At 41.7% G+C, this 56,622-nt stretch carries 63 protein-coding genes, 1 other RNA gene and 2 pseudogenes (1 of these 66 only partly in view); 49 read left to right on the forward strand and 17 right to left on the reverse strand.

Going from position 1 to position 56,622, the window contains the following annotated elements; genetic code table 11:
* Window positions 1–64 precede the first annotated feature (64 nt).
* A pseudogene (locus N482_RS03570) lies at window positions 65–1,139 on the forward strand (IS3 family transposase).
* A 121-nt stretch (window positions 1,140–1,260) separates the two neighbouring features.
* Here N482_RS03570 and N482_RS03575 read toward each other — a convergent pair.
* The 3 genes from N482_RS03575 to N482_RS03590 form a co-directional block, all read right to left on the reverse strand.
* Window positions 1,261–1,872 (reverse strand): tyrosine-type recombinase/integrase, encoded by a 612-nt coding sequence (locus tag N482_RS03575; protein ID WP_063375776.1) that lies wholly within the window; start codon window positions 1,870–1,872, stop codon window positions 1,261–1,263.
* A gap of 587 nt (window positions 1,873–2,459) precedes the next feature.
* Window positions 2,460–2,816: a transfer-messenger RNA gene (gene ssrA, locus N482_RS03585) on the reverse strand.
* Window positions 2,817–3,333: 517 nt separating this feature from the next.
* On the reverse strand, window positions 3,334–3,531 hold the full coding sequence (locus tag N482_RS03590) for a hypothetical protein (protein WP_063375778.1): 198 nt from the start codon (window positions 3,529–3,531) through the stop codon (window positions 3,334–3,336).
* A 183-nt stretch (window positions 3,532–3,714) separates the two neighbouring features.
* Here N482_RS03590 and N482_RS25865 point away from each other — a divergent pair, with 183 nt between their 5' ends.
* The 4 genes from N482_RS25865 to N482_RS03610 all read left to right on the forward strand — a co-directional run bounded on the left by N482_RS25865 (window position 3,715) and on the right by N482_RS03610 (window position 5,040).
* A complete protein-coding gene (locus N482_RS25865; RefSeq protein WP_063375779.1) occupies window positions 3,715–3,906 on the forward strand; it encodes an ADP-ribosylglycohydrolase family protein in 192 nt (63 codons plus the stop codon).
* A gap of 1 nt (window position 3,907) precedes the next feature.
* Window positions 3,908–4,213, forward strand: a complete 306-nt coding sequence (locus tag N482_RS25870) for an ADP-ribosylglycohydrolase family protein (RefSeq protein ID WP_269202099.1) — start codon at window positions 3,908–3,910, stop codon at window positions 4,211–4,213.
* The gene (locus N482_RS25875) at window positions 4,210–4,521 is read left to right on the forward strand and encodes an ADP-ribosylglycohydrolase family protein (protein ID WP_063375781.1); all 312 of its coding nucleotides are present in this window, start codon (window positions 4,210–4,212) and stop codon (window positions 4,519–4,521) included. The genes N482_RS25870 and N482_RS25875 overlap by 4 nt, the downstream gene beginning before the upstream one ends.
* 138 nt (window positions 4,522–4,659) lie before the next feature.
* Complete coding sequence (locus N482_RS03610) at window positions 4,660–5,040, forward strand: GFA family protein (protein WP_063375782.1); 381 nt, start codon at window positions 4,660–4,662, stop codon at window positions 5,038–5,040.
* Window positions 5,041–5,126: 86 nt separating this feature from the next.
* Here the strand turns inward: N482_RS03610 and N482_RS03615 are convergent, their stop codons facing one another.
* Window positions 5,127–7,934 carry a TonB-dependent receptor plug domain-containing protein gene (locus N482_RS03615; protein WP_063375783.1) on the reverse strand — a complete coding sequence of 936 codons (2,808 nt, stop codon included), beginning with the start codon at window positions 7,932–7,934 and terminating at the stop codon, window positions 5,127–5,129.
* A gap of 556 nt (window positions 7,935–8,490) precedes the next feature.
* On the opposite strand from N482_RS03615, the gene N482_RS25120 reads away from it, so the two are divergent.
* From N482_RS25120 to N482_RS03655, 7 genes are all read left to right on the forward strand, one after another.
* Window positions 8,491–8,727, forward strand: a complete 237-nt coding sequence (locus tag N482_RS25120; protein WP_063375784.1) for a hypothetical protein — start codon at window positions 8,491–8,493, stop codon at window positions 8,725–8,727.
* Window positions 8,728–9,187: 460 nt separating this feature from the next.
* The gene (locus N482_RS03630) at window positions 9,188–9,586 is read left to right on the forward strand and encodes a hypothetical protein (RefSeq protein WP_063375786.1); all 399 of its coding nucleotides are present in this window, start codon (window positions 9,188–9,190) and stop codon (window positions 9,584–9,586) included.
* A 277-nt stretch (window positions 9,587–9,863) separates the two neighbouring features.
* Window positions 9,864–10,919 (forward strand): energy transducer TonB, encoded by a 1,056-nt coding sequence (locus tag N482_RS03635; RefSeq protein WP_063375787.1) that lies wholly within the window; start codon window positions 9,864–9,866, stop codon window positions 10,917–10,919.
* A 181-nt stretch (window positions 10,920–11,100) separates the two neighbouring features.
* Window positions 11,101–11,988, forward strand: a complete 888-nt coding sequence (locus tag N482_RS03640; protein WP_063375788.1) for an ABC transporter six-transmembrane domain-containing protein — start codon at window positions 11,101–11,103, stop codon at window positions 11,986–11,988.
* Window positions 11,978–13,126 (forward strand): efflux RND transporter periplasmic adaptor subunit, encoded by a 1,149-nt coding sequence (locus N482_RS03645; RefSeq protein WP_063375789.1) that lies wholly within the window; start codon window positions 11,978–11,980, stop codon window positions 13,124–13,126. Before N482_RS03640 ends, N482_RS03645 begins: the two co-directional genes overlap by 11 nt.
* Complete coding sequence (locus N482_RS03650; protein ID WP_063375790.1) at window positions 13,123–16,215, forward strand: efflux RND transporter permease subunit; 3,093 nt, start codon at window positions 13,123–13,125, stop codon at window positions 16,213–16,215. Before N482_RS03645 ends, N482_RS03650 begins: the two co-directional genes overlap by 4 nt.
* 81 nt (window positions 16,216–16,296) lie before the next feature.
* On the forward strand, window positions 16,297–17,196 hold the full coding sequence (locus N482_RS03655; protein ID WP_063375845.1) for a helix-turn-helix transcriptional regulator: 900 nt from the start codon (window positions 16,297–16,299) through the stop codon (window positions 17,194–17,196).
* 1 nt (window position 17,197) lies between these two features.
* Here N482_RS03655 and N482_RS03660 read toward each other — a convergent pair whose 3' ends face one another.
* Complete coding sequence (locus tag N482_RS03660) at window positions 17,198–18,082, reverse strand: LysR family transcriptional regulator (RefSeq protein ID WP_063375791.1); 885 nt, start codon at window positions 18,080–18,082, stop codon at window positions 17,198–17,200.
* 154 nt (window positions 18,083–18,236) lie between these two features.
* Between N482_RS03660 and N482_RS03665 the strand changes: the two genes are divergently transcribed.
* The 7 genes from N482_RS03665 to N482_RS03695 all read left to right on the forward strand — a co-directional run bounded on the left by N482_RS03665 (window position 18,237) and on the right by N482_RS03695 (window position 23,647).
* Entirely contained in the window at window positions 18,237–18,851 is a 615-nt protein-coding gene (locus N482_RS03665; protein WP_063375792.1) for a glutathione S-transferase family protein, read from the forward strand.
* A gap of 14 nt (window positions 18,852–18,865) precedes the next feature.
* A complete protein-coding gene (locus tag N482_RS03670) occupies window positions 18,866–19,231 on the forward strand; it encodes a nuclear transport factor 2 family protein (protein WP_063375793.1) in 366 nt (121 codons plus the stop codon).
* Window positions 19,232–19,242: 11 nt separating this feature from the next.
* Window positions 19,243–19,446, forward strand: coding sequence for a tautomerase family protein (locus N482_RS03675; RefSeq protein ID WP_063375794.1), 204 nt, complete (start codon window positions 19,243–19,245; stop codon window positions 19,444–19,446).
* A 176-nt stretch (window positions 19,447–19,622) separates the two neighbouring features.
* The gene (locus tag N482_RS03680) at window positions 19,623–20,450 is read left to right on the forward strand and encodes a class I SAM-dependent methyltransferase (RefSeq protein WP_063375795.1); all 828 of its coding nucleotides are present in this window, start codon (window positions 19,623–19,625) and stop codon (window positions 20,448–20,450) included.
* A 35-nt stretch (window positions 20,451–20,485) separates the two neighbouring features.
* Window positions 20,486–20,704, forward strand: coding sequence for a DUF6500 family protein (locus tag N482_RS03685; RefSeq protein WP_063375796.1), 219 nt, complete (start codon window positions 20,486–20,488; stop codon window positions 20,702–20,704).
* A gap of 56 nt (window positions 20,705–20,760) precedes the next feature.
* On the forward strand, window positions 20,761–21,279 hold the full coding sequence (locus tag N482_RS03690; protein WP_063375797.1) for a GNAT family N-acetyltransferase: 519 nt from the start codon (window positions 20,761–20,763) through the stop codon (window positions 21,277–21,279).
* A 184-nt stretch (window positions 21,280–21,463) separates the two neighbouring features.
* A complete protein-coding gene (locus N482_RS03695; RefSeq protein WP_063375798.1) occupies window positions 21,464–23,647 on the forward strand; it encodes an OsmC domain/YcaO domain-containing protein in 2,184 nt (727 codons plus the stop codon).
* Between the two features lie 73 nt (window positions 23,648–23,720).
* Here the strand turns inward: N482_RS03695 and N482_RS25125 are convergent, their stop codons facing one another.
* Window positions 23,721–23,876, reverse strand: coding sequence for a hypothetical protein (locus tag N482_RS25125; RefSeq protein ID WP_196763527.1), 156 nt, complete (start codon window positions 23,874–23,876; stop codon window positions 23,721–23,723).
* A 154-nt stretch (window positions 23,877–24,030) separates the two neighbouring features.
* Between N482_RS25125 and N482_RS03700 the strand changes: the two genes are divergently transcribed.
* The 10 genes from N482_RS03700 to N482_RS03740 all read left to right on the forward strand — a co-directional run bounded on the left by N482_RS03700 (window position 24,031) and on the right by N482_RS03740 (window position 32,023).
* Window positions 24,031–24,261, forward strand: coding sequence for a hypothetical protein (locus tag N482_RS03700; RefSeq protein WP_231100782.1), 231 nt, complete (start codon window positions 24,031–24,033; stop codon window positions 24,259–24,261).
* Window positions 24,262–24,318: 57 nt separating this feature from the next.
* Window positions 24,319–25,209, forward strand: a complete 891-nt coding sequence (locus N482_RS03705; protein ID WP_196763526.1) for a helix-turn-helix domain-containing protein — start codon at window positions 24,319–24,321, stop codon at window positions 25,207–25,209.
* Between the two features lie 87 nt (window positions 25,210–25,296).
* Window positions 25,297–25,587, forward strand: coding sequence for a hypothetical protein (locus N482_RS03710; RefSeq protein ID WP_063375800.1), 291 nt, complete (start codon window positions 25,297–25,299; stop codon window positions 25,585–25,587).
* A gap of 108 nt (window positions 25,588–25,695) precedes the next feature.
* A complete protein-coding gene (locus tag N482_RS03715) occupies window positions 25,696–26,088 on the forward strand; it encodes an RNA 2'-phosphotransferase (RefSeq protein WP_196765297.1) in 393 nt (130 codons plus the stop codon).
* On the forward strand, window positions 26,081–26,227 hold the full coding sequence (locus N482_RS26020; protein WP_196765298.1) for a hypothetical protein: 147 nt from the start codon (window positions 26,081–26,083) through the stop codon (window positions 26,225–26,227). The genes N482_RS03715 and N482_RS26020 overlap by 8 nt, the downstream gene beginning before the upstream one ends.
* A gap of 14 nt (window positions 26,228–26,241) precedes the next feature.
* Window positions 26,242–26,877 carry a Vat family streptogramin A O-acetyltransferase gene (locus tag N482_RS03720; RefSeq protein ID WP_063375801.1) on the forward strand — a complete coding sequence of 212 codons (636 nt, stop codon included), beginning with the start codon at window positions 26,242–26,244 and terminating at the stop codon, window positions 26,875–26,877.
* Window positions 26,874–27,296, forward strand: a complete 423-nt coding sequence (locus tag N482_RS03725) for a hypothetical protein (RefSeq protein ID WP_063375802.1) — start codon at window positions 26,874–26,876, stop codon at window positions 27,294–27,296. Before N482_RS03720 ends, N482_RS03725 begins: the two co-directional genes overlap by 4 nt.
* Window positions 27,297–27,306: 10 nt before the next feature.
* Window positions 27,307–27,756 carry a GNAT family N-acetyltransferase gene (locus tag N482_RS03730; protein WP_063375803.1) on the forward strand — a complete coding sequence of 150 codons (450 nt, stop codon included), beginning with the start codon at window positions 27,307–27,309 and terminating at the stop codon, window positions 27,754–27,756.
* 285 nt (window positions 27,757–28,041) lie between these two features.
* Window positions 28,042–31,314 (forward strand): VPS10 domain-containing protein, encoded by a 3,273-nt coding sequence (locus tag N482_RS03735; protein WP_063375804.1) that lies wholly within the window; start codon window positions 28,042–28,044, stop codon window positions 31,312–31,314.
* A gap of 187 nt (window positions 31,315–31,501) precedes the next feature.
* Window positions 31,502–32,023 carry a PepSY-associated TM helix domain-containing protein gene (locus N482_RS03740; RefSeq protein ID WP_063375847.1) on the forward strand — a complete coding sequence of 174 codons (522 nt, stop codon included), beginning with the start codon at window positions 31,502–31,504 and terminating at the stop codon, window positions 32,021–32,023.
* A 245-nt stretch (window positions 32,024–32,268) separates the two neighbouring features.
* Here the strand turns inward: N482_RS03740 and N482_RS03745 are convergent, their stop codons facing one another.
* The 3 genes from N482_RS03745 to N482_RS03755 all read right to left on the reverse strand — a co-directional run bounded on the left by N482_RS03745 (window position 32,269) and on the right by N482_RS03755 (window position 33,606).
* Window positions 32,269–32,904, reverse strand: a complete 636-nt coding sequence (locus tag N482_RS03745) for a DUF6058 family natural product biosynthesis protein (protein WP_063375805.1) — start codon at window positions 32,902–32,904, stop codon at window positions 32,269–32,271.
* Window positions 32,905–32,971: 67 nt separating this feature from the next.
* Window positions 32,972–33,271 (reverse strand): antibiotic biosynthesis monooxygenase family protein, encoded by a 300-nt coding sequence (locus N482_RS03750; protein ID WP_063375806.1) that lies wholly within the window; start codon window positions 33,269–33,271, stop codon window positions 32,972–32,974.
* Window positions 33,271–33,606: an NIPSNAP family protein gene (locus tag N482_RS03755; RefSeq protein ID WP_063375807.1), complete on the reverse strand. Its 336-nt coding sequence runs from the start codon at window positions 33,604–33,606 to the stop codon at window positions 33,271–33,273. The genes N482_RS03750 and N482_RS03755 overlap by 1 nt, the downstream gene beginning before the upstream one ends.
* Before the next feature lie 85 nt (window positions 33,607–33,691).
* Between N482_RS03755 and N482_RS03760 the strand changes: the two genes are divergently transcribed.
* Complete coding sequence (locus N482_RS03760) at window positions 33,692–34,369, forward strand: ArsR/SmtB family transcription factor (RefSeq protein WP_063375808.1); 678 nt, start codon at window positions 33,692–33,694, stop codon at window positions 34,367–34,369.
* A 62-nt stretch (window positions 34,370–34,431) separates the two neighbouring features.
* Window positions 34,432–35,046 carry a hypothetical protein gene (locus N482_RS03765; RefSeq protein ID WP_063375809.1) on the forward strand — a complete coding sequence of 205 codons (615 nt, stop codon included), beginning with the start codon at window positions 34,432–34,434 and terminating at the stop codon, window positions 35,044–35,046.
* A 16-nt stretch (window positions 35,047–35,062) separates the two neighbouring features.
* Here the strand turns inward: N482_RS03765 and N482_RS03770 are convergent, their stop codons facing one another.
* Complete coding sequence (locus N482_RS03770; RefSeq protein ID WP_196765299.1) at window positions 35,063–35,872, reverse strand: AraC family transcriptional regulator; 810 nt, start codon at window positions 35,870–35,872, stop codon at window positions 35,063–35,065.
* 465 nt (window positions 35,873–36,337) lie between these two features.
* Here N482_RS03770 and N482_RS03775 point away from each other — a divergent pair, with 465 nt between their 5' ends.
* The 3 genes from N482_RS03775 (at window position 36,338) to N482_RS24700 (ending at window position 37,611) form a co-directional block, all read left to right on the forward strand.
* Window positions 36,338–36,982 carry a hypothetical protein gene (locus N482_RS03775; RefSeq protein ID WP_063375811.1) on the forward strand — a complete coding sequence of 215 codons (645 nt, stop codon included), beginning with the start codon at window positions 36,338–36,340 and terminating at the stop codon, window positions 36,980–36,982.
* Between the two features lie 127 nt (window positions 36,983–37,109).
* A complete protein-coding gene (locus N482_RS24695; protein ID WP_155730467.1) occupies window positions 37,110–37,280 on the forward strand; it encodes a hypothetical protein in 171 nt (56 codons plus the stop codon).
* Between the two features lie 157 nt (window positions 37,281–37,437).
* Window positions 37,438–37,611, forward strand: a complete 174-nt coding sequence (locus N482_RS24700) for a hypothetical protein (RefSeq protein WP_155730468.1) — start codon at window positions 37,438–37,440, stop codon at window positions 37,609–37,611.
* A 62-nt stretch (window positions 37,612–37,673) separates the two neighbouring features.
* On the opposite strand, the gene N482_RS03780 is transcribed toward N482_RS24700, so the two are convergent.
* Together N482_RS03780 and N482_RS03785 are read right to left on the reverse strand one after the other, a co-directional pair.
* On the reverse strand, window positions 37,674–38,789 hold the full coding sequence (locus N482_RS03780; RefSeq protein WP_063375812.1) for a pyridoxal-phosphate-dependent aminotransferase family protein: 1,116 nt from the start codon (window positions 38,787–38,789) through the stop codon (window positions 37,674–37,676).
* Window positions 38,790–38,973: 184 nt separating this feature from the next.
* On the reverse strand, window positions 38,974–39,825 hold the full coding sequence (locus N482_RS03785) for a LysR family transcriptional regulator (protein ID WP_063375813.1): 852 nt from the start codon (window positions 39,823–39,825) through the stop codon (window positions 38,974–38,976).
* Between the two features lie 132 nt (window positions 39,826–39,957).
* Between N482_RS03785 and N482_RS03790 the strand changes: the two genes are divergently transcribed.
* From N482_RS03790 to N482_RS03825, 8 genes and pseudogenes are all read left to right on the forward strand, one after another.
* Entirely contained in the window at window positions 39,958–40,617 is a 660-nt protein-coding gene (locus N482_RS03790; protein ID WP_063375814.1) for an FMN-dependent NADH-azoreductase, read from the forward strand.
* Window positions 40,618–40,722: 105 nt separating this feature from the next.
* Window positions 40,723–41,199 (forward strand): ASCH domain-containing protein, encoded by a 477-nt coding sequence (locus N482_RS03795; protein ID WP_063375815.1) that lies wholly within the window; start codon window positions 40,723–40,725, stop codon window positions 41,197–41,199.
* Entirely contained in the window at window positions 41,196–41,843 is a 648-nt protein-coding gene (gene hxpB, locus N482_RS03800; RefSeq protein WP_063375816.1) for a hexitol phosphatase HxpB, read from the forward strand. Before N482_RS03795 ends, hxpB begins: the two co-directional genes overlap by 4 nt.
* Window positions 41,844–42,014: 171 nt before the next feature.
* Window positions 42,015–42,374: a response regulator gene (locus N482_RS03805; RefSeq protein ID WP_063874897.1), complete on the forward strand. Its 360-nt coding sequence runs from the start codon at window positions 42,015–42,017 to the stop codon at window positions 42,372–42,374.
* A gap of 109 nt (window positions 42,375–42,483) precedes the next feature.
* Window positions 42,484–42,873 (forward strand): Rid family detoxifying hydrolase, encoded by a 390-nt coding sequence (locus N482_RS03810; protein ID WP_063375818.1) that lies wholly within the window; start codon window positions 42,484–42,486, stop codon window positions 42,871–42,873.
* A gap of 210 nt (window positions 42,874–43,083) precedes the next feature.
* A pseudogene (locus N482_RS25135) lies at window positions 43,084–43,311 on the forward strand (Rid family hydrolase); the annotation flags it as partial.
* Between the two features lie 21 nt (window positions 43,312–43,332).
* Window positions 43,333–43,773, forward strand: coding sequence for a GNAT family N-acetyltransferase (locus N482_RS03820; RefSeq protein ID WP_063375819.1), 441 nt, complete (start codon window positions 43,333–43,335; stop codon window positions 43,771–43,773).
* A gap of 207 nt (window positions 43,774–43,980) precedes the next feature.
* A complete protein-coding gene (locus N482_RS03825) occupies window positions 43,981–44,487 on the forward strand; it encodes an AAA family ATPase (protein WP_063375820.1) in 507 nt (168 codons plus the stop codon).
* A 94-nt stretch (window positions 44,488–44,581) separates the two neighbouring features.
* Here N482_RS03825 and N482_RS03830 read toward each other — a convergent pair whose 3' ends face one another.
* The gene (locus tag N482_RS03830) at window positions 44,582–45,064 is read right to left on the reverse strand and encodes an acyl-CoA thioesterase (protein WP_063375821.1); all 483 of its coding nucleotides are present in this window, start codon (window positions 45,062–45,064) and stop codon (window positions 44,582–44,584) included.
* A gap of 95 nt (window positions 45,065–45,159) precedes the next feature.
* Window positions 45,160–46,809 carry an electron transfer flavoprotein-ubiquinone oxidoreductase gene (locus N482_RS03835; RefSeq protein ID WP_063375822.1) on the reverse strand — a complete coding sequence of 550 codons (1,650 nt, stop codon included), beginning with the start codon at window positions 46,807–46,809 and terminating at the stop codon, window positions 45,160–45,162.
* A gap of 175 nt (window positions 46,810–46,984) precedes the next feature.
* Here N482_RS03835 and N482_RS03840 point away from each other — a divergent pair, with 175 nt between their 5' ends.
* From N482_RS03840 to N482_RS03850, 3 genes are all read left to right on the forward strand, one after another.
* Window positions 46,985–47,737 carry an electron transfer flavoprotein subunit beta/FixA family protein gene (locus N482_RS03840; RefSeq protein ID WP_063375823.1) on the forward strand — a complete coding sequence of 251 codons (753 nt, stop codon included), beginning with the start codon at window positions 46,985–46,987 and terminating at the stop codon, window positions 47,735–47,737.
* Complete coding sequence (locus N482_RS03845; protein ID WP_063375824.1) at window positions 47,734–48,660, forward strand: electron transfer flavoprotein subunit alpha/FixB family protein; 927 nt, start codon at window positions 47,734–47,736, stop codon at window positions 48,658–48,660. Before N482_RS03840 ends, N482_RS03845 begins: the two co-directional genes overlap by 4 nt.
* A 762-nt stretch (window positions 48,661–49,422) precedes the next feature.
* Window positions 49,423–49,983 carry a DUF4879 domain-containing protein gene (locus N482_RS03850; protein WP_063375825.1) on the forward strand — a complete coding sequence of 187 codons (561 nt, stop codon included), beginning with the start codon at window positions 49,423–49,425 and terminating at the stop codon, window positions 49,981–49,983.
* Between the two features lie 28 nt (window positions 49,984–50,011).
* On the opposite strand, the gene N482_RS03855 is transcribed toward N482_RS03850, so the two are convergent.
* Window positions 50,012–50,458, reverse strand: coding sequence for a hypothetical protein (locus N482_RS03855; protein ID WP_063375826.1), 447 nt, complete (start codon window positions 50,456–50,458; stop codon window positions 50,012–50,014).
* 242 nt (window positions 50,459–50,700) lie between these two features.
* On the opposite strand from N482_RS03855, the gene N482_RS26025 reads away from it, so the two are divergent.
* Window positions 50,701–50,832 (forward strand): GFA family protein, encoded by a 132-nt coding sequence (locus N482_RS26025; protein WP_419555004.1) that lies wholly within the window; start codon window positions 50,701–50,703, stop codon window positions 50,830–50,832.
* A 172-nt stretch (window positions 50,833–51,004) separates the two neighbouring features.
* Here the strand turns inward: N482_RS26025 and N482_RS03860 are convergent, their stop codons facing one another.
* Together N482_RS03860 and N482_RS03865 are read right to left on the reverse strand one after the other, a co-directional pair.
* A complete protein-coding gene (locus N482_RS03860) occupies window positions 51,005–51,997 on the reverse strand; it encodes a helix-turn-helix transcriptional regulator (RefSeq protein ID WP_063375827.1) in 993 nt (330 codons plus the stop codon).
* The gene (locus tag N482_RS03865; protein WP_063375828.1) at window positions 51,997–52,665 is read right to left on the reverse strand and encodes a GGDEF domain-containing protein; all 669 of its coding nucleotides are present in this window, start codon (window positions 52,663–52,665) and stop codon (window positions 51,997–51,999) included. Before N482_RS03865 ends, N482_RS03860 begins: the two co-directional genes overlap by 1 nt.
* Between N482_RS03865 and N482_RS25140 the strand changes: the two genes are divergently transcribed.
* The 3 genes from N482_RS25140 to N482_RS03880 all read left to right on the forward strand — a co-directional run.
* Entirely contained in the window at window positions 52,664–53,017 is a 354-nt protein-coding gene (locus tag N482_RS25140) for a hypothetical protein (RefSeq protein WP_063375829.1), read from the forward strand. The genes N482_RS03865 and N482_RS25140 overlap by 2 nt on opposite strands.
* 193 nt (window positions 53,018–53,210) lie before the next feature.
* On the forward strand, window positions 53,211–56,000 hold the full coding sequence (locus N482_RS03875; protein WP_063375830.1) for a TonB-dependent receptor: 2,790 nt from the start codon (window positions 53,211–53,213) through the stop codon (window positions 55,998–56,000).
* A gap of 95 nt (window positions 56,001–56,095) precedes the next feature.
* On the forward strand, window positions 56,096–56,622 hold the 5' portion of the coding sequence (locus N482_RS03880; protein WP_155730470.1) for a metallophosphoesterase. 706 nt of this gene lie beyond the right edge of the window; only the first 527 of its 1,233 coding nucleotides appear in the window; its start codon is at window positions 56,096–56,098; its stop codon lies off the right edge, out of view.

Genomic DNA, 56,622 nt, shown 5'->3' on the forward strand with positions numbered 1-56,622 from the left:
CCCCCCTAAAAATAACAGTCCTCAAAAGTAGAATTTTCTCGTAAATTAGACGAAGGGGATCTACATGAAAAAATCAAAATTTAGTGACAGCCAGATAATGGCTATTCTAAAACAATCAGAATCGGGCATTCCTGTTCCAGAGCTATGTCGTGAGCACGGCATGAGTAGTGCTACTTTTTACAAGTGGCGTGCTAAATATGGCGGGATGGACGCATCACTTATGGCTCGTATGAAAGAGCTAGAAGAAGAAAATCGTCGCCTGAAAAAAATGTATGCTGAAGAGCGGTTAAAAGCGGAAATAGTTCAGGAAGCGTTACAAAAAAAGTGGTGAAGCCATCGCAACGTAAAGTGATGGCGCAGCATATGGTTTCCAATCGCAACATCAGTATTAAACTGGCTTGCATGGCTTTTGGTATTAGTGAAAAGTGCTACCGCTACCAAGCAAAGTTAAATTCAGAAAACGCTGAAATAGCCGACTGGCTTGTAAAGTTAACCGAGGACGAAGTCGATTGGGGTTTTGGTCTCTGCTATGACTATTTACGAAATGTTGAAGGTTTCAAATGGAACCATAAGCGTGTTTATCGAATTTACTGTGAATTACCCTTAATTTGAGAATACGCCCCAGAAGGCGATTGAAGCGACATAAACCAGAACCACTGAAGGAGCCAATACAGCACAATCAAGTGTGGTCAGTCGACTTTATGCATGACCAGTTAAGCAATGGCCGTAAAATACGTTTGTTTAACGTCATAGATGACTTTAAACGTGAAGGGTTAGTGATTGATGCGGGGTATTCATTTCCAGCGATTAGAGTGATAAGAAGCCTAAATCAGCTAATTGAGTGGCGAGGAAAACCAAGCGTCATTCGTTGTGATAATGGCCCTGAATTTATAAGTCATGAATTCATTCACTGGGCTAAACAACATGGAATTCGAATTGAATATATTCAGCCAGGAAACCCACAACAAAACGCTTACATCGAACGACATAACAAAACAATTCGATATAGTTGGTTGAGCAAAAACTTATTTGATACGTTGGAAGAAGTTCAAGAACATGCTACAAGTTGGCTGTGGTTTTATAATCATAAAAGACCACACAAAGCTAATGGAGGAAAACCGCCATTGGCTGTAGCTTAACTCTCTATTTTTGATGACCATATTTTCAAGGTGTAGGAAAATAGTGGTGATTCATTTAGCATGTACTTGGCTGTCTTTGCTTCTATCAATGAGAGCTCTTACCTGATATGTGTATATTAGCTTACAGCTCTAGCGTTAGATACATATCCTTGATCTCATCGGGGATGATGCCAAGATAGTCTAGAGTTTGGGCTTCGGTGGCGTGGCGGAATGCGCGCATTAGCAGTGCAACTGACGCATGATTTTCAATGCGTTGATGATACCCCCATGTTTTTCTGAGCGTATGCGAACCAAAGTTGCCATTGAGTTTTGCATGCTTGCACCAGCTTTTAACCAGCCGATTTAACGCTGGCACTGTGAGTGGTTTCCTCAGTCTTCGAAATGATACAAACAAAGGGGCGGATGGGTCTAAGCGGTTTGGGTGGTGGTCTAGCCAATTTTGTATTGCGGTGATGGCTGAGGTGTTTAACGTGATAGGGCGGTACTGTTTATTTTTGGATTGCTTAAGCTCTAAATAATCACCCACTTGCAGATGTATGACTTGGCCTATGGTGAGTGATAGTAACTCATTGGCCCTGTAGGCCTTGTTGATGCCCAGGGTAAATAAGCAAAGGTTTCTGGGTTGATGTTTTAAGTGTGCTTTGATGGTGTTGATTGCTTGGCGTGTTCGAATGGGCTGAACTTTGATCGAAGAGCCCCGCTTAGGGTGGTTGCTGTTGTTACTTTTGGGCATTCGCAGTCTTTTAAAACATCTCAAATTTTTGAGCTTGTTAACTTTTATTTGAAAGTTGGCATAATCCATTTTCCCGTTACGTATAAATAGATTAGCAAGGATTCAACAGGCTGTAAGTGTGGTGGGACGCACCATTAAATCCTTGCTGAGTACGCAGTTATTATACCTTTATCAATTTTCAAATATAAATTAAAGAAGTTTTTGTTATATGGAGCCCTGTCCGTTGGGGTAAGCTTTCAGGCTGTTGCTGCTGGAATGACTAACGCTGAGTTTTTAGAGCTTGATAATTCTTATAAAAAATTTTGGATTCAAGGCGCGATGTATTCGCTTGGGCATGTCGCGGCTGCCAAAAGTAAAGAGGCGGAGAAATGCGCATTCTTCTAAAGTTATTGAGCCTCTGGCAAACCCGGGGCAAACCCGGGGCAAACCACTTGTATTTTTGTTTTAGCGACAGCCTGTCACGGCGAGTGACCGCCCCGCGAGGGAAGGGTTTTGAAATTATGTGGTCAGAATGTGGACACTATTTTACAGACACAAAAAAGCCAGTTAAAGAAGTTCTCTAACTGGCTGTTTTATAACACTTAATGTGGTGGAGCTGGGGGGATTTGAACCCCCGTCCAGAAAGCGTCGACCCTCGGTCCTACATGTTTAGTATCGTCTATTAGTTAACCTTTAGCTCTCGGACGAACACGATAGATAAAGGCGAGGCCGCTTCAATTTAGCCCTTCAACCCCGGCCAGGGTTTCCGTAGCGATCTTGTGTGGGGTGACACTCCAGAACCAGAACCACAAGCATTTCTTGGAGGAGTGCTAGCGGGCTATTATGCCGCTAGAGCGTAGTTATCGTCGTTTGCGATTACTTTAAATGCGGCTTTTTTACGAGGCCAACCGCCCCTCGACATGCACCTCAGGCTTCATGAATCCTGTCGAATCCTAATCAGCCCCTGAAATCTTTCATTCAGTAGATAATAACTTTACTAGACTTTGTAGCAGAGTTGTTATTTTCCAGTATTGTAGCCCTAATATATTGGCTTAGCAATAGTTTTTATACTCAATACCTCTTAGGTTAGACTGTTTGTTGATTTACTGACCGCTTTGGCGTCAAAGTGTTCGACTTTGGTCATCCTCACTATGTTAAGCAAGAATGAAAGTCTCTTTATTCTGCGATTGTCATGTCGTTTGAACGAGTGTACGGGTAAGTAGGGGGATTTGAACCCCCCAACTAATTTCTGCTTTATAACAGCTACAAAGCGTGCTATTTAAATCGGCTTACCCAGTTTACGTTGTTGAGTTGTTTAATCTGTTCTTCAGTTAAAAACTCGCTAAGTTGCTTTGACTTTAATTGGTTTAGTTCTGCTATTTTATTGGTTAAGTCATGAAACGTTGGGTAAGTCTCTTGGTCGGTGATTACGTATGCTACTTCGATAAAGTTATCTCTAAGCGTGGAAAACAGGCGCTGCTGTTATGTATTGGTTAAATCATGGCTCTGCGAAACGAAGTCGACCATCAATTGTGCTTTTTTATTAGCGTCTTCGTAAAGGGTTGATAAGTACTTTTCCTTCCACTGTGTTCGGTCTGCTAAAAATGTGTGATGTTCTCTATTTTGTTTTTCGCTATTCAAACTAAGAGGTGTTTTGGCTTTTGATGATTTAGCGTACATGGGTACTAACTTGCAGCTCTTTAAGTAGCTTTTCGATGTGTGAAACTCGGACTTGCATATCTTGTACTTCATTAAGATGCAAGTGATTGGAAGGTCTAAATTAATAGGATGTTTTAAAGCTGTCGTAATAGGTGATGCGCGAGGGGCTGCGGATGAAGGAGGGCTATTAGAGCGCGCGACTTGGTGGTTTTTAGGCGTTACACCGACGCAAAACAAAGGTATACAGACGACACACAAATGTCGATTGATGTGGCCAATTCATTTATTGCGAGTCAACGGATTGAACAAAATCACCTAGCTGAAGAGTTTGCCAAGAGTTATCACTGGTCAAGAGGGTATGGGCCAAGTGCTGCTAAGTTATTGAAAGGTATATAGGCTGGGCAAAGTTACAGCACTTAATAAAGCCAAGTTTAAATACGGGTCAAAGGGCAGTGGCGCTGCTATGAGGGCGTCGGTGGTGGCTATGTGTAACTTAGTAAGTCGGGAACAGCTGCATAAAGACATCATCAAAACGGCTGAGATCACCCATGCACACCCAGAAGCAATCGGGGGTGCTTTCTTAATTGCGCGTACAACGCAACTTGCCATATGTGGTGTTGAAAAAATAGGAATAATACAAACACTATGCAATGAAAGCGATTTGGCCGTATATAAATCGAAGCTTGTTATCATGCGATTGTGAATAATAAGGCGCTCACTAAGTCTGAGATAAAGCGTTTGTTTGGCAACGGAGTGCTCAGTACGGACTCGGTGGTGACCGCGCTTTACTTTGCTTTTAAATACCGTCATGAACCGCTTTTAGAAATGCTATCGAGTATTTGTCAATTAGGTGGTGACACAGACACCATTTGTGCTTTGGCTGGTGGAATTTGGGGCGTATATAATGGTGATGATGGCTTAGAGGGTTTTACTCAAGAAGTCGAAGGGCTTGAAGAAATCAGTGTGCTCGCCCAAAAGCGGTATGACATGTATTCTATAGGTATTATTTAGGGTAACTCACTTTCACGTCTATTACTTTTGTTTTATTTTTTGCTTTTTGAAATTGCAAACTGTATAAATGTACAGCTTTATTGTTTGGCATTACTTTGAACACGAGACAAAATAAAACAAAAATGGAAGGGGCGAAATATGAGAGGGAGCTGCCATTGTGGCAATGTAGTTATCGAGCTATCGACTAAAATTGACCAAGTGACAAGTTGTAATTGTTCAATATGTCACCGTTATGGTGCTATATGGGGTTACTTTAAACTTGATGAGGTCAAAATAGAAAGCAACACTGGGCGTATTGACAGTTATAAGCATGGAGATGAATATCTTGATTTTCATCACTGCGCGCACTGTGGGTGCGTTACACACTACACGCCGAGAGAAAAAGCACAATCAGAGCGCATGGCTGTTAATCTGCGTATGTTCGAAAAAGGCCTGCTTGATGAGGTGTCTATTCGCTATTTTGATGGTGCAGATTCTTGGGAGTTTAAAGCGCAAAGTGCAGATAGGTACTTTATTTAACGCTGGACTGTAAATATAAATAGCCCCAATCACTTGGGGCTATTGGACTAGCTAGACGTGCATGGATTCAACACGCGCTCCTGGGGTTAAAAATCGTAGTCGATGCCAATGTAGCCAGAGCGGCCAAGGATCGTCCAGCCGTTGTATCCGCCTCGGCTAGTAGTCCAATGATCGCCACCGTTGTTGTCAGTCACATTGTTGATACCAATATAAACAGATGCGTTGTCCGTTAACTGATAATCAGCACGTAGGTTATGAATTCGTGAATGAGAAGGGGTATCTGAATCTCGGTAGCCTGATGCGTCATCATCTTCATAGCGACCAGACATTTTAAACTTAAATGTCCAGCTTAGCGTCAGGTCATTCAATTGATATTTGGTAACTAAGTTAGATGCCCATTTAGGTGTACCTAGCTCACCCACTTCATTATCTGTTTCATCTAGCCCTGTTGCAAAGTTACGGGTAGTTTCAGAGTCTTCAAGCAAGCGAGATGCTTTAAAGTCGAACGAGAGTGAATTCCATGTGTAATATGCTTCTAAATCAACCCCCCTGACACGACCAGAGTCAAAGTTCAGGCTCAGTGGTTTTACGTATTCCACGTCACCATTGTCTTTTCTGAAAGCCAAATCACAGAACATGTTGTCGATTGAATTTTGAGACAAGTCAACGCAGTTCTTTAAAACATCAGTGCCTCTGAACTCAGAGATTTTGTCTTTTAGCTTAATGTCAAAGTAATCAATCGAAATAGTTAAATATTCTACCAAACTTTTTGGTGTCAGCACTAAACCCACCGTTAGCGTGTCGGCTTTTTCTTGTTTTAAGTCAGGGTTACCTGAACTTCTGGATTGGCCGCGCTGGGTTTTGATGTTTGAGGTCCAATCTGGAGAAATGCCGAGCAGCGCACAGTTGGCCTTGCGGCGCCCATCTGCTGGACCGCCATCTATCTCATCTGCATCACATGGATCTGTAATGTTTGAATACCCAATAGACTCACTTCTAAATTGCTCGTATAGCTGAGGAGCTCTTACTGCTTGAGAGTATATAGAGCGCAGGCGAACTTGATCGTTCAGCATCCAGTTCACAGCGAGCTTGCTACTTTCAAAAAGGCTATCGTTGGTTGAGTAATCCGCGATACGGTATGCCGCTTCGACGTCTAACTGATCAACAAATGGCAAATCGCTTAATACTGGGATTAATACTTCAACGTACGCCTCTTTGATGTTGCGACTGGCATCGAGTATTTGCATTGTGGAAGACAATTTACCTGACGCCCACAATTCATGTGGGTCAAAATAAATGCTTTCATAGCGCGCTTCTAAACCGGTACTCATTTGCATAGTACCCGCAGGCAATTCATAAAGATCGCCAGACAGGTTTGCCGTAAACGCATGGTTTACGGTGTCTGTGGTAGATGTGAATGAATCAATTACATAATCCATAAATGCGTCAGATGAGCGCTCAAACGGTGAAAAAGTAGGGCAGTTACCCGCTTCAACACACTCTCCAGCGACTTGCATTTTACTTGTAAAGCGGTCTTGGCGCATTTCAGTATGTCGCTCTAGCGATGCCATTGACTTACCAGTGACGAAGTTTACGTCCCAAAACCAATCATCGGCGTAAACACCTGAAAAAGTTAAAGATGAAGAAAAGTAGTCTCTGGTATTAGTATGTTTACGTCCACCACGTTCGTAAAAGGTGTGGTGGAAGCCAATCCAGTCTTCATCATCAAAGTTATCGGTGATTGAAGCAGGAGTATCAAAAAGATCCTTTACCTCTTTTACTTGCATCCAAGCACGTTTAAATGGCGGATCAATGACGTTATTGGATTTTGTGCGAGCGAATGTGACATCAAAATTGACGTCAAAGCTGTCGAGTTGATAGTTCAATGAAGTGAAGAGATTAATGCGTTCAAACGGGTCTTCAATGTGACCCCATGCCGTCCCTTCGTAACCTTTATCGGCGTCGACCAGCCAACCGTCGTACATATCTCTATAGCGTGCGCGAAGCGCGACTTCCTGTGAGGCCTCATCAAAGTCATACCAGTCGTAGCCCCCATCTTCATTGTTATAGACTGAAAAAATGGTTTGAGGTACACCCCAAGGAATAGGGGATACATTGGTTTTCCAAATTTTATCTGGTTGGCCTTCGCCTTTATTTGGGTTACTTACAGAGCGCTGATAATTATAGGACTTTTCGCGGTTGGTTTGAGTCAGTGCTGACTCCGACAAGTAATCAAGGGCGATGGTGACATTGCCATCATCCTTAAATGAAAAGCCGTGGGTAAAGTTAAAGCTTCTTGTGCTATGTCCGCCTTCTTGTGTACCAGAGAAGTGTGCATTCGCTTGCGTACCCTCAAAATCTTTTTTCAGGATAAAGTTTACAACACCTGCAACGGCATCAGAGCCATAAATGGCGGATGCGCCCCCTGTCATGACTTCAACACGCTCAATCAACGAGGCTGGAATAGTACCGACATCAGCGAACATACCTTGGTAGTCGGTTGCCACTAACGCTGGGCGCTTGCCGTTGATTAGTACGAGTGTTCTTTCTTCGCCCATGTTGCGCAAATCAAGAATATTTAGGCCCGAGTTACCGAAAGAGTAGTTACCAGATGCTGAATCGAATCCATCTGCAAATTGTGGCATACCAGTTAGTATGTCATTGACATTGTTAGCACCTGTAATTTTGATGTCTTCTGCTGAAATAACAACAGTAGGTGACGGCGCCTCAAAGCTTGCACGCATAATGCGAGAGCCTGTTACTGTGATGCGCTCAGGTGCTTCGGCTTGATTTTCGTCGTTCGCATATGCGCTAGGTACGATGCTAGTTGAAGCGATGGCTAGAGCTAATAAGCTCCGATTTAAATTGCGCTTCGTTTTTTTGTTGATGCTCATGGTATTCCCCTCTTTACCACAGAATTATTATTGTATTTCTGTATCACCAAATTTGTATGCAAAACTATTTTTTAAAGTTAAAAATAGAATTTATTTTTATATAGAACTGATAAACATGATCTAAAATCACAGAGTGATAATTGTATACAATATACACTAAATTTAATTAGGCAAGAGATAATATTGAATCCATGATGGTTTTTGTTGCTTAAAGCGCAGCTAACGATGGTGTTTTGAGCACTAGTTACGTGCAAATCTATTTGTTAAAAGAGGTTGGCGAGTATGAATGAAACTGTTATAAATTTATCATATCAATTGCGCTTGCTTTGTATCATAAATTTTACATTGAGGTGGGGTTGTAATTTTTTATTGCTTAAATCAAATTAAAAATTTTGTCTAAAAATTTGCAACAGGATTGTGTAAGGTAAGTTGATATCAGCGACCTTTGAAGTTCTAGAACAGCAAACGAAAATGAATTAATTATTTTAAAATAAAGCCAAGCGTGATAGTAAGTATAACTAAATCAATTATCTAGCAATGTTAAGGAAAGAGGGGTATGTTTAAGTTGCCAATTGCCTTGTTATCTGTGTTCAGTGTATCAGCGCATACGAACGTTATTCGACATGACGTCGACCCTACGCGTTACTTAGCTAAAAACTCCGACTTTTCGCCTTTGGCAACATTTTATTTTGATGGTGCCCACGTTACCTTGATAGACCCCAAATTGATTGTCACTGCGGCACTCGCAACTTTTTGTATACAGCCAAACAGCTTTGTAAAAATTGGAAGCTAGGGGCACTGGCAAAACAGGACAAACTATTGGTAGCTATCAGAATCAGCAAACATTCCGCAAGGCTCAAAACACAGTGTTTGAGGCAGTAGGACCGTTGCTAAAGTTTAAGTCTAACGAAGGTGCAAACGCTTTACCATTAGAAGGTGTATCTGGTGGGGGGACAGTGGTGGCCCCGCGTATCATAGAGACTCAACCACAACGTATGTGCTAGGTGTTAGCTCAAGATTAGAGGGGGATGGAATTGGTAGGTATGGGATCACTGAAATATACACACGCATCTCGTATTTTAACTTATAGATCGAAAGTGTGATGAGTAAAAAAAGTAATGTGAATCAAGTAGTGACAAAGCTACCGTTGGCTTCTTTGCCGGGTCGGCAGGGATAAATGAAAACAACTTACAGAATGTGTGTGAGCAAATAGGTTTGTTGCCGCAATAATAAGTAAAGTAAAAAGGAGTTTTATGAATATATGGATTTTGAGTGCTGGAGCTTTGGCATTGCTCACCACTGCCGTGCATATTTTTGCAGGTCAAGTGGACCCTGTTAGAGCTTTTTTGAGATGTAACTTGGAAGAGGTACCCAAGGCGACGCTGTTGGCGTGTTGGCATATAGTGTCCGTGGTGTTGTTATTTTGCGGGGTCATACTGAGCTTAGTCGGTTGGTACGCTGCCAGCCAATTTTATCTCGCAGTCTTGTTGATTGGTGCGCTTTATGTGTTGTTTGCAATGGTATTTGCTTTTGTGGGGGCATATTTTTTCAAAGCTAACGCATTGATTAAGCTGCCTCAGTGGTGTCTGCTGCTACCAGTAGGTTTGCTTGCCATTTGTGGGAGTTATACGGCTTTACCTCCTGCCTTATAAGCGAATAATACCTTTATGGTGTTATTTTGGTTGCTTTTTAGTGTTTAAAGGGTATGTAGGCGCTGTCAAAACATTACCTCAAGGAGGGGCATATTAGGTTTATATTATGTAGTGTATTATGAGAAAACAACTTAAATATGTTGTTTGTCATTTGATTACAAATATACATAGGAAGCGAACTTAAGAGTTTTGCAATTTAAGGGACTTCAAAACATTCTAGGAGCGAAAAGATACCGTTTCGAAAATTGACTTTGAATTTTTACAGTAAGGGAAGATTATGAATCTGATTTCTACGCTGATACTAATAGCGGCATCATCTCAAGCTGGTAACGCACTAGAAGTTGAGACGGAAGACTTTTTACGAGAAACCATCATCAATGCTGTACCTATTGAAAGGACTCCAGCAACCTTTCCACGGAGGGCAGCAGAACGAGGTCAAGAAGGGTGGGTGCAACTTAGCTATGTGGTGAATGAAAAAGGCGAAGTTGAGTCCGCTGTTGTTGAAAAGTCATCTGGAATTCAGTCATTTGAAAAGGCAGCGTTGACAGCGATTAAAAAATGGCAGTTTAAACCAGCCGTACAAAATGGCAAACCAATCAAACAATGTAAAAACCAAATCCAAATGGATTTTCAATTAAAAAATGGCCCAAAAGGTGTATCACGTCGGTTTTTAAGCCGTTACAAGTCGTTAATTGCTAAAATTGAAAGCAATGACCTAGAAGGTGTACCAGAAAAGATCAAAGAGTTAAGAGAACTGAATTTAGGCAACTTTACTGAAGACAGTTATTTCTGGGCTCTAGTATCGAGGTATCACTTCAAAGCAGGCAATGAATTCGACGAACTTGATGTACTCGATAACCTGATCCACAGGGGGGAAAAGTACCTTAATAAAGAAATATATGTCGGATCAGTGGCGCGTGCAACATTGCTCAATTTAAAACACAACAGGCTCAAAAACGCTATTCGATATTTTGATATTTTGGCTGAAATACAGGGCGCAGAGGACGTAACGAAACAGGTATTACCTTATATAGATAAACTACATGCATTTATCGAAGATGATAATAAGCAGATCTGGGTACAAGGTCAGATTTCAGACCAAGATTTGTGGCAGCATGAACTGGTACGAAATGCATTCACAATTGCTAATATCGAGGGTGATTTAACCTCGTTAGAGGTAAGATGCTTAAATCAATATTCTGTCTATGATGTTCAGCAGGGGCTACAGTGGAATATTCCTGAACAATGGCGTGGTTGCCGAGTTTACATTCATGGCAAAGAAGGCGCTTCTTTTAATCTGATCGAAACAGTGAAGCCAGATATAAAAGCGTAATCAATTTTACTGTGTGCTCGGCTTGAACTTACTGGTCGGGCGCACTGCATCACAAAGTCTGGTAATACTTGTATCCGTTGACCTTTCAAATTCCCCCAAGATAGTAAAACAGCAATCTAGGACACTTTTTATAAAACGAAATTGGTGATACTTCGGCTCTAGCGGTATTTAGGAGTCAGATATGTTCACGCAACACTCAATTTCACTGTGGTCTATTGTGAAATTAAGCCCTGTCAAAATCGCCATTACTTGGTCAATGGTTATTTTGGAAAATGTTCTACTTATTTTGTTGCCACTGTTTATTGGTTACGCAATTGACGGTGTACTAGCTAATGATACAACACCATTGTTTTGGTTTGCTACCAGCCTATTTTGTTTGGTTACCGTAAGTGTTTTACGCCGATTTTATGATACGCGCGTTTACGGTGGTATTCGTGTAAGGCTTGCTGAGAAAGTTGCTCACAATCTAAAGGAGGCAGATGTGTCTTCTAAAAGCGCACGACTAACAATGTCTAGGGAATTAGTGGACTTTCTAGAAAATGACTTGCCAGCGCTTATGACGGCTGCAATTCAGCTTGTCTCTATCGTGATTATTCTCGCGACTTTCCACACTTATTTTGCTTTGAGCGTGTTATTAGCAAGCTGCGGCATGTTAATGGTTTATGGTTGTTGTCATAACACGTTTAAGCGTTTAAACGGAAAATTGAATGACCAAACAGAGCAGCAGGTTAAGGTACTAAGTGCAAAGCCATTTGCGGCACTTAGCGCCCACCTTGAAAAGTTGAAAAAACATGAAATAGCATTGTCGGATACCGAAGCCCTTGTATACGGCTTTATTTTTGCACTGCTATTCATATCTGTACTGTGCAATTTATGGTTGGTGAAGATTGTACCTAGCCCGAGCACTGGCGAAGTGTTTTCAATTTTAACTTACTCACTTGAGTTTGTTGATACGGCAATTATGCTGCCTGTAACGCTACAGGTACTCTCCCGATTAAGCGAAATCACACAGCGATTAAACCGTGGCAATGAAACACAATTAACTAAGGAAGGCAGTTATGAAGTTTAAAAATATATTGGCGATTGGTGCGGGGGTTTTAGCCATTTTTACGGCGCTTGTGATTGTTGATGAACTGACTGTTGCTGAGCAGGCTTATCAAAAGAACGAGCCACAAGCGCAACCAGTTTCTGTGGTCATAGTGCACCCAGCGCGCCATGCCCCAAACATAAACTTGATAGGAAATACACAAGCACGCCATGTAACGCAGCTTAGAGTGTCTAGTAACGGACAGCTTAGTTGGTTAGATACTGAAGTTGAGCCGGGAACACTGGTGCCAAAATCGATGCCTTTGGCAAGACTTGACATGACGCACCTTGCGTCGGAACTGGCTCAGGCACAAAGTCGAGTTCGTCATGCTGAACTAACGCTAGAACAACAACTCCATGAACAGTCGGTTGCTGTTCGTATGTTATCTGACAAAAATCAAAGTCGGTACGCAAGAAGAGAGCCGCAGGTCGCGGCTGCTAAGGCCGACTTAGCTCAAGCAAAGCTTGCGCTAGAGAGCACCAGTAAGTTGGCACAGGAAGCACAGGTTATTGCACCGTTTGACGCAGTTATCCTATCAAGAATGGTAAGCCCCGGTGACTGGTTAAGCGCTGGAGAAACCTTATTTCAGATTGCCAGTAGCGCAAGTATAGATGTTATTATGCCTATATCTGAGTCGACGTGGCGTAAGCTGGCGCCACAGCTAGCGTCGCAACAATTATCGTTGCACGTGATTGACCGCGCTGGTACAAGTTGGCCTGCGGATGTTAGATATATTGCACCTAATGTGGATGTAAACACTCGCCAGCGACAAATTGTATTAAAAGTCGCTAACCCCTACAGCTCAGTCGTTTCGCTGATGCCAAATCAGCCAGTTCAGGTAAATATACAGCTTGTTGCAGAGCCAAACGCATTTAAAGTGCCTCAAAGTGCCCTAACAAGGGATGGCATGATTTGGCTTGTTGATGAAGGGAGTACTTTGCAAAAAGAGCAAGTAGAGGTGCTATCTAAAAATGACAAGTACGCCTTTATCCGTTTCAATTCAGCCTCAAAAACAAGTCGACAAATTGTGTCATATCCGCTGTTAACCATGTTAGTTGGCAACAAAGTTGCCCCTGTAGTGGACCAAATAAGGTTAGCGAGTAAGGAGGAGAGTCAATGAGTTGGTTAACTAAGTGGTTTATTGATAACTCGGTCGCGGCCAACCTGTTGATGTTTGCCATTATTGTTAGTGGAGTCTTGGCATTTGGGCAATTGAGAGTAGAGTCGTTTCCGCAAATTGCACCATCAAGTATCTCTATCACTGTGCCATACCCAGGCGGTACTGCTGCGCAAATAGACAAAGGTATCACACAGCGCGTCGAAGAGTCTGTCAGTGACATCGCTGGCATTAAGCAAATTATAAGTCGGTCAACGGCAGGGCTATCTACCGTTACGATTCGCAAAACTTCAGAAACGGACATTGATACGCTACTCAATGATGTACGTAATCGGGTAAATGCAATTGTTGGATTTCCTGAATTAGCAGAACGCCCGATGGTAGCCAAAGATGAATTCACTAACTTAGCCGCGTTTGTGGTCGTATCTGCACCAAGAACTGACAGTAATTTGCAGTTAATCGCTAAGCAGGTTGAGGCAAAGCTGAAGCAACATGCCGATATATCCCGAGTAGATAACTGGGGGAGTCGCAGCCCTCAATTGGTTATTGAACCTGAGCCGGTCAAGCTTGCGCAATTAGGCATGAATTTAGAAGATTTTTCTTCAGCTATAGAACTGTTTTCTCAAGAGACTAGAAGTGGAGAACTCACAAGTGACAGTGGTCGTTTGTTATTGAAAGGAGATGGCTACGCTGACAGTATCACAGAGCTCAAGCATATCCCTATTATTGTTAAAGAAACGGGTACTGTGCGTGCGGGAGATATTGCCAAAGTATACCGTGATTATGAGCAAAGTGGTTCAATTGTGCGTAATAATGGGCAAAATGCCATTGCATTGTTAATAAGTACAAGTAGGTCTGACAACTTGCTTCATGTAAGTGCAGCCATTCATGAAACACTGGAACAACTCAGCGAGCGACTGCCTGCGGACGTACAACTAAGCACGATGGCAGATATGGCCCCGTATATTGAAGAGCAACTATTTAGGCTGGGAGATAACGCATGGCAAGGACTTTTGATAGTCATCATACTTTTGGGGCTTTTTTTGGATTTAAAGTTAGCCTTTTGGGTTTCTGCCGGTATTCCTGTAGCACTGTTTGGTACCTTAGGGGTGTTGCAGCTGACCGAACATAGCATAAACGATATCACGCTATTCGGCTTTATTCTTGTGCTTGGAATTTTGGTAGATGATGCTGTGGTGGTAGGTGAAGCCATTCATGATAAACGAAGTCAATACAAAGAGGGTCGTTTAGCTGCCTTCGAAGGGGTTCAATCAGTGTCTGTAGCTACAATTTTTGGTGCATTGACCACGATTGCTGCCTTTTCCCCAATGCTATGGATCAACAATGACTTAGCAAAACTATTGGCAGGGTTTTCAGTGGTTGTGATCATTGCGCTCTTATTTTCTCTCATTGAGAGCAAGTTTATTTTACCAGCACACCTTGCTCCTTTAAAACACGATAATGCAAAGAAAAGTGGTGTGATTGGTACAGTACAAACCGCTGCCCAATCGTTGTTAGATGCGTTTAAAATACGTGTGTATCAGCCAACGCTATCTTTAGCAATAAAATATAAAGTGGCGAGTTTACTGTTTTTTGTTGCCTTTATTACGCTTGCTTATGGTATGTGGTCGACAGGTTCTATTCGCAGTGCTGTATTCCCTGATATCCCCGGTCGCTACGTAACCGCAAAGGTGTCGATGCAAGATGGCGCGCCATTGCCGCTTCAAAGTAAGGCCTTGGCGCAGTTAGAGCAAGCAGCGAATCAGGTTGGCGATCAGCTACAGTCTCAATATCAGCTAGCGAGTCATCCTGTTGTAAATTTACTTGCGTGGTCTGACGGTTATGGAGCCATTGAAGTGACAGCTGAGTTAACCAATGAATCTTTGAGTTTGCTTTCGAGCTATTTGTTGGCAGACAGTTGGCGAGAATACGCAGGTGCTATTGAAGGGGCATACTCGGTACAATTCTCAGCATCAGATGCGCCAGCAGGCGGGACCTTTGTTTCTATATCTGCACAGGAAAAAGCGATTGCCAAACGTGTTAGTGCGCAATTATCCGAGTCTTTAGCGGTACAGGCTGGTGTTTCGGATATCTACGATGACGCGGATGGAGGGCAAATACAAATTCGAATTACCCTCAATGAATATGGTCAACAATTGGGTCTAACCCAATACAACATTGCGAAGTTGGCTGGTGAGGCGTTTGGACATAGAGAGCTGCATCGAATACTCGATCAAGGACAAGAAACGAAAGTACTGGTCCGGTATGCAAAGCATGAACGCCAAAACATAGAGCAGCTTAAAGCAAGTTTAGTAACTTTTGGGGCTGGGCAAAGTGTTAGGCTTGAAGATGTCGCCTCATTTAGCTTTGAACAAGTACCAGAGATCATCCTCAGGCGTGATAGAACAGAGGTTGTAAATCTCTATTGGAAACAAAATAGGGATATACAATCACCAGAAGAAGTACTCGCAAGCCTACAAAGCGACATAGATCAGTTAGAGCGCACATATCCTGGTGTAAAAATAATGACTGGGGGAGAGTTTGAAGAGATCACTGCGGTGTCAAAAGGGTTTAAATCGGCTATGTTGATGACGGTTATTCTTATCTATATTTTGTTGGCTATTCCACTCAAATCTTATTGGCAGCCGTTTATCATTATGGCTGTGATCCCATTTGGCTTTGCAGGTGCCATATTTGGTCACTACATTATGAACCTGCCTATCAGTTTACTCTCTATGTTTGGGATGATGGCAATGACAGGCATTGTAATTAACGATTCGCTGGTTTTGATAACGCGATTTAACGAGTTTTATCGCGGTGGTATGACGTTAAATGAAGCCTTAGTCAAAGCTGGGACGAGCCGGTTTAGAGCAATATTTTTAACCACAGTTACCACTGTTTGTGGCTTACTACCTTTACTATTTGAACAAGCAGAACAGGCTCAGTATTTGAAGCCAGCAGCGGTTGCCTTAGTGTTTGGTGAACTTTTTGCTACTGTGGTCACTTTGATTTTGATACCGATATTGCTCGGTATATTTTGTCGCAAGCAACCTAAGCAGCAGGTTTCAATGTTGCATGGTGAGACTGCATAACTACAATTACTTACACGCTGGTATTTGATTTTAGAGATGTAGCGCGTGATAGTTGTGGCATTGGCCACAACTATCTTGCTTATGTTTGAAAAAAAATTAAAACCCTATGTATTGGTGCCAGAATATGCACTATTGGATCCATTGCCTGAGCATCTTCAAGCTCGCTTTAATAAAGCACTTACGCTAATGCACCAAGACTTGGCCGCGGGGCTTTGTTGGGAGCAAATAGCCACACAAAGTGCTATCTCGCCATTTCACTTCCATCGTCAGTTTTCTGAGCTTTTTCATGAAACACCGGGGCAATACTTGAGCCGAGTGCGCTTGCAGTATGCAGTACATTATATTTTTGCAGAAGATGAATTCAAAATTACTGATATTGCGCACGAATGTGGCTATTCGTCATCTCAGGCTCTTGGGAAGGCGTTAAAAAAGGCCCTTGGATTAACGGCAAAGGAGATACGAGCGATGGGGGTAACTGGGACCCCGAGGCAAACCGCGGATCTGATGAGCAAGTTAGCGCACCCAACGGAGTCAGGGTCGTTAGAAAACAAACTGGCGAAAGATTTGCCCTGTGAGCTGGTGTGGTATCCACAAAGGGGCATGAAGTTATTGCCGAATGCCAGTGAAGATTGGGACACCATCTTTGAGACATTTGGTGAAAAGTCGACGCGTATTATGGGTATGACGCCTGTTAACCAATTAGAAAAAAACTGGCAAGATATTGAAACTTACATGGGGGATTGGCAGGTTTGTGGATCTGAGTACACAAAATTATTAGCAGAGGGCCATTATTTTTGTTGTGATGTCTATCTCGTTTCAGACACCGCGTACATCGTGGCACTCGAGCAGTTGTTTAAAGTGATAGAATCTCTGGGGTATCAATTAGATACTAATGGTCACTTGGTTGAAATCATCCGAGATATTGAAATAACAGAAACAGGCGGCGTCACTTTTTCTTTTCAAGTGCCGGTTATTGTGTGAGTTAACCTTTAATTGTCTTGGAAAAGTACTGCTCTAAAAACTGGATACATTGTATTACTGTTTCTGGTACAAAATGTCTGGCAGGGTAGAGTGCATAGAGCGTCAGCTGTGGCTTTTTAGTGTGGGTGAGTACTTCAACGACCTCGCCGTTTTCAATTGCCGTGTTGCATACAAAGTCGGGTAAAAAGCCTATCCCGTTGCCTGCTTTTATGATTTCTAACATAAATGGGGTGCTATTTACTTTTAATGAGCCACTTATAGCGACACCATTTTCAACAGGCCATACGTGCTTATTTTTAAAGTAGGTATATTCAAAACAGTTGTGTGCTCGCAAATCTTTCGTCTCAACGATAGGCGAGTGGTTGTTTAGATATTTTGGTGATGCGCATATTCGGTAGCTAAATTGTGTTAGTGGTCGACCAACATAATTTGAGTCTAGTAATGTGCTTGAGGCCCGAAATCCCAGATCAAAGCCATGTTCAACCAGATCAATGTCTTTATCACTTAAATGTATATCTAAATGGATCTCAGGAAACACAGCCATAAATTGATTAAAAACGTCAGTCAATATAGTGAGCCCAAGTGCCATTGGTAAATTGACTTTGAGCACGCCTTTTGGCATTTGGCCCATTTGTTGAACTTGCAATTCTGCTTGGGCGAGCCGAGAAACAATGTCTCGTGCGTGAGCTAAGTAGGCTTCTCCTGCTTGAGTTAGCTGTAAATTTCGTGTGGTACGATGAATTAAACGTGCCGCCAAACTTTCTTCAAGCTTGGTTATCTCTTTACTTATCATTGATTTTGATGTCCGCCTAAGTTCTGCAACTCGTGTGAAGCTGCCTAGCTCGGCTACGTTAATAAATACCTCAATTGCACGTAATTTATCCATATGTTCCCCGCATAACTGTTTCCTTGAAAGAAACAGTGAGTTCGTATTGTAACTATATATTACGCATAGGACTTTTTCTACACTGGTGTTGTTGAAAGATTCAGGAACCTAAGTTTCTGAAATTATTAGTACTGATAGTGTGTAGGAGAAAAATATGTATACCCTTTATTTCATACCAAGTGCGTGCTCGTTGGCAGTACAGGTCATGTTGCGAGAACTCAATCAAGCGTTTACGTTAGTGAATCAGCAGAACACTGAGAATTTTATCGCGGTAAACCCCGCAAATGTAGTGCCAACGCTGGTGGAAAATGGCAACGTTTATACCGAAGGTGCAGCTATTATGCTGCATTTGTTACGTACTCACCCGAGCGAGTTGTGGCCGTCATCTTTAGATCTACAACAGCAAACAATTGAGGACCTGATGTTTGCCAATGCATCGATGCACCCAGCCTATGGCAGGTTATTTTTCGCGACACATGCGATAGCTAATGAACAGGTCCGCCAATTGTTCATAGAAGAAGCTGCTAAAAAGATCAATAAGTTATGGCAAGTAGTGAGTTTGCGATTGAAACAGCGAGAACATAAAGGTGGATACCTTGGTGGGGGTATCCCTGGTGCTGCCGACATCTTTTTGGCTGTTTATGCACGCTGGGGGGCACACTTTTTTGTCAATATTCACATTCCTGAAAATGTCCGGCAGATGCTAGATAGCGTTATGGCGAGACAATCATTCAAAGCAGCATTATTAGCTGAAGAGTCTTTGACGTGATATGTGGAGATCTTATGCATTGCACCAATTTGCAAGATATTGATGAAGTCAAATCGGTTGTTCACCTCTATTTTGAAGGGCTATATCACGCCGACGTCAACACGCTCAAATCAATCGTTTGTGAAAATTTAGAGTTAAAAGCCCCAAACTTGAGGCGTACTTTAGCGCAGTGGCTATCTCTTGTTGTAACTAGGCCCGTGCCAAAAGAGCAAGGGGAGTCGTTTGATTATCGGATCTTGTCTATCGACATTGAAGGTGAGCAGGCGATGGTTAAGCTCGTTTGTCCATTACTCGGACGTGTTTACATCGACTATTTAGGGCTTTTAAAAGAACAGGGCAAGTGGCTGATCGTGAGCAAAATGTATGCGGATATTGGATAGAGGGGGGTCTTGTGCCTTATATCAACATTAAAGTAACCGACGAAAATGTGACAAAAGAGCAAAAACGCGCACTTATACGAGGAGCGACAGAATTGATGGTCAAGGTGCTCAATAAAGAGCCATCAACAACATTTGTATTGATTGATGAAGTTAATACAGACAATTGGGGTATTGGTTATGAGCAAGTGTCAGAAATTAGGAACATCATTAAGTAGCAATATTTGATTAGCTAAACAAGTTGCAGACAATTTAATAATAATAGTGGGCTTTTAAGGAGGGTTTTTACCTTAAAAGCCCACCTTAGCGTATATCAACATGGAGCTCACACGCTAAATTTTTTTGTTGTTATCGCGTTATGGTTATGGTGCAACAATTTAAGAAGGAACTTGCAATGAAACAGAGTACCAACCTCACTTCGGTACCAGAGACCATGCTTTGGACACTTCATAACCGTGCTGTAGAGGCTATGAGAAGTGATGGCGTCATTCGGGATGAACACGCAACACGTATATATCAAAGCATTGACTATCACTTTGAGCAAAGTTTTGGCAAAGCGGAACCTTCGCATGCAGTTCGTTCGCTAGATTTTGATAGAGAAATCAGCGCTTTTCTCGAGAAGTACCCTGAAGGAACAATCGTTAACTTGGGCGAAGGGCTAGAAACACAGAGGTTCAGGGTTTCAAATAACAAGGCGCTGTGGCTCAGTGTCGATTTACCCGAGTCTATCGAAATTAGAGAGCGATTCATTCAGCCAGATGAAAATCATCTCCATTTATCTTTTTCAGCTTTTGATAGACAGTGGTTTGAGTATGTTCCTAAAGACAAACCTTTGTTTATCTCTGCGCAAGGGTTATTTATGTATTTCAAAGAGCAGGATGTTGTTAAGTTGATTAAGGACATTGCCGCAACATTTGATAATTGGCGTTTGATGTTTGATACCATTCCGGTATGGCTATCAAATAAGTCGACGTCAGCCACTGGTTGGGAGAAAACATCACACTACACTACGCCAAAAATGCCATGGGGTATTAACCGTGATCAGCTAACTACATATTTTAAAACACAGTTACCAAGTGGCTTACAAATAACAGATGTGGGATATTCAAACTTTCCAAGGGGTATGACGAAGTGGGTGTTTATGGCATTGAAGTCGCTACCTATTATAAAAAACAATGCTCCAACGATAGTAAAAATTGAACCTGTCAATTTTTCCAAGTAAGATAACTTGGCTAAAAAAATTAAAAGAAAGTACAAATGAGACAGAGCCTTAGAGAAAAAATAATCAAAGTGTGTGAGCAGAAAATCGATAAGAAAGGAGAGGGCGTGGGCTTATCGTTCTACGCATTTTTTGCAAACAAAAATGATGACTCTGAAGTGTTGATGGAAGCGGCAACATGGTGGATACAAACCCATCAGCTCGACCATTTTGAAAAAGCGCTAAAAGTAAAAGAAATGGTGAAAAGTGGGCTGTGAGTCTACCCCACAGTTATCTTAGTTACCCTGTCCAATAAACTAAACAGAGTCATTGCATGAAACAACCCAACATTGAAACTCAACGTCTGATTTTAAGGCCTTTTTGCGACAATGATGCGCCGCGAATAGCCGAGCTTGCAGGTGAGAAAATTATTGCTGACATGACGGCAAATATGCCGCACCCATACGAACCAAGTATGGCCATAGAGTGGATTAGCACGCATCAAAGCGCATTCGAGCAAAAACTGGCTGTGGTCTACGCAATCACCATAAAAGGGGACAACCGTATTATAGGTTCGGTGAGCTTTCCTCAACTGGGTAAAGGCGAAGGAACACTTGGTTATTGGTTGGGAGTGCCTTTTTGGGGGAGTGGTTTCGCATTTGAGGCTGCTAAAGGACTCATCGAATATTGCAAGGCGAATTTAGGGCTGCGAATAGTTCACGCAGTGCATTTTACAGAAAATACGCGCTCTCAATCGGTGATAGAAAAACTCAGGATCCCATTTTTTGAAGAAACAACACACTTGGTCAAAGGTGCACAGTGTCCGGTGAGGGTTTATAAAGGGGACGTTTAAAAGTTAGCCATTTATGAGTGTACTTAATAATGGTACGATTTTATTTGCGCTTATTTGCAATTAACCCAAGACTAATGACACGAAAAATAAGATAATCACCCAGTTAAGATAATTTTGCTGCTGGGTTTAATCAAGCTAGGCTTTGATTTGACCGAGTAGCTGTGCACAACTGTGGAAGAGTTCAATGGAAATTAAAGTTAATTTTCTCGATAATCTGAGACTTGAAGCCAAGTTTGATGATTTTAGTGTTATTGCTGATCAACCGATCCGATACAAAGGTGATGGTTCGGCACCGAGCCCCTTTGATTATTTCTTAGCCTCATCTGCACTTTGTGCGGCATACTTTGTTAAGGTCTACTGTGTTTCTCGTGACATCTCAACAGATGGGATCCGCATTTCACAAAATAACATTGTTGACCCTGAAAATAGATACAATCAAATCTTTAAAATTCAGGTAGAGCTACCTGAAAGCATTTCTGAAAAAGATCGTAAAGGTATTTTGCGCTCTATTGATCGTTGTACTGTGAAAAAAGTGATTCAGACAGGCCCTGACTTCCAGATTGAAGATGTAGAGAGCTTAGATGACGATGCGCAAGCGATGCTCATGGTGAAGCCTGAACAAGATGCCAATACATTTATCTTGGGTAAAGACTTACCGCTAGAGCAAACTATTGCCAATATGACAGGGATCCTTTCTGATCTTGGCATGAAAATCGAAGTGGCCTCTTGGCGTAATATTGTTCCAAATGTTTGGTCACTCCATATTCGTGATGCTGCGTCACAAATGTGCTTTACCAATGGTAAAGGCGCAACGAAAGAAAGTGCGCTTTGTTCTGCGTTAGGTGAGTTTATTGAGCGTTTGAACTGTAACTTCTTTTACAATGATCAGTTCTTTGGAGAAGAAATCGCGAACAGTGATTTTGTTCATTATCCAAATGAAAAGTGGTTCCAACCTGAACCAAATGATGAACTTCCAGCTGAGATTTTAGACGAGAATACGCGAGAAATTTATGATGCTGAAGGTGAGTTGAAAGGATCAAACTTAATTGATACTAACTCAGGTAATATTGAGCGCGGTATTTGTTCCATCCCATATACGCGATACTCTGATGGCGAAACGGTGTACTTCCCTTCAAACCTTATTGAAAACTTGTTTTTAAGCAACGGAATGAGTGCAGGTAATAACCTAGAGGAAGCGAAAGTTCAGTGTTTGTCAGAAATCTTTGAGCGTGCTGTCAAAAAACAGATTATCGAGCAAGAAATTGTATTGCCGGACGTACCTGAAGAGGTTTTGGCAAAATATTCTGGGATTGTCGACGGTATTAAAGCCTTGGAAGAGCAGGGGTTCCCTGTGGTTGTCAAAGATGCCTCATTAGGTGGTCAGTTTCCGGTTATGTGCGTAACGCTTATGAACCCCAAAACTGGGGGTGTATTTGCATCGTTTGGTGCGCACCCGAGTTTTGAAGTTGCGTTAGAGCGCAGCTTGACGGAGTTATTACAAGGTCGTAGCTTTGAAGGCTTGAATGATGTACCACGTCCAACCTTTAACAGCATGGCTGTATCTGAACCTGAGAACTTTGTTGAGCATTTCATTGATTCTACGGGTGTGATTTCTTGGCGTTTCTTCAGTGCTAAGAAAGATTATGACTTTGTAGAGTGGGACTTCTCTGGAACTAATGAAGAAGAATGTGACCAGCTTTTCGGAATTTTAAAAGGGCTAGGCAAAGAAGCCTATATTGCTGAATTTACTGACTTGGGTGTAGCATGTCGCATTTTGGTACCGGGTTACTCTGAGGTTTACCCAGCAGAAGACTTAATCTGGGACAACACCAATAAGGCGCTACACTATCGCGAAGATATTTTGAACCTTCACCGATTAAGCGACGAAGCCCTTGCTGAGCTAGTTAATCGATTGGAAGAGAGTCAGTTAGACAATTATACCGACATCATTACGCTGATTGGTATCGAGTTTGATGATAATACGGTGTGGGGACAGTTGACGATCTTAGAGCTCAAATTACTGATTTATTTAGCGCTGGGTGATTTAGAAGAAACGATGGACTTGGTCGAGTCGTTCCTTCAATACAACGACAACACTGTTGAGCGCGGCATGTTTTACCAAGCTATGCACACAGTACTTGAGATTGCTCTGGATGAGGAATTAGAAATCGAAGATTACATTCATAATCTAACGAGAATGTTTGGCCAAGAAGTGATGGATAACGTAATTGGTTCAATCAATGGTGACGTGCGATTCTATGGTTTGACCGAAACAAGCACTAAGCTTGAAGGCCTAGATAGACACCTTAAATTGATCGAAAGCTACAAGAAGCTTCACACAGCACGTGCCGCAATTGCAGCAAAATAGTCGAGCTTAATTGACTTTATAACAAAGCCCGAAGCATGACCTTCGGGCTTTTTAGTCTGTTTGCAATGCGGCGTTATTCTCCGCCGCCGCCAGAGTCTCCTCCAAAGCCACTGCCGCCACCATTACTACTATTACCGCCATGGTGACTATCTCCAGTACCAAATAAAAAGATATTACTGCTGGAGTTTGTCTTTGTGCTACTACTGACGCTTTTTGTCCCTGCAAACAATAAATATAGCTTTCTTAAAATGCTCAAAGTAAATATTAGAATGAGAAGAGGGCAAATAATACCTGCAATCACCGATGGCGACTGAAGGTCTGTAAAATACCAAAGTACTGGTTGAGGAACTACGGTGTTATGGGGGTTTTGAGCAGGCTCCGGGTTGTTGTTTGGTCGAGCTCGCGATTACAGCGATGATGAAAAAGCGGAACTTGATGAAGTGATTTTGTCGGTTTTAAAATATGAATTAGGCTGTAACGAGCTCACTGTTGTGAGCAACTTAGATTTTGGACATACAGATCCTCAATTGATTATGCCACAGGGAGTGAAGATAGAAATTGACAGTCAAGCTCAACAAATACGTTTCTTGGAATCTCCTTTTAATTTAGGTTAACTTGTTTTTAAACTTTAAAGCATGGCTGTGTTAGAGCGAATTTGCAGGATAGGGAAAATGGAAATAGCAAGTTATTGTCAGCGACATATTTTAGTTATTCCTCAAGCTTTAGGGGCATTGTCGGATGTGAGTAAAGTTGTCAGTTATAACGGCTCATCACTCTATTTCAAAGATCTAAAACAGGACTTAATAGATGTTGAGTTTTATACAAATCAGTTGTGTTTAGTTTTTGTAGAAGAAGGAAGCGAAACGCTTACAGGCTGGCAGAATAACCAGATAACATTAACAGAAGGCCAGGGCATATTACTCTGTCAGGGGCAGAACTTACATTCAGATTTTGTCAAAAGCACCCAAGACCTCAAAGCTTGGCTAGTGTTTTTTGATAAAGCACTCATCGAGCGTTTTTTGTTGTCAATTGCAGTCAGTGAGAACAGGCCTAACACACCTACAGGTAGTTTTTTGACAGTGGAGCATACAGCTGTCTCGGGGTTTTTTCGGCAGTTAAGTAGTTACCTTAACCACGAAATTCGGCTGGATAACATGCTTGACTGCAAGCTAACAGAGTTGCTACACGTATTATATGCTGTATGTGGTCAAGAGCTGCGTGCTTTACTTCAGATGTCAGAATTGGCACTACCGGCAAAACGCAATCTATATCGGCTTTTAGAGCAAGACCATGTGTTAAAACTGTCTGTCTCCGATTTAGCAAAGCTATCAGGGAGAAGCTTATCTGGTTTTCAAAGAGATTTTAAACAGCTTTATACGCAGTCGCCTAAGCAATGGTTGATCAAAAAGCGTATGGAATATGCCAATAGATTAGTTTCGCAAGGGCAAATGTGTATCACGAATGTGGCGCTTGAAGTAGGTTACAATAATGTTTCGCATTTCATTAAGGCATATAAAAGCACATTTGGAGAAACGCCTAAGCAACAAGCGTTAAAGAGCTGACTTAAAAACCGTACTTATCAGAATTTTGCGGAGTTATTTGTTGGTTATTGCGTAAATTGACTTCCGACTAACAAAGAAGGAGGCAATATGCCCGTAAGAGTACAAATTACTTGTAGTTTGGAGCCTAGTAACTACCCACCCCTTAAAGCTTTTTTAGCGCAAAACCTACCTAACGTAAGAGGTTTTGAAGGGTGCGAAAGAGTCAATATACTGTTTGATGAAACTCAGTCTAAGATGCTTATTGATGAAGATTGGCAAAGTATTAAAGCGCACCAAAACTATATGGAGTTTATCAATAATAATGGCGTGCTTGAAAAGCTGACTGCACATTTTAGTGAGCCACCTAAAATCAGTTACTTTTATAACGGTAATCTCTAGTGTTTTTGGCGCATATTGGCTGACTATATGCGCCAAAAACAAATCGTCGAAGTAGATGAGATACTTTCTTCTTAACATACTGATTAATATGGGCTACATTATGGGTCCATGGAAAATAAAAAAATATCGAAATACTTGAGCCTTATTCTTAGGCATCAACCAGAATTAATAAACCTCGAATTAGACAGCCACGGTTGGGCTGACATTAATACGCTCATTCTGAATACAAAGAAATACACGCTTACACCAGAGTTAATAAATGATCTTGTTAAGGACAATGATAAACGACGTTTTGCAATTAGTGACGATGGTAAAAAGATTAGAGCCAACCAAGGGCATTCAATACAAATTGATTTAGGTTTAACTGCGATACAGCCACCCAAAGTTTTGTATCATGGGACAGCCAGTCGGTTTTTACAGTCAATACACTCAAAAGGCTTACTCAAAGGAGAACGCCACCATGTTCATTTAACAGAGTCAGCAGCTACTGCTTGTGGGTAGTCGCTATGGCAGCGCCGTAATTCTGACCATAGATTCTGAGCTGATGCATCAACAAGGCGCACAATTTTATAAAACGAAAAATGATGTTTGGTTGGTAGAGTATGTACCAGCTGACAAAATTGTGAACAATGATACTTGAATTAAGGTGATGCTTTGAAAGGACCAAATCCTAATAATAAGACGCCACTTGAGGGCTTTCCACAAGTAGGTTTTCTAAAAAACTTTATCACTTCAAATAATATTTTGGTTGGCGATTATACCTATTACGATGACCCGCAAGGGCCAGAGAACTTTGAGAGCAATGTGCTTTATCATTTCGATTTTATCGGAGATAAATTAATAATTGGCAAATTTTGCGCTATTGCCACCGGTGTTAAATTTATAATGAATGGCGCCAACCATAAAATGTCTGGGTTCTCCACCTATCCCTTTTATATTTTTGGTAATGGCTGGGAAAAGGCAATGCCAGAAGAAGGTGAGTTACCGTTTAAAGGAGACTTGGAAATAGGTCACGACGTGTGGATAGGTTATGAATCAACAATCATGGCAGGTGTTAAAATTGGCAGTGGTGCGATAGTGGCCAGTAAATCGGTTGTGACCCAAGATGTACCGCCATACAGTATTGTGGGTGGTAACCCCGCGAAAGTGATTCGAATGCGATTTGAGCAGCCCGTTATCGATGAGCTATTAAATATTGCTTGGTGGAATTGGACTGAAGACAAAATAACGGAAAATTTAGATGCAATAGTTGGCTGCGACTTAATCAAGTTAAGAGAGGCCAGCTTATGAGTTCGCCACATGCCACACGAAAAACGTCAAAAAGCTATAAAGTGATTTCGGTTTGTTTATGGATTTCGTTGCTGTTTTCGTTGATAACGTTTGTCCTGTATGTTTCTGACTCAAGCAACTTTGACCATGTTTTTAGTTTTGTAAAATCGGGCTATATGTTCTTTTTTGTGGCGCTATATAGCTACATCACTTGGCAGTGGGTAAAGACGCCTAACGCTATTGTTAAGCCGCTGTTTTGGATAAGCCTATTAGAAATAGTGACATTGCAGTGGGAGCAGTGGAACATTGGCTTGAATCCATTTTCAGTAATTGGTGTTGCGTTCGCCTTTGAGCAAGTTTTAGTTTCGGTGAATATTATTGCTATCGCACTGCTAGGGTTTACATGGCGCTATAAACAAAAATTGGCTATTGCAGAGTAAAGGGGTATCTATGGAACAGTTAAGCACCATTAGCTTGCAACCAGTGACAAAGCAAAACTATGAGGCCATTTGCGACCTTGATGTTAGTAAAATACAGCAGGATTTTGTGGCGTGTAATATGTGGTCGCTGGTTGAGTCGCATTACAACGACCATTATCAGACTCGCGGAATTTACGCCAATGAAGAGCCTGTTGGATTTTTTATGTGGGTACCAGAGTCTAAAAATATGGTTTCAATTTGGCGATTTATGGTGGATGAAAAGTTTCAAAATAGAGGGATAGGGCGTAAAGCACTAAAACTTGCCATTGATGAAATTAAGCACAGCTATTCCATCGAATTCATCGAGATATGCTACGACCCTAAGAACGTGACCGCAAAGTCGTTTTACGCAAGCTTTGGTTTTGTTGAATATGGCTTTGATGAGGAAGAAGGAGAAGTTCTGGCTAAACTCGTGCTGTAGCGAATAAGAAAATTTAATACAAACCTTAAAATATGGGAATGACGGCGGCAGCTCAATGTTAGCCGTTGTTCCTTTAATTATGCACACCTGTCTCAGCTTTTTATTAGATAATTGAATTGTATATGTATTTTTGTTTGCTATGGGCGAATTAAGTATTACATAATTTGTTACACTATAACGTTTAACCCTATTTTTTGTAGTGTGGGCGATTATTTACACACACGTATCATATGTTAGGTTAGTGTTTCCCGTTGGGATGCAAATAAAAAAATATTTGGTGTGAAAATGAAAACTCTCCTCAAAACAGCCATCGCAGTATCAATTGCTTTGGTTACTTCTCAAGCACTGGCTAGTGGATCAGAAGAAGAAAAATCAATCTTTAGTAGTCAAACTTTTGAAGCGATGAAGCTTCGTAATATCGGGCCTGCCTACATGTCAGGGCGTATCGCTGATATTGAAGTCGATCAAAAGAACCCATCGACTTGGTATACTGCTGTAGGCTCCGGTGGTGTCTGGAAAACAGTCAATGCTGGCACAACTTGGACACCTATTTTTGATAAACAAGCCGTTTATTCAACGGGTGATGTCACGATCGATCCGAGTAACTCAAATATTATTTGGGTTGGCACCGGTGAAAACAATGGTGGCCGCCATATCAGTTTTGGTGATGGCGTCTATAAGTCAGTGGATGGTGGTAAGACATGGAAAAATATGGGATTAAAAGAGTCAGAGCGTATTTCTGATATTGTTGTACACCCAACTGATTCTAATACTGTATGGGTCTCGGCACAAGGCCCGCTTTGGAGCAGTGGTGGTGAACGTGGTTTGTATAAAACGACCGATGGCGGCCAAACTTGGAAACAAGTGCTTAAACCTCAAGATGAGTGGACGGGTGTAACCTCGTTGCTGATTGACCCGCGAAACCCCAAAAAACTGTATGCAGCAACTTGGTCTCGTCAACGAACCGTCGCGACGTATGTTGGAACGGGCCCAGGAGCAGGAATTCATACCTCGGATGATGGTGGTGAGACTTGGACTGAACTCAAAACAGGACTACCAAAAGGCAATATGGGTAAAATTGGTATGGCAATCTCACCAATCAACCCAGATATTATTTATGCAACGATTGAGACCGATAACCGCAAAGGTGGTTTCTATCGTTCAGAAAACCGCGGTGCGAGTTGGACAAGAATGTCTGATGAAGTTGGCGGCGGTACGGGCCCTCACTACTACCAAGAAATTTTTGCAGATCTTCATCAGCTAGACCGTGTTTATATTGCCAGTAATTACAGTAAAGTGTCTGATGACGGCGGTAAGACTTGGACACCTATCAACACAAAACGAAAGCACGTAGATGACCATGCATTTGCGTTCCATCCAACAGACCCTGATTTTGTACTGATTGGCTCAGATGGTGGGATCTATATGTCTCACGATCGTATGGCAAATTGGCGTTTTATGGCGAACTTGCCGTTGACGCAATTTTATAAAGTTGCGCCTGATGACGCTAAACCGTTTTATACGGTTTATGCCGGTGCGCAAGATAACTCGACACAAGGTGGGCCTTCTCGTACTCGCCGTGCAGAGGGGATCAAAAATAAAGATTGGTTCTTAACATTAGGGGGAGATGGACACCAACCAGCTGTTGAGCCAGGTAACCCCAATATTATGTATTCGCAGTGGCAACAAGGTAATTTGACCCGTCATGACCTGAAAACCAGAGAAGGTGTATATATCAAGCCACAGCCTCGTCCAGGAGAGCCAGCAGAGCGATTTAATTGGGATGCGCCAATCAATGTCTCTACACATGATCCAAAAAGACTTTATTTCGCTTCACAGCGAGTATGGCGCTCTGATGATAGAGGTGATAGTTGGACTCCAATTTCTGATGATTTAACCAAAAATGAAAATCGTATGCATATGCCTGTCATGGGCAGAACTTGGTCTGTGGAAGCCGGTTGGGACATTTATGCAATGTCTGAGTACCATACTATTGCGAATTTCACCGAAAGCCCCATAGACGACAAAGTTTTGTGGGCAGGGACCGACGATGGCCTTATCCAAGTAACGAAAGATGGCGGCAAAAACTGGAATAAGATTGACTTAAATACCATTGAAGGTATTCCTGCAATGGCTTACGTTAACGATATTCGCGCAGATTTGTTTGACCCGAATACGGTATATGTCGCACTAGATAACCATAAATATGGTGACTTCAAACCTTACTTAATCAAATCTACTGATTTAGGTAAAACTTGGCAGTCTCTTGCTGATGATCTGCCAGAAAAGCATTTAGTGTGGCGAATTGTACAGGATCATGTGAACAAGGACTTGATGTTTATTGGTACTGAATTTGGTATTTTCTTTACAGTTGACGGCGGTAAGAAGTGGGTTGAACTAAATGGCGGTATTCCTACAATTTCTACGCGTGATGTAAAGATTCAACGTAGAGAAAATGACTTAGTTGCGGGCACTTTTGGACGCGGTATCTACATTCTTGATGACTATGCACCACTAAGACAATTGACAGAAAAGTCGATGGAGCAAGAAGCCATGCTGTTTGCGCCTAGCCGTCCTGTGAAATGGTTCAGCTTAGATGGTAACCATACCGATACCGATGGAGATGATCGCTTTGCAGCTAAGAATCCAGAGCATGGCGCAACGTTAACTTATTTCTTAAAAGACAGCTTATTGACTGCTAAAGGCCAGCGCCAAAAAGCTGAAAAAGAGATGGTTAAAAATGAAAGCTACCCGCTATATCCTGCATGGGGCAAAGTCGAAAAAGAAAACCAAGAGCCGAAGCCAACAGTGTATCTTGAAATAACGGATGACAAAGGTGAATTTGTAAATCGTGTTTCAGGTAAAGCTAGTAAAGGACTTCATCGTATAACTTGGGATATGACATACGCTACTGGAAAAGCGGTGACGGGTGTTGAAGAGTCAGGCTGGAACCCATTTGGTGACGGACTAATGGCGATTCCGGGCACCTACTCAGCGACGCTTTATAAACGTGTTGGAAGTAGAGTGTCACAACTAGCTGAGCCTGTAGAATTTGAATTGAAGCCTATTACTGGTAATTCGCTGCAAACTGCATCGGCTAAGAAAGTACTTGAGTTCGGTAAGAAAATCGCGAATGCACAAAGACGTGCAAGTGCTGTAAATGCGGTAATTGTTGAACTTAACAAGTCAATGAAAACACTTCGAACGGCAATTGATCGTACACCGGGTGACATTGCGGCATTAGAGGCAAATTACGCAGAGATCCAAGCTGAGATCAACGCAATAAACTTTGAACTCAATGGACTTAAGTCACGTGACCGTATGGGCACGAAACCTGCCAACATCTCTAGTAGACTGTTTTACGCAATGACAGCAGCTTGGTCGACATATGGTCCGACGCAGCAGCATCAAGACCAGTTTGACTATGCGAGCAAGCGTCTTGAAAGCGTAAGTGAGCGAGTGAAGTCTCTGCAACAAAACGAAGTTCCTCAGCTTCAAAAGTCAGTCATTGATGCTGGTGGACCTTGGTCTGTTGGCGCACCATTAATGACTAATTAAACTGAGCGTTAGGCGGTGCTTGGTTTTCAAGCACCGCTTTATTTCAGACTAGTCTAATCTTTAATATGTCACTTATAAAAGGAAGTGGGTGAACCTGAGTCAATGAGTGACATCTTTGCTTTGAGTTGATTAGTTACAAAGGCGTAGCTTTTGTGACTATCCAGTGGCAAATTTAGTAGTAGGTATAATGAGTTTTAAAAGAACGAATAGAAACATTCATAAGTGGGCAAGTATCGTTATCGCGTTGCCGTTACTGGTAATTCTGGTTACTGGAATTTTGCTGCTGGTCAAAAAAGAATTCGATTTTATCCAGCCTCCCTCAGCCAAAGGGCAAACCTCACAGCCAATCATTACGTTTGAGCAAATTTTAGCCGTGGCTCAGTCAGTTGAATCTGCCAAAATATCGAGTTGGGACGACATCAAAAGGTTGGATGTAAGACCTGCAAAAGGGATCACTAAAATTCGCAGTCATAATAGTATCGAAATTCAAATCGATAGCCATACAGGACAAGTACTTCAAGTTGCCAAGCGCAACTATGAATTCATCGAAAGCCTGCATGACGGCACTTTTTTTGAGAAAAACGCAAATCTTTGGTTGATGTTACCAGTCTCTTTTATTCTACTTTTTATGATAGTGACGGGGTTTGTTATGTTTGTTCAACCTTTTAGAACCAAGAAAAAGAATCGACTCAGGTTGAGGCGTAAATAGAGCTTGGGTTTGCCTCAGCCTTGGTTGATGCGTGTCACCGATTGCTTTATGTATTTATTTCTTGTGATAAGTTCGCACATAGGGCTAACGTGATGCTAGCCCTCAATTAGGTGCTTTATTGCGAAATAGAAGTAGGTACATGATACAGCATTACTTTTTAGGTATCGTAAAAGTATTGCTAAAGGTCTCCTGAGCTTGCTAAGAAGGTCTCTTTGACAGTTATAAATATTTGCTGTGTGTTTGTTTCAAGGCAGTGGTTGAATTCGGGAATCAATTACTTCAGCCAATTGGTGAAATTGCGACTGACCTCTTTCATGAGGGGCGAATTTAGGGCTGCAAGAAGCCAGTATATTCATCGCTGAGATTAATTGTTTTTCTTCTTTATCGTTTAGTTTTTGCTGTGCAAGCAACTTATTTATATAGTCTATTGTGATTTCTTTTTTGGTAATATCTTCTGGCATGCCAGTACGGGTGCAGAGCCCATAGGTGCCTTCCAAAAAGTGTTGCCACTGTATTTCTATAAACTTTGCTTGCTCTTTCGTGCCGTTTTTATAATTTGACGATATGCCTTTATTAGATAACGCCTGCATGGTTTGTTGCATGCGAGTGTTAAAGCAATGAAAGGCGTCTTCGTGTTTTTTGTTGAGCTTCACCTTATTTAACCACTGCTTATATGTTTTAGGATAAAAATGAATATTGGCGTTTTGTTCGTGGTTGCCAAAGAAAGAGCGACATCCGATATGGGCATTTAAAATGTAACTAGGTTTAGGCATAACGCCTAGCGCTTGTAGCTCGGTAAATCTCTGTTTGGTTACGTCACAATATTTAGTTAATTGCGCTTCAGAGTAAAAATGGGCGTATAGGTAATCAAGTAGTTCCATAGTAAAGACCTTGTGAGCTGCAAACGGCAGTTGGGCACCGTTGCAGCCTGTTTTGTAGAAAAGGGAATTACAGGGTGTAATCCCTGAATACGTCAGCAACGCGCAATCGGTAATCTTTGAACAATTCGGTTTTACCGATATGCTGCGCTTTTTGATGCATTATTTCATTGCGCCAGCGCATTACGGACTCCTTGTCTTGCCAAAATGATAGGGAAAGGTATTGCTCAGGGTTATTCACGCTTTGGTAGCGCTCAATGGCTATAAATCCGCGTTGTTGGACTAAAATATCTTTAAGTTCAGCTGCAATATCAAAGTATCTTGGCGCGGCATTCGGCCTGAGGGTGACTTCAAATATAACCGCTATCATTATACGTCTCCTGAATCGAACTTTAGCGTGTCAGGTACGCCTTTTAAAAAGTAGCGTTTTTCATGCAGTATAATTTGCGTTTGTTGTGCAAATTGGAAGTTTTCGACGGCGTCTTTATCGCTTTTTAGCCTCTGTCTATAGCGTTCATAGTCGGCTAGGCTATCGAATGTAATTAATCCATATGCACGTTTATTATCACCTTCATGCGGTAAGAAATAACCAATAAGGTTACCACCACACTGTGGAATGATTTTCCCCCAGTTTTTAGCATACTGCTCAAACTCTGTGTGTTTAAATGGGTTAATCTCGTATTCAATAAAACATGTAATAGACATAGGGATTGCCTCCTTTATTATTTTGAGGCAGTCTACCAAGCCAAAAATAGCATGCTTCGATGGCCATCGAACTATTGGTAAATATATGGAACCAAATATCTCAGTCGTGGCAGGGTTAATTGCAGATCCTACCCGAGCTAAAATCTTGACCGCCTTAATGGGGGGTAAAGCGTTGACCGCCACCGAGCTCGCAATAGAAGCGGATGTGACGCCGCAAACGGCAAGCAGTCACTTATCAAAGCTGGTGGAAGGTGATTTATTGCAACTTAGAAAGCAAGGCAGGCACCGGTACTTTCAATTAAAAGGGTTAGCTGTTGCTGAATTACTGGAGCAACTTTTGGTGATGACCACAAGTGCGCAGTCTAAAGTACAAACTGGCCCCAATGATACACGGCTGCAATACGCTCGTGTATGTTATGACCACTTGGCAGGAGAGTTGGGCGTCACGCTTTATGATGCGTTAGTTGCACAAGGTATGCTAATAGATGCGGGTGAGCAAACGCAGCTCACAGAAAAGGGAAAACTATATTTCAGAGAACTGGGTGTGGATGTAGCACGACTCCAATCCAAAAAGCGTCCTGTTTGTAAATCTTGTTTGGATTGGAGTGAGCGTCGCAACCATTTAGCAGGCAGCCTTGGGCAGTGGGTCTTAGATTATATTTTTGAAAAAGGTTGGGCTCAAAGAGATTTAGATGCGCGTTCGGTGAGCTTTTCAAAAGCGGGCCTAAAGGCGTTTAAGCGTGTGTTTTTAGTTGAACTTTAAAGCACTTAGGGTTTTGATGTCATACATACGTCTTACATAATTGACGATTTAATGGAGATTATATGAATTACACCCCAATTGATAAGCAATCCGACTTAGATAGTCTAGATGCAGATATTTGCTGGGACGATTCTACCTTAGTAGAGTCTTATGTTAGCCAACAATGGCCTAGCTATTTTCCTAATGCAATTGCTTCAAATGGTGGGCTAGGGTTTCATTATCACTGCCTTTATGAAGTGTACAGTGCAGAAAAGTCTCATCTTGAAATCGTATTTATAAACGTCGAAGATCTTAACCATAGAGAATTGGTTGATATGACGCTGTCTGGCCGAGTTTTGTACAACTCGGAGGTGGTTCTAGTCAACGCCTCGGGAGCGTGTTTCTTGAAATGTGCAAAGATAATATACCGTTTTATAGATCTTGAGCATCATGAGCAGTTTGGCTATTTTATAGAATCAGGCGTCGTGGGTACAAATGAACTTGCGTCAGATGAGGAGCTAAACTTCTATGTTTCTGACTCCAACACGCATTTGCTGTTGAGCACAATAGATCGAGAGGTTGAGGTGTTGATGAGTGATGGGAGTGGGCACTCACAACAGATAAAACTTAATGAAACGCAAATAGAAGAGCTAGCTAAGTTTACCACTCAAGCACGACTTCGCAATATTATCAAATAGTAATAATCATTTAGGTCTAACTCACTTGCTGCGTTATACGCCATTTGCTTGGCGTAGTCCCCAATTGCTTTTTAAATTCGTTATAAAATGAACTCTTGTTGTTAAACCCACTATCTAACGCGATTTGAGTAACACTTGCTTTGCCTGTTGTATGCTTTAGCAGCTGGCAAGCGTGCTTAACGCGATGTTCATTGAGTAAGTTATAAAAACTCGTGTGCATATGTTCATTGAGCAGCTCGGACGCTTGATGCTGTGTTAAGCTAAGTCTGGTGGCCAGTTGTCCAAGTGTAAGCTGGTTGTCTAAGAATAGTTGTTCTTTTTGTAGTAAATGGTGGAGTGTTGCTATGCAATCTTGTGCCACTGAATCGCTGAGCTGAATGGCACGTTGTTTGGCTTGTAAATCCTTCGAATTATGACCTTGAGTATCTAATTCTTCAGTGTCGATGTGTTTTAGATGGGGCTGAAGGCTTTGATTTGATACCTGTTTAATACGATATGCAGCATAAAAAGAAAATGTCATTAAGTACAAGCAAATACTGATATTAAGGAGTGACCATAACGGATAAGTCCAACTCGATTGGCTCAAAAATGAAATAGCAACGGAGCCGTTCAGGGCTATCAAATAAGTGATTGTAAGTATAAGTAATTTACTGCACTTAAGGGAGTTTTCAGTGGTTCTGGTAGCAGGCCGCCAAATACAAGTTACATAGCTAAACATTAGGCCAAAGTAGATGATGTACATCAATTCAGTTTGCGTATGAAAATCCATGACTTTTACAGTTAGAAAGAATACAAACGGTGTGCAATGGAGGATAACGTCTTTCATCCTAGGAGATGTTTGACTGCAATAGAACAAGTAAATGAATGCGCAGAATAATAAAATGCAGCAATTTGCTATTTGCGATATTAGCGGCGCGTTTATGTAAAACTTTAATTGCACATAGCTAATAAGTGGTATGAGCATCAGAGTTAGGTTAGCAAGGCTGAGGTAGTGGGCGCTTTCACTGAAGCTTCGTTCATATTTAAACATGAGACCTGCACAAAATAGGGTCAGCACACAGCAAACTAAATAAAACTCCCTTTGTAATTCAATCCACATAAATAAAGTTACTCTTAGCTAGTTTTATTCGAATTAACTAATCACGATGTCGATTTAGCTAAATGGACACTTACTAATTAGTTGATTGATATCGATATTAATTCAAAAAATCCTCTTTTATCAAGGTGGAATATTTTTACCCAAGTTGTTAGGAGACTGGAAACACGATAACAACAAGGACCAGGAGTCATTATGAAATCTATTCAAGCAGCAATTTTATTAACCAGTGTGAGTTTTGCCAGTGTGAATAGTGCCGCACAGCCGTTAACTGAAAGCGAAGTAAAAATACTAAAACAAAATGTCGTGACGTATATGAGCGCTTGGAATGTTTTGGATGAGAACGAAAGAGTAACTGTGTTAGAAAAGGCAACTAACCCAGGTTTTGTATATCAAGATCCAAGCTCAGCGGGTTACGTGATCAATAACGCCCAACTGGTGAGTAACTGGATAGGTGGTTTTCAAGGACAAATTCGTGATTACGGACTCTGGCCTCATGATGCCACTTTGGTGTCAAATATCGAAGTACACGGTAGCGTTGATTCGGCAAATATCAGATTCGATTGGCATATTACAGCACTTGGCGGTGCGGTGTCGGTTGCACAAGGCGTAGACTATGGCACTGCCTCCAATTTAAAGCTCAATAGCATTACTGGATTTTTTGGTGCACTTACACCTAAGTGCCAATCTCCAAAGTGGCAAGTTGGTGAAACATATGTGAGCGATAGCTTGGTGACTTTTAAAGATGCAATTTATCAAGCTAAATGGTGGACTCAAGCTACACCAGAGGAAGATACCGAAGTTTGGGTTAAGCTGCACGATTGCACAAACTCAATCTAATCTAACTTCTAGTTAGCAACAAGGGCAGCACAATTAGCTGCCTTTTTTGTTTTTTCAGAATTGTTCGAAAGTTTATTTTTGAACGCTGCCATATAGCTTTAGCAATAACAAAATAAAGGAATATTGAATGGCTACTCAACACTATATTGTCGATCGTTCATTACATTGGCTTGCCGCATGTTTAATCTTGTTTATATTGATGAAGATGAGCGCCCAAATTCATACCATTAATTATCAAATAAAGGGTCAAGTTTTGCACCGTCAGGATGCAATTCAAACACATGCTTTGATGCGCTAGGTGTATTTGTCTTAACTTTTGCACGATTTGTTAGGGAAAAATGTTTTATTGCAAAGCTCTCTAGGCAACCTCTAAGCGGCAAACGTCACAAGTTTTTTGTGTAATCCGTGCATGCATGCTTTTACCTCTTACAGGCCTGGTCATTACAGGATTAGGTATGGTTGTTAACGCTGAGGTAGCGATACAATTATTCGGTGTTCAGTTATCTGATATTGTTAACAATGATGGGCGGTTCTACTCGAAGTTGCTGGATGTATATTTGCAGCTGATATTCATACTTTGGTGTTTGATTGCCTTTCATTTTGCAGGCGTGTTCTACGCGCGTCGTTAAGGCGTTTAAAGCACATAAACAAATAAGGTGTGATAATTTCCCACACCTTAAATACGGGTCTATTAACCTAACGTATCTTCTAACGCAGCGAGGAGCAGAGCTATGCTCTGCTCTTGCGCAGTGGTGCCCATTAAGCCTATTCGCCATGTTTTGCCTGCGAGTTGACCAAGCCCTGCACCAATCTCAAGGTTATACTTATTCAAAAGGGTCGTGCGTACTTGGGCATCATGGACACCGTTAGGAACAATTACTGAGTTTAACTGAGGCAAGCGGTGATCTTCATCTACCAAAAAGCCAATGCCAAGGCGTGTAAGGCCAGTATGTAGAACTTTATGCATTTGAGAATGTCTTTGCCAAGCGTCTTCTAAGCCCTCTTGTTTAAGCATTAATAATGATTCATGCAGGGCATAAAGAGAGTTAATTGGGGCAGTGTGGTGATAGCTGCGCTTGCCCTCACCAGACCAATAGTCCATTACAAGCGACTGGTCTAAAAACCAGCTAGGTACTTTGGTTTTTCGCTGTTTTAGTACGTCAACAGCTTTATCACTAAAGCTCACAGGAGAAATTCCGGGTACACAAGACAAGCACTTTTGAGAGCCTGAGTAAATTGCATCGATACCCCAGTCATCCACCTTTAACTCGCAGCCCCCCAATGATGTCACGGCGTCAACTATCGTTAATACATCATATTGTTGTGCCAATTCACAAAGAGACTTGGCATCACTGCGTGTGCCCGTGGAGGTTTCTGCATGAACAAAAGCGAGGGCCTTCGCATCTGGGTTCGCAGCAAGGGCGTCTGCGACTTTCTCTACAGATACAGGTTCTCCCCATTTGTCTTCAACAACTATAGGCAGAGCACCGACACGTTCTACGTTCTCTTTTAATCGATTTCCAAATACGCCATTAATACACACAACAACTTTGTCATGAGGTTCTATTAAGTTAACGATGCACGCTTCCATACCGGCTGAGCCAGGAGCCGATAACGCAATCGTAAACTCGTTCTTGGTGCAAAATGCGTATTGCAAGAGCTGTTTTATTTCATCCATTAGCCCTATGAATTGCGGGTCTAAATGCCCAACGGTTGGTCTTGCTAGGGCCCCTAAAACGCGAGGCGATACATTTGACGGACCCGGACCCATTAGGGTACGAGGTGTTGGATTAAATGATTCGAACATAAAATTCCCGTTTTAATTTAATTGTTCTAAACGAATATGCGCACCAAGAGCTGCATAGATTGAGACCTCCATTGTGGGCATTGTGTCGCTTATTTTCCAGTCTTGAGATCAAAAAAACAACGGGCAGTCAATCCCGCGCTTGGGCGAATACTTATGTATTTTATGTGTTTTATGCCACGGTTACTTAATCGAATTGGGCTTTTAACCAATTAATGAATTGTGTTTGATTTTGAGTCATAGAAGCCGTAGGACTTACTAAATAGTAACCAAGCTGTGATGGCAGCGCACAATAGTTAGATTGAATTATTACTTGGCTTGAAATCGCGTTCTTAACAAGTGTGTTTGAACAAAATACCAGCCCTAAACCGGCGATGGCCTCGTAAATACAATAGGACTCTTGGTCGAAGTACACGACCTCAAACGTACTGACGTCAAGCTCATTATACTGTAACCATAGCTGCCACGGTGGCTCTGGTAAACTAGGGTTCTTCCATTTGGGAATATAGACTCTAACGAGCTCTTTGTTTGCGCACTTTCTTAAATTTTCGGATGTTCCATATACGTTAAATAACTCCAAAGTAAGCCGAGCATGTTGGGCAATATTTCGAGTATCGCCAAAGCGAATAGAAATGGCTTGAGGATCATGGCTTAATTGTTCACCGCTGGCGATTTCTATTTCCAGTTCGGGATGGCTCTTGGTAAGGGTACGAAGCTGCGGTATTAAAAATTGCGCTGCAAATGACGACGTAGTTTGTATTTTTACTTTGTGGTTTTGTGTCTCTAAAGCATGTATTGCGTTTTCAATCGCACTGAAACCCGATAATGTCGCGCTTGCCAAAAATTCCCCCGATTCAGTCAATGAGACTTCCCGTGTTTTGCGCACAAATAATTCAATAGCCAGCCGAGACTCAAGGTTACTGATGTGATGTGAAACAGCCGTAGCGCTGATGTTCAGCTCTTGTGCTGCCATTTTAAAACTACAATGACGCGCTGCTGCATCAAATACTCTCAGCGCTTGCAATGATACTTTACCCATCTTCAGCCTCTTCTTAGTTAATGATTGCAGTATACATGAGTAAAAGTTATTTATAAGTGTTTCCTATTCATTTGTCAGTTACGAGCGGTAAACGCACAATGAGTTACACATAAACGTTATGAGAAAATCAAAATGACTCAATTACTTCATATAGATGCTAGTATTCGTATGCGCAAAAACGACAACCCAAATCATGACTCAATTTCCAAAAGGTTAGCGCATAGCTTTGTTAAGCAACTTAAAGAAAATACACCTATAGAAAATTACACCTATAGAGATGTTGGTACAAACCCGCCTCCATTTACTGATCAGGAATGGCTTGGAGCGGTTTTTACTCCCAAGGAAAAACGCACTGAAGAACAACAGCGGCAGTTGAAAATATCGGATACTCTCATTGGTGAGTTAAAGGAGGCTGAAATTGTGGTGATATCAACGCCAATGTACAACTATGGTATGCCGGCCCAATTGAAAGCTTGGTTTGATCAGATAATAAGGGTGAATGAAACCTTTAGTTTTGACCTAGCGCGTGGGGATTTTCCGTTGACGCCGACTTTGTCGGGGAAAACTCTCGTGCTCTTAACGTCATGTGGCGAGTTTGGCTTTGAATCTGGCGGTATCAGGGAGAGTATGAACCATTTGGCCCCACACATACGCACTTTGTCCAAGTATCTTGGGTGTGGGCAGGTATATGAAATTGCATCTGAATATCAGGAGTTTGCCGACCTTAGGCATCAAGCCTCTTTAGAGGGTGCGTTTGCAAAGGCACGTGACCTTGCAAAACAACTTGCCTAATATTCGATTTAAACAGCAAAAATTAACTTTGCTGTTTACTTTCGGTCGTTACAAATTCTATCATCTCTTTAATTCCGAATGGCGCCAATAGGAACAGAGACTTTGATGGATAGACACAGTCACTCGTCAGTGAAGACAATATGCGAAGACTATTTTAATCGAATTGACCAGCCAGTTCAGTACTTAGAGAGCTGGCATTTTTGTGACAATGAAAAAGATGCAAACGAGTGTTTGTCTTTGGTGTTGGCGGGCATTAAGAAAGCCACTTCTCCCCCACTATGGTGGTATCAAGCCAATAAGTTTGAATTACCTAAAGTCGGTGATCTCAACGCTGTTACTGACTGGGGTGGGATTGCTAGTTGTATTATTAAGACCGTCAGCGTTGATATTGTACCATTCGATGAAGTTGATGCCACTTACGCATTTTTGGAAGGTGAGGGTGATAAAAGCTTAGATTATTGGCGGCGCGTTCATTGGGATTATTATCACCGTGAACTTGCGGATACTGATTTTTCACCCACTAAAAGCATGCCAATCATCTGCGAAGAGTTTAAAGTGGTGTATCAGTTAGGTGGTTTATGATTGAAGCTGTGATTTTCGATATGGATGGGACTTTGATTGATTCAGAGCCTATGTGGAAAGAAGCAGAAAAGGCGGTATTTAGCGGGTTAGGTGTTGACGTCACTGAACAACTAGCGCAACAAAGTGCATCAATGACTACCATTGAAGCGTCCGCATTTTGGTATAGCCACAACCCTTGGCACGGGCCGAGCATTGAAGAAGTGGCGAATAGGGTAGTGACTCGTGTTGGTGACTTAATTTCAAAGCATGGTTCGGCCCTTGACGGTGTGCATGACACATTGGCATTGCTTGAAAAAAATCAGGTTAAGATTGGTCTTGCGACCAATGCCCCTCAGCGATTAATTCCCATTGTATTAGACAAACTGGGTATCGCCGCATATTTCTCTGTTTGCTGTTCATCAGATAATGAACTTGAGGGAAAGCCCCATCCCGCGATTTATTTATCTGCTGCTAAAGCTTTAGATGTGTGTCCGTCGAATTGCTTGGCTGTTGAGGATTCAGGCACTGGGGTGTTAGCCGCAAAAGCGGCCAATATGCGCACACTCGCCGTACCGCATGGTAATGAGTGCGATCATCAAAAATTTGATTTATCAGACTTCAAACTCAGAAATTTGACGGAGTTTGAACTTGAGCATTTGGCTTGATATACGCCTTTCTTGATATATGCATTTATAATAAAGGTGAGTAAATCGTATTTTTGCGTCAAAGCCTGTATTTAAGCGGCCAACAACACACCGTGAAATTTGCATTTATAGCGGGGTATGACAGGCACAAATCATTGTTGGGCAAACAACTTGCGGTATAAAGGGAAGGACATGAGGATTTTAATCGTTGATGACACTTATTTTATGCGCGAACTTATTAGTGAAAGTTTGCAAGAGCGTGGTTTCAGAGAATTGACACAAGCGGCCAATGGTGAGGAAGCTTTGAGTGCTTTGTCTGATGAGCACTATGACCTGATCGTTACTGATTGGAATATGCCAAAAATTGACGGTGTTGAGTTAATAAAAAAAATGAAACGTGAGCCCGCTTATAGTCACATTAAAATCATTATGCTAACAGGGGATACGTCCCCTGAAAAAGTGCAACAAATGAGTCAGCTTGGCGTTAATGCGTACATATCTAAACCCTTCACTCCAGAGTCTTTGTCAGATTTGGTGGTTAAGCTCGCCTAAACTAACGACCAAAATTAATTCCCTCCAGCTGTCCTAAACACTTGAAAAAGTTTACTAACGCAGAGACTATAAGCGCACTTTTATCCATTAACCAGAAACGGAAATTATCATGACGAAAGTTTTACATACAGAGTCAGCACCTGCGGCAATCGGTCCATACGTACAAGGTGTAGATTTGGGCAATATGGTTTTGACTTCAGGCCAAATCCCAGTAAATCCATCGACAGGTGATGTGCCTGAAGCTATTGCAGACCAAGCGCGACAGTCTCTTGAAAATGTAAAAGCCGTGGTCGAGTCGTCAGGCTTAGCTGTTGGCGACATCGTTAAGTTGACTGTATTTGTAAAAGATCTCAATGATTTTGGTACGGTAAACGAAGTATATGGTCAGTTCTTTGACGAGCATAATGTTGCCAACTATCCAGCGCGCTCTTGCGTTGAGGTTGCTCGATTACCAAAAGACGTAAACATTGAAATTGAAGCAATTGCTGTACGCAAGTAGTTTGAATTCATAAAAAGGAGCGTAAGCTCCTTTTAAATTCAGCTGTTAATTTTTCAAGTAACTCAATGATCAAGGAGTAGTTTGGTGATTGAACGAAAGCGCGGAATATACGAAGGGCGTAATAAATCTTCAGCGTACAAAGACCTAGTTTGGACAGTAGCAACCTCTGTTGATACTCAAGTAGATATGGCGCAGTAAACGCAGCATACCTTAAATATTATCCAAGATAATATGCTTGAGCTTGGCTCGGACAAAAGCCAAATTGTTTCGGCGCAGATGTACATTTCCAGTATGAATTACAAGCCGATTGTGGACGAGATATGGAGAGCTTGGTTAGGTCCTAACCCAGAACATTGGCCTCAGCGCGCATGCTTAGGTGTGAGCTTGGAAGGAGATGTGTTGATCGAAGTGACAGTTACTGCTGTTAGAGCTCAATAGTTATTTAAGGAAATCCCCGACATGCTTGAACTACTGCAATCTCAGCCTGAAGAGGTGGGCGCTTTTATTGCCATGGAACAAGAAAGTAGTACTTTGGCACATATAATTCCATATGCGAAAGAAGCACATTTAGAAGCTATGTCTAATGAGCACATCGTCTATTTATCAATTTATGCCGAGCAAAAGTTGGCAGGGTTCATGATTCTGGCTATTGATCAAGAGAAAAGTGTGGAATTTAGACGCATCGTTATCTCCAACAAAGGCAAAGGAGTTGGCCAAAAAGCGGTTGCGTTAATGGAAGCATACTGTGTGGAAAGTCTTAAGCGTAAACATATATGGCTTGATGTATTTGAGAAAAATGCTCGTGGTATTCATATTTATACAAAGCTTGGGTACAGTCAGTTTGACGAAGCAATACACGCGGGCAGCAAGCTGATACTCATGGAAAAGTCACTCGCTTAGGACCTTAATACGCGTAGAACTTGACTTAAATGAACTTTGAAGGCAAGATGAAATTATGAACAGAATGAGATTCAACTTTATGCGTCGAATTATCATCATCATTCCTTAGGAATGGTGGGGATATGCAGTGCGTAGATATCAAACCCGCCCTAGTAGGCGGTTTTTTTATTTCTGCCTCCAGGGAGAGTATTTAATCAAGGAGGTAGCATGAAAAAAGTAATGGTATTCGGCAAACCGGGGAGTGGAAAATCCACGTTGAGTAAGCGCCTAGCGAATAAACTAGGGTTGCCTTTACATCAAATTGATTTGATGGCATATAAGCCCAACGGGTTGGCTGTTGAACGAAGCCAATTTGAGCAGGTGCATTCGCGCTTGCTATGTTCAGAAAGTTGGATCAGTGACGGGCTTGGGCCAATTAGTGCATTTAATCAAAGGCTAGAGTTAGCCGACACGTTAATCTATATCGACTTGCCGTATAGTATAAGTTATTGGTTGGTGACAAAGCGCTTATTTAAGAGCATTTATAAAAAGCCAGAAGGGTGGCCCGAGGGCTGCTCTGTCTTAAAGGGGACAATTGAATCTTATAAATTTTTAGGCCGCTCCCGAGCTTTTTGGAATGATGATTTTTTTAAAGTTTTGCAGCAAAAAGGGAAAGGGAAAAGCATTCATCGAGTAAAGTCTTTGGCGGAACTGTCTGAACTATGCACACACTAAATCAATAACAATTGACGAGATATAAACGGGCGATACCATTTCAATTATCGCCCAAATTAGGAGTTACAAGCGAATAGAGAAAGCTACTCGTGCGTCAATCATCTTGATCCAGTGTAGCTTGCAATAACGATTCAGTTTGAATAGCGATATCTTTCATCTTAATCGCATATTGCTCTAATGCTTTTTGTTCAGGATTTTCTGCTACAAATTTGGGCACAGGTATTGGGTAACCCGCTTGATCCATTGCGATAAAACTAATTATACAGTGATTGGTTTCAACCATATGTTGATTTTGTGGATCTCCACAACGCACTTGGATAAAAATTTGCATACTGGTTTTGCCGGTATGTGCAATTTTTGCTGATACTTCAACAATTTGACCGACTAAAATAGGGCGGTGGAACCTTACACCCGCAACCGACACCGTTACACAGTAAGCGCCACTCCAGCCTGCTGAACAAGCGTAGCCAGCCTGATCTATCCATTTCATCACCACGCCACCATGCACTTTTCCGCCAAAGTTGACATCGGTAGGTTCTGCTAAGAATCTGAAAATGACTTCTGATTGATTGGCCATACACGCCTCAATTGTTGCTGAGTATGGTCTAAGTATAGAGAAAAAGGGGCATTTCGCCCCTCGCAATTTGAGAAATAGTAAAAATTGGTTGGTTATTACATGTTGGGGTAATTTGGACCGCCAGCACCTTCGGGTGTTACCCAAGTGATATTTTGACTCGGATCTTTGATATCACAGGTTTTACAGTGAATACAGTTTTGCGCATTAATCACAAATTGCTTTTCACCTTCTTCACTTTCGTTCACTTCGTATACACCGGCAGGGCAGTAGCGCTGAGCAGGCTCTGCAAACTTCTCTAAGTTGACATTTATTGGGATCGTCACATCTTTGAGCTGTAGGTGGCAGGGCTGTACTTCTTCATGGTTGGTGTTGGACAAGAACACCGAGGACAGCTTATCGAAACTTAACTTGCCATCAGGTTTCGGGTAGTTAATTTCAGTTGAATCCTGCGCCAGTCTAAGAGACTCGTAATCTTTGCTGATATCTTTGATTGTGAATGGCAGTGAGCCTGAGAATAAGTTTTGATCAATCATGTTGTATGCGCCGCCTAAGTAACGACCTAGTTTGTGCATCGCCGGGCCAAAGTTACGAGATTGATAAAGCTCCTCATGTAGCCAGCTCATCTTGAATTTTTCGTCAAAACTTTTTAATTCAGCTGTAGGCTCTTCACTTGCTAGGGCTTCAATGATGGTATCAGCTCCGATTATCCCTGATTTCATTGCCGTGTGATTACCTTTAATTTTCGCAAAGTTTAGCGTACCAGCATCACACCCAATGAGCAGGCCACCAGGGAAGTGCATTTTTGGTAGGGCATGTAAGCCACCTTTAGCAATGGCTCTGGCGCCATATGCCACACGTTCACCACCTTCTAATGTAGCTTTGAAAACAGGGTGGTGCTTCATTCGCTGGAACTCGTCAAATGGGCTTAAGTATGGATTTTTGTAGTTCAAATCAATGATAAGGCCCACTACAACTTGATTGTTTTCGGCATGATACATGAACGAACCGCCATGGGTTTCGTTGTCGAGTGGCCAACCAGTACCGTGTACCACTGTACCTTCTTTATGTTTTTCTGGATCGATTTGCCAAATCTCTTTGAAACCGATGCCATAGTGCTGAGGTGAGGCTTCCTTGGCTAATTCGAACTCACGAATAAGCTGCTTACCAAGGTGGCCTCTACAGCCTTCCGCAAAAACGGTATATTTTGCTCTGAGCTCCATGCCGGGCATATAGGTGTCTTTGGGTTGGCCTTCTTTATCTAAGCCCATGTCGCCGGTAACAATGCCCTTTACTTCATTTTCTTCAATAATCAGTGAGTGAGCACTGAACCCTGGAAAGATCTCAACACCTAGTTGCTCAGCTTGTTCGGCTAACCAACGGCAGACATTACCCATAGATACAATGTAGTTACCATCATTTTTAAATGTTTTAGGTACAACAACATGAGGTAAGTTTGTTGCGTTCTGATCATCTTTAAACAAATAGATATCGTCATGAGTGACTTTGGTGGTGACTGGTGCGCCTTTCTCTGCCCAATCAGGGATTAATTCGTCTAATGCTTTGGTTTCAAATACAGCACCAGACAAAATATGAGCGCCTACTTCTGAGCCCTTTTCTACTACACAGATCATCAATTCTTGTTCTTTTTGCTGTGCTTGTTGGGCAAGTCGAATAGCGCATGACAGGCCGGCAGGCCCTGCTCCCACTATAACGACATCAAATTCCATGGTTTCACGTTCGACCATTTTTACCTCGTATACATTGACGGTAGATTAACTTAAACTCGAGTTAAGTTTTTTTTACGTTAAGCTAAGGTTATTTTAGGTTGACGTTTACGTCAACAGGAAGTACGCTGGTTTCATTAAATTGTTTTATTGACGTACGCGTCAGCTACACAAATAACCAGATGATGGAGTAACCATGAAAGTACTTGTACCAATCAAACGCGTGATTGACTACAACGTCAAAGCGAGAGTCAAGGCAGATAACAGTGATGTTGATCTTACTAATGTAAAAATGGCCATGAACCCGTTTTGTGAAATTGCAGTAGAAGAAGCTATTAGGCTCAAAGAAGCTGGTAGCGCAACAGAAGTTATTGCTGTCTCTATTGGCGATAAAGCTTGTCAAGAACAGCTTCGTACTGCACTTGCTCTTGGTGCCGACAAGGCAATCCATATCGAGACTGACGCTAAATTAGAGTCACTGCACGTAGCAAAACTACTTGCAAAGTTGGTTGAACAAGAAAACCCTGAGCTGGTTATTTTAGGTAAGCAGTCTATCGACGCAGATAACAACCAAACAGGCCAAATGTTGGGTGCATTAACAAAACGCGGTCAAGGTACATTTGCGTCAAAACTTGTAATCGAAGGTGAAAATGCGGTAGTAACTCGCGAAGTTGATGGCGGTCTACAAACTGTTTCATTACCACTTCCTGCGATTGTTACAACAGATCTGCGTTTAAATGAACCTCGTTATGCAACACTGCCAAACATCATGAAAGCTAAACGTAAACCTCTTGACGTGGTAGCCGCGGACACCCTAGGTGTTGATTTAGCTCCTCGTGTAGAGCTAGTCAAAGTTGAAGAGCCAGCCAAACGTGAAGCTGGTGTGGTTGTAGAGAGTGTTGAAGAGCTTGTAACTAAACTTAAGACTGAAGCGAAGGTGATCTCATGAGCGTATTAGTAATTGCAGAACATGAAAATAGTGTTTTAAAGCCAGAGACCGCTAAAGTAGTTAGCGCTGCGGTTAAGATTGGCTCACAAGTTGATGTTCTGGTTGCTGGCCACAACGTCGCTGGTGCAGCCGATGCGGTAGCCAGTATTGCTGGCGTGAATGTTGTAAAACTGGTTGATAACGCAAGCTTTGAACATCAGTTAGCAGAAAGTACTGCGGATTTAATCGTAGAAATTGCTGGCGGTTACAGCCATATTTTTGCGAGTGCTTCGACGACAGGTAAAAATATTCTACCTCGTGTTGCGGCGCTTTTAGATAAATCACAAATCTCAGAGATCGTTGACATTATCGATGCAGATACATTTAAACGTCCAATCTATGCTGGTAACGCAATTGCGACAGTTAAATCTCTCGAATCTCAAAAAATAGTTACTGTACGTGCCAGTGCTTTCGACGCGGCAGGTGAGCAGTCGCCAGTTGCTGTTGAATCTCTGTCTAATGACAATGCAAACACGCTGAGTAACTATGTAGGTGCAGAGCAGACCGAATCAGAGCGTCCAGAGCTCACAGCTGCACCTGTGATTATTTCTGGTGGTCGCGGTATGCAAAACGGTGAAAACTTTGCACTACTAAATGGCGTAGCAGATAAGCTTGGTGCGGCAATCGGTGCATCACGTGCAGCGGTAGACGCAGGCTTTGTACCAAATGATATGCAAGTAGGTCAAACGGGCAAAATCGTAGCGCCAGACCTATATATTGCTGTAGGTATCAGTGGTGCAATTCAGCATCTTGCGGGTATGAAAGACTCAAAAGTCATTGTTGCAATTAACAAAGATCCAGAGGCTCCTATTTTCCAAGTGGCAGATTACGGTTTAGTCGCAGACCTATTTGATGTGCTGCCTGAGCTAGAGCAAGCCCTGTAACTAATTCTGGTTGTTAAAGCCGTGTGCAGTGTGCCGCGGCTTTTTTATTTCTATGACTCGTCCCAAATAGCCAAGTACTTAATAATGGTTGGCGACCGCAAAATCACATGATATGTCTCCTAGCCCAACTAGCAAGCTAAAGTATTGCCTTCTCAAATGTGTCTACACGTGTTGTTAGAGCAGTGAGGCTGACATTAATTATACACAGCATTAACCCGTCAAAACGGCGGTAAAAATATTTGGTAATTGACGGTTTAATTGTCAAATCACTCTCAATAGTTGATTGATAGTTTACACAGGTTGGTAACTCAAGATCTCATCCCTAGTTTTTCTACGTAAACGCGCATTAGACTTTAGTCTAATTACGATTGTTGCGCTTAGTCCGAAAGACATATTTGAAGGTGTGTGTCTGTAGTGCTGTTATTTTGTCAATTTTAATTGATTTTCAGCAAAGGCATTTCAACTGTACTTATATGATTTTATTTCATTAGTCGAACTCGGTTTTGAGCTGGTAAAAAAACTAAGTCATAAATTTGCAATAATTGTTTGGCTACCTCATCTTGGTTAAAGGTTATTTGCTCACGAAAAAGCGGAATAACTCTTTAGGCAGTTGGTTTTTTCTAACAGGTTGTATACACATGGATGATATTTAGATTGTTTTTTATTTTGGCTTTAGGAATAAATTATTTGTAATTGAGTGGTTATTTTTCATAGGATGAGCGTGCAGTATCTAATTTAACTAAAACAAAAGGACGTTACAAAATGAAAAAATTACTAATGGGACTTTCTCTTTTTAGCACGTTTTCTGTTATGGCAAGTGAGCTACCAAAGTTGGATACTTTGGTTCAGGATCCAGCATTTGTAGAATATACAGAAGCGCTTAAAAAGGAAGTTATCAGTACGCACCAAAACTATCAGTTGTATTTAGATTCATTGCAGAGCAAAGGTGAAATTGTGCCAATGGCACCAGCACCCAAATTGACCTATTTGGAAATCCGTGGCGTTTTATCAGCAATTTATCCTCAGTGGGATTATGTCAATCCATCTTCATTTTCAACCAATGAAGATCATGGTGGTGAGTTTTATGCCGTTACGGTGGAGTATGGTTATGCAACTCCGTCTTCACGACGTTTTCAAGTCAACGGCTCGACATTATCTTTAGCGCTATCTGATCCTATTAAAAATGCGAGTAATGTATTGATTGGTTATATTAATTACTGGCATAACACGCAAACTAACTTTACTGGTGGCACATCAACTTATCAAGCGACGTCAATCAACTTCCCATATAACAAAGAAGATGACCGCTTATACATTCGCTAAATAAATAATGCGATACGAGTGCTTATTGCTAGGCACTCGTATTTAAACCATATTGGTATACCTCTAACTTCCTGATCATGCTTTCATAATTTTTGACAACATCATCTGTCGCTACTCCTTGTTGTTTAACAGTCGCTAAGTCATCTTTCATCTTCGTAATCACATTAAATTTTTCACTTTGTGCCTGCGCAAGCGTTGTGCCTCCCAATTGCCCGTCATGCTCAATTAATCCATATCGGCCCGTCATAAAAGCCATTTCCCCCATGCTGAGTACTCCCTGATCATAGAGCGTTTGCGCGGCTTCTGATTGTTCCTTAAGTGTCATGTTTGTAAAATCAAACTGTCTATCGGGCAATGAGGGAGCCTTGTCAACTTCTGCTGCACTTTGGTGAGAATGAGCCTGACTAGCCTTATTTTCTTGATGACCAGCTGAAGTGACTTGGTAATAACTGTTAATTCCTACTGAGTTAATCATTGTTAATCCTTAATATGATGTTGAGTGATAATTGAGCAGCAAGTAGCATTCCAATTTGAGTCGTTATCGGCCAATTAATGGTGCTAAATTTGGCCTTTTCTCATTGCTGTAAGTTAATCTTTTTATAATTAATAACTTAATAGTTACGCGTTATGTTTTCTAATTAGAAGTCTCGATAAGTGATAAGGGGAAGTTGCCTCTGCTCGGCAATTGGATTCACACTTTTATGTGAACCTAAGGCTGTGACGGCGTGTCATTGCCGCATGTGTCAAAAATATCATGGGTCAGCATTTGCCGTATTTAGCTGTATATCTAAAGCCAAGCTATCTATTGATGAGGAAGAGAGCTTACAATTCTTCGAACGCTATCTATAGGCAATTTTGCCAAAAGTGTGGTTCAAGTTTGTTTTGGTTTGGCAGTGAGCAGTATTCTGATTGGGTTTCTGTTGCGTTCAGCAGCTTAAATGACCTATTCACAGTAAAGAAGGTCAAACATATCCATCAGGCGTCTAAAGTTTGTTGGCTAGTCAAATAGGAGAGAGACCCTTTAAACTTTTCTCAGCTCAGAGGGCGTAATGCCAAGCCATCGCTTAAATGTCCTTCTAAAGTTTGGTAAATCATTAAAATGCAGTATTTTTGCTACTTGGGCGTTGGAATAGCCCTGTTGTTGAATACAAAACACGGCCTTTTGGCTTAACAATTGGTCCTTCACACAGCCGAATTGACTGTTATGCAGTGCAAACTTTCTTTTTAGTGTTGCAGTACTGATGTTTAAGTAATTTGCTAAATCATCTTGTGAGGCTTTCGGGTGAGCGATTAAATAGCTTTCGATATGGGACAAAAACCCAGGTTGTGGCAAGAGTTGGAGCTGGCAAAGTGGTGCCTTTAATGCCTCTATTGCAGCGGGTTGCTGAGTGCTCATCATTGACCGGTGTACTACAAATCCAGCGAAGTGCTGCGAGAAGGCAAGTGTTTGATGACAAAAAGCACGGTACTGTTCAGCATACTCGGGCTCAGGAAAAGGCAATTGAAAAGAAATAATGGTATCAGGCAGGCGCCACTTTAAGAATCCACATACCATACTAAGCCATACTTCTAATAAAAATTGGTTCGCAAACGCTGGGATTTGACTAATTGCTGGATTCAACACAAAGTGAAGTGTCTGCTTTTTTCTAAATATACGTGCATTGAAGTAGGGGAATAAGCAGTTTTGTAATTGATTACACGTGACGAGTAAAGATTTTAGATTTGCACAGTGAAAAAGGTAAGGCGCGTATTGTGCCGAGATATTGTGCAGCATATGCTGCCCTAGTACAAAGCTGACATCTTGTCCAAGATGGTGATTGGTTATATTTTTTAGCACTTGAACAAGTTGCCTGAAACTGGAGCAGTGCCCTTGTTTTTTTAAATCTTCGTAAAACAGTTTTGTGCCTTTAAGGGCTTTATCAGGGTGAACCCCTCTTGGTTTTACCAGCTCAATCAAAGGCAGCAAGAGCTGATTTGTAGAGAGCGTTTCATGACCTATTTCAATGTAAGGCACTATGCTGCCTGCTTACTTTGTTGTAGCTGAGAAATTAACTGCTTAAATACGTCTGAACTTACTGTCTGTGAAGATATTTCGATGCAAGACGAACTTAGGGTCATAGCATTAATAGTTGTAAGGTCATCATCATACTGATAATGCTTCTTAGCAGCTTCGCAAACTCGCCCTGCGATCGTATGCGCTGTTTTGTATGAGGTGTCGGGAAATAGAACGACAAATTTATCTCCTGCGTATCTACAAGTTAAGTCACATCCACGAGTATGTAGTGTTATCAACTGACCGGTATTTCGCAGCAGCTCTTCACCTTTTGCAATACCGTATTTGAAGCAAAATTGGCTGTATGCATTGAGATCAAACATTGCGACGCAAAATGGCTTATTTTTACTTTCCAACATCTTGAACTCATTATTTATTTGCTTCTCCATGTAGCGGGCACTGTATAAACCCGTGACATAGTCAGTGAAAGTATGCTCCCTAAAATGACGTTCTTTTTTAAGGAGGGTTAAATTCAAATAGGTTTGTTCTTGATACCACCAATACATTGCAAAGCTCATAACTATCATGCCAAGAAATGCGGGAAACGCTTCTAGGCTACTTAAGGTTGGATGGATATGGTCAAGCGTTAAAAACTCATCTAAACAGTCTAAAAGCAGAGAGGTGTGCATGAGTGTTAGCCCGCATGACAACGCGGTTGTAACTCTCCCTGCTGGACGACTAAGCAGCGTCGCGACGAGCCAAATTAAAGACATGATGGCCAATCCGCCTTCTCCTATCGCGTCAAGTATTTCTATTTGGTTCTGTGACTTCCACTGGCCAAAAGTTATGGCTGTGGAAATGGTTATTGATACTGTGCCGGTAAGCAAAAGCCATAGCTTTGAATGTTTGATGTTTTTCGAAGCGCTCATTGTTCAATCAGGGTTTACGTTTTTTTCTATGTTATTGCAGTCAATTTTATTTTACAGGGTCAATTTAGCTCATGACTTTGACAGTTTTTTTAACTTTATTCGTAATATCTGAACAAATTAGTAATGGCGTGGTAGTTTTGACCATTAAAAGGGGGTAAAAATAGCTCAATTGGTTATAAAAACCTTGAAAAGCCCCGTTATTTCATGGGGTTTGAATTTTTCTGAAATAAATAATTCATATTTTCTCGATAAGGTTTTGCCGATTTTTTAGGGTAATCAGCCATCACAATCTGTGCGAGATAAATATGAAACAAACACTACCGTTACCTTTTTCAAAGCCCTGTAAAGCCGTGGCATTAGTTTTAGGATTTACCGCTATTGGCGTACAAGCAAACACGCTACAAGGAAAAATTGGTGATACACAGAACAAAGCACTTTTCGAAGGAGCACAAGTTACACTTGTTGAGCTAAACAAACACGTGAGCTCGAATCGAGATGGTAGCTTTGTTTTTACCAAAATACCGGCGGGAAACTACACATTAAAAGTCAACTATATAGGTGCTCAGCCTAGTGAACAAATGGTGGTTATTCGGGAGAACCAAACTACGCAAGTAACGGTTCAACTTAAGCCAGTCCAAAGTGAGGTAGACAATATTATCGTTGTTGGTCAGCGTGCAGGGCAGGCTGGGGCATTTAATAGGCAAAAGAATGCTGACGGGATCATGTCGATTGTGAGTGCAGATAGCATCGGGCAATTGCCAGACCAAAATGCTGCAGAAGCATTACAGCGTTTACCAGGTATGTTCATACAGCGAGATCAAGGGGAAGGCCGTTTTGTGGGGATCCGAGGCATTGACCCAGGACTAAATAATGTGTCGATTAATGGATCTAATGTGCCTTCGCCTGAAGCTGGCATACGCAGTGTTGCTATGGATGTCATCCCCAGTGAAATCATCCAAAGCTTAGAAGTGAGTAAAACAGTCACACCAGATATGGATGCGAGTGCCATTGGCGGCAGTATAAATGTCAAAAGCCTCAGTGCATTTGATAGACAAGGGCAAAGCTATAGTTTTACTGCACAGGGTTCACACAATGAGCAAGTGGATAAAATCAGCCCCAAGCTATCAGCGAGCTTTAGTGACACTTTTGACATATCAAGTCAGACTCAATTGGGCATCGCTACAGCTGTATCTTGGTTTGAAAGAGAGTTTGGCTCTCATAATATGGAAACCGACGGCGGCTGGATGGCACTAGAGCAAGCAAGCGCTGATACAGCTGAAGATGTTTCATTTTTTGGTGCTCAAGAGATTGAACAAAGGCATTATCAAGTGACTCGAGAGAGGCTTGGTGCAGCGTTAAACCTGGATTTACACCAAGGTGGCCTGAACAAATATTACCTTCGCACATTGTATAGTGAGTTCTCGGATGATGAATTTCGTCTAAGAAATGAGTACAAATATGACAAAGGTAAGTATTTAAGCAAGCAATCAACAGATACCGCAGCGTACTTCACCGATGCTGAAATGGACAGAGATACTAAAGATCGATATGAAGAACAAAGTATTTTATCTGTTGTAGCTGGTGGTGAACACGCATTGCAAAGTTGGTTTGTTGAATATAATTTGGGCTATTCTAAATCGGATGAAGTGGAGCCTAATCGCCTAGATGTCGACTTTGTAGCCGAAGAGCTCTCTTTAGGTTATGCAAGTTTAGGTAGTACGCCCACTTTGTCACGCTCGAATGCAGCGCATGACCTTACCAATTTTGCTATGGATGAAATAGTTTGGGAAAACAACTTGAGTGAGGACGAGGCAACTAGCTTTAAACTAGATGTAAGCAAGGACTTTGTGCTACAAGGCCTCAACGCCCAAGTAAAGCTCGGGCTGAAGTATAACGACAGAGAAAAGCTCAATTTAGTAAAGACAGTCGTTTATGATAAAGGCTTCGATGGCATCACGGCAAATCGATTTGCATCGGATGAACCTAGTTTTGAATTAGGGCAATTTGGTCCTAGTTTATCGCGTCAAGGTATACGTGATTTCTTCAATGCAAATAGCGCAAGCCTCCATGTTAATGAACTTGAAAGTGATATTGAAAGTAAAGGCAAAAGCTACGCTTCTCAAGAAACGGTTATCGCACTTTATAGCATGTTTAGTATCGATGTCGGTAATCTAAACATTATAACCGGCGTGCGCTTTGAAGATACAGACTATGAAACTTCTGGTAGTCGAGTAGAGCTTATTAAGAATGACATTGAAGATAGAGAGACGGTTGCAATTACCCCTTGGCAAGTAAGTAAGCGTTACGATCATCTCCTGCCAAACTTAACGTTACGCTATGCCCACTCAGATTCACTTATCACCCGCTTTGCATACACGCAAACGATTGCCAGACCAAGCTTTGGCGACGCTGCTGCTTTTCAGTTACTAGAAAGCGAAACATCAGTTAAAGATGATGTAGTCACAGTTGAGCGAAAAGGGGAAGTTGGCAACCCAGATCTCAACCCATACGAGTCAGCAAATATAGATCTATCAATTGAATATTACCCAGGGAAGATCGGGATTATAAGCGCGGGTGTTTTCCATAAAAATATCGATAATTTTATCGCTAAACAACAAGTGCAAGAGAATGGTAGCTGGGATGGGTTTGAAGAGGTTATCCAATCAGTCAATGGAGGAGAAACTGAGTTAAGCGGCGTTGAGCTTGCATATTCCAAAAACTTTGACAGCGGTTTTATGTTTTCGGCAAACGGAACCTTCATTGACGCAGACGATAATTTACCAAATCAATCAGATACCGTCGCAAACATTATGTTTGGTTACGAAAACAGTACGGTAAGCACACGATTGAGTACAAGCTTTAAAAGCAAGGCGTACATCATGACTGAGAATGATGCGCGTGTTTATCAAGATACCCACAACCAAGTTGACTTGAGTATTAAATATCACTTCAACGAGCAGACGCAGTTTTACTTCAATGCCATTAACTTAACAGATGAACCATTTTACGTTTATCACGGTGAAAAACGCTACAACTATCAATATGAAAGCTATGGACGCTCATTTGAACTCGGTATGACTTTTACATCTTTCTAATTATTACTACGCAATAAAACAGGGCTGCCAAGGTAACTTGGCAGCAAATCACTATGAAATTAAAAACCACTCATGCACTTTTTATTGTTCTATTAATGGGGAGCGCAGGCAGCGTATATGCAAATGATACCATTTCGTTTCTTGCTTTTGGCGATGGCGGATATCATCCTGACTACCCGAAAACAAAACATATAAAAAAGCCGAAAAACAAAGCACAATTCATCGCGACCGAAAAAGCAGAGTGGTTAGAAGAGAACAGACCAATAGATGAGTTTAATCATGCGCCTATTTATGTCTACCCAGGCACAGAAATAGCGACGGAAGATACAGGAGCTGCTGCTGTAGGCATGGCAATGGCAAAGCTATGTAATAGCAAACCATGCCAATTTGGCATTCAATTGGGGGATAATATCTACCCAGATGGCGCGGACGCAAATGATGGTAAAGACGACCAAAAACGAATGGATGACCTCATACTGGAGCCTTTAAAGCCTTTGTTTCGCAATAATAAAGATCTTGTGGTTTACTCTGCATTAGGTAACCATGATTGGAAAACCTCTCGTAAAGGGGTGAAGCTGCAAACTGAATGGATGGCAAAGCAACCAAATTTTCATATGGATAA

This window comes from Pseudoalteromonas luteoviolacea NCIMB 1942, assembly GCF_001625595.1.
In the GTDB taxonomy this organism is placed as follows: domain Bacteria; phylum Pseudomonadota; class Gammaproteobacteria; order Enterobacterales; family Alteromonadaceae; genus Pseudoalteromonas; species Pseudoalteromonas luteoviolacea_A.

Coding starts and splice junctions, on each gene's coding strand:
- N482_RS03575 (WP_063375776.1), bottom strand. CDS start 1,872: ATGCCCAAAAGTAACAACAGCAACCACCCTAAGCGGGGCTCTTCGATC.
- N482_RS03590 (WP_063375778.1), bottom strand. CDS start 3,531: ATGTACGCTAAATCATCAAAAGCCAAAACACCTCTTAGTTTGAATAGC.
- N482_RS03610 (WP_063375782.1), top strand. CDS start 4,660: ATGAGAGGGAGCTGCCATTGTGGCAATGTAGTTATCGAGCTATCGACT.
- N482_RS03615 (WP_063375783.1), bottom strand. CDS start 7,934: ATGAGCATCAACAAAAAAACGAAGCGCAATTTAAATCGGAGCTTATTA.
- N482_RS25120 (WP_063375784.1), top strand. CDS start 8,491: ATGTTTAAGTTGCCAATTGCCTTGTTATCTGTGTTCAGTGTATCAGCG.
- N482_RS03630 (WP_063375786.1), top strand. CDS start 9,188: ATGAATATATGGATTTTGAGTGCTGGAGCTTTGGCATTGCTCACCACT.
- N482_RS03635 (WP_063375787.1), top strand. CDS start 9,864: ATGAATCTGATTTCTACGCTGATACTAATAGCGGCATCATCTCAAGCT.
- N482_RS03640 (WP_063375788.1), top strand. CDS start 11,101: ATGTTCACGCAACACTCAATTTCACTGTGGTCTATTGTGAAATTAAGC.
- N482_RS03645 (WP_063375789.1), top strand. CDS start 11,978: ATGAAGTTTAAAAATATATTGGCGATTGGTGCGGGGGTTTTAGCCATT.
- N482_RS03650 (WP_063375790.1), top strand. CDS start 13,123: ATGAGTTGGTTAACTAAGTGGTTTATTGATAACTCGGTCGCGGCCAAC.
- N482_RS03655 (WP_063375845.1), top strand. CDS start 16,297: ATGTTTGAAAAAAAATTAAAACCCTATGTATTGGTGCCAGAATATGCA.
- N482_RS03660 (WP_063375791.1), bottom strand. CDS start 18,082: ATGGATAAATTACGTGCAATTGAGGTATTTATTAACGTAGCCGAGCTA.
- N482_RS03665 (WP_063375792.1), top strand. CDS start 18,237: ATGTATACCCTTTATTTCATACCAAGTGCGTGCTCGTTGGCAGTACAG.
- N482_RS03670 (WP_063375793.1), top strand. CDS start 18,866: ATGCATTGCACCAATTTGCAAGATATTGATGAAGTCAAATCGGTTGTT.
- N482_RS03680 (WP_063375795.1), top strand. CDS start 19,623: ATGAAACAGAGTACCAACCTCACTTCGGTACCAGAGACCATGCTTTGG.
- N482_RS03685 (WP_063375796.1), top strand. CDS start 20,486: ATGAGACAGAGCCTTAGAGAAAAAATAATCAAAGTGTGTGAGCAGAAA.
- N482_RS03690 (WP_063375797.1), top strand. CDS start 20,761: ATGAAACAACCCAACATTGAAACTCAACGTCTGATTTTAAGGCCTTTT.
- N482_RS03695 (WP_063375798.1), top strand. CDS start 21,464: ATGGAAATTAAAGTTAATTTTCTCGATAATCTGAGACTTGAAGCCAAG.
- N482_RS03705 (WP_196763526.1), top strand. CDS start 24,319: ATGGAAATAGCAAGTTATTGTCAGCGACATATTTTAGTTATTCCTCAA.
- N482_RS03710 (WP_063375800.1), top strand. CDS start 25,297: ATGCCCGTAAGAGTACAAATTACTTGTAGTTTGGAGCCTAGTAACTAC.
- N482_RS03715 (WP_196765297.1), top strand. CDS start 25,696: ATGGAAAATAAAAAAATATCGAAATACTTGAGCCTTATTCTTAGGCAT.
- N482_RS03725 (WP_063375802.1), top strand. CDS start 26,874: ATGAGTTCGCCACATGCCACACGAAAAACGTCAAAAAGCTATAAAGTG.
- N482_RS03730 (WP_063375803.1), top strand. CDS start 27,307: ATGGAACAGTTAAGCACCATTAGCTTGCAACCAGTGACAAAGCAAAAC.
- N482_RS03735 (WP_063375804.1), top strand. CDS start 28,042: ATGAAAACTCTCCTCAAAACAGCCATCGCAGTATCAATTGCTTTGGTT.
- N482_RS03740 (WP_063375847.1), top strand. CDS start 31,502: ATGAGTTTTAAAAGAACGAATAGAAACATTCATAAGTGGGCAAGTATC.
- N482_RS03745 (WP_063375805.1), bottom strand. CDS start 32,904: ATGGAACTACTTGATTACCTATACGCCCATTTTTACTCTGAAGCGCAA.
- N482_RS03750 (WP_063375806.1), bottom strand. CDS start 33,271: ATGATAGCGGTTATATTTGAAGTCACCCTCAGGCCGAATGCCGCGCCA.
- N482_RS03755 (WP_063375807.1), bottom strand. CDS start 33,606: ATGTCTATTACATGTTTTATTGAATACGAGATTAACCCATTTAAACAC.
- N482_RS03760 (WP_063375808.1), top strand. CDS start 33,692: ATGGAACCAAATATCTCAGTCGTGGCAGGGTTAATTGCAGATCCTACC.
- N482_RS03765 (WP_063375809.1), top strand. CDS start 34,432: ATGAATTACACCCCAATTGATAAGCAATCCGACTTAGATAGTCTAGAT.
- N482_RS03770 (WP_196765299.1), bottom strand. CDS start 35,872: ATGAAAGACGTTATCCTCCATTGCACACCGTTTGTATTCTTTCTAACT.
- N482_RS03775 (WP_063375811.1), top strand. CDS start 36,338: ATGAAATCTATTCAAGCAGCAATTTTATTAACCAGTGTGAGTTTTGCC.
- N482_RS24695 (WP_155730467.1), top strand. CDS start 37,110: ATGGCTACTCAACACTATATTGTCGATCGTTCATTACATTGGCTTGCC.
- N482_RS24700 (WP_155730468.1), top strand. CDS start 37,438: ATGGTTGTTAACGCTGAGGTAGCGATACAATTATTCGGTGTTCAGTTA.
- N482_RS03780 (WP_063375812.1), bottom strand. CDS start 38,789: ATGTTCGAATCATTTAATCCAACACCTCGTACCCTAATGGGTCCGGGT.
- N482_RS03785 (WP_063375813.1), bottom strand. CDS start 39,825: ATGGGTAAAGTATCATTGCAAGCGCTGAGAGTATTTGATGCAGCAGCG.
- N482_RS03790 (WP_063375814.1), top strand. CDS start 39,958: ATGACTCAATTACTTCATATAGATGCTAGTATTCGTATGCGCAAAAAC.
- N482_RS03795 (WP_063375815.1), top strand. CDS start 40,723: ATGGATAGACACAGTCACTCGTCAGTGAAGACAATATGCGAAGACTAT.
- hxpB (WP_063375816.1), top strand. CDS start 41,196: ATGATTGAAGCTGTGATTTTCGATATGGATGGGACTTTGATTGATTCA.
- N482_RS03805 (WP_063874897.1), top strand. CDS start 42,015: ATGAGGATTTTAATCGTTGATGACACTTATTTTATGCGCGAACTTATT.
- N482_RS03810 (WP_063375818.1), top strand. CDS start 42,484: ATGACGAAAGTTTTACATACAGAGTCAGCACCTGCGGCAATCGGTCCA.
- N482_RS03820 (WP_063375819.1), top strand. CDS start 43,333: ATGCTTGAACTACTGCAATCTCAGCCTGAAGAGGTGGGCGCTTTTATT.
- N482_RS03825 (WP_063375820.1), top strand. CDS start 43,981: ATGAAAAAAGTAATGGTATTCGGCAAACCGGGGAGTGGAAAATCCACG.
- N482_RS03830 (WP_063375821.1), bottom strand. CDS start 45,064: ATGGCCAATCAATCAGAAGTCATTTTCAGATTCTTAGCAGAACCTACC.
- N482_RS03835 (WP_063375822.1), bottom strand. CDS start 46,809: ATGGTCGAACGTGAAACCATGGAATTTGATGTCGTTATAGTGGGAGCA.
- N482_RS03840 (WP_063375823.1), top strand. CDS start 46,985: ATGAAAGTACTTGTACCAATCAAACGCGTGATTGACTACAACGTCAAA.
- N482_RS03845 (WP_063375824.1), top strand. CDS start 47,734: ATGAGCGTATTAGTAATTGCAGAACATGAAAATAGTGTTTTAAAGCCA.
- N482_RS03850 (WP_063375825.1), top strand. CDS start 49,423: ATGAAAAAATTACTAATGGGACTTTCTCTTTTTAGCACGTTTTCTGTT.
- N482_RS03855 (WP_063375826.1), bottom strand. CDS start 50,458: ATGATTAACTCAGTAGGAATTAACAGTTATTACCAAGTCACTTCAGCT.
- N482_RS25140 (WP_063375829.1), top strand. CDS start 52,664: ATGAGTGTTAGCCCGCATGACAACGCGGTTGTAACTCTCCCTGCTGGA.
- N482_RS03865 (WP_063375828.1), bottom strand. CDS start 52,665: ATGCACACCTCTCTGCTTTTAGACTGTTTAGATGAGTTTTTAACGCTT.
- N482_RS03875 (WP_063375830.1), top strand. CDS start 53,211: ATGAAACAAACACTACCGTTACCTTTTTCAAAGCCCTGTAAAGCCGTG.